Source organism: Nonomuraea maritima, assembly GCF_900100395.1.
GTDB classification, from domain to species: Bacteria; Actinomycetota; Actinomycetes; order Streptosporangiales; family Streptosporangiaceae; genus Nonomuraea; species Nonomuraea maritima.
On sequence record NZ_FNFB01000005.1, the window covers coordinates 167,906 to 225,576 of the forward strand.

Consider the following 57,671-nt stretch of genomic DNA (forward strand, 5'->3'; position numbering starts at 1 on the left):
GGATGTTCACGCAGGCGTGCCGCACCGAGCCGCCCGCCTGGCTGGACATGGCGCGGGAGGCGTGGCGCGAGCCGTGCACGGGGCCCAGGAGAACGGCGGTCGTGCCGATCTGGCGCCGCCCCTGGATGGTGGTGGGCCGCGACACGTTCACCGGCGACGTGCTGCGCCACCTCGGCGTGGACAACCTGTACGCCGGCCACCCTGAGCGCTACCCGAAGGTCCCGCTCGACGAGCTGAACGGGCGGCGTCCCGACGTGGTGGTGCTGCCCGACGAGCCGTACGCGTTCAGCTCCGCCGACGGCCCCGAGGCGTTCCCCGGCCTGACCTGCGCCCTGGTCAGCGGCAGGCTGCTCACCTGGTACGGCCCCTCCCTGGTCGAGGCGCCCGCCCTGCTGCGCCGCGCACTCGCATGAGCGGGTCGGCTATCCCTTCTCCGCCCCCGCGGTGAGGCCCTCGGTCAGCAGCCGTTCGCCGGCGAAGAACACGATCACGATGGGCAGCGTGAGCACCACCGAGCCCGCCATGAGGACCGTCGTCGGGATCTCGATGCTCCCGGCGAGCTGCGACAGGCCCAGGGAGACCGTCCAGTTCTCCCGCCGGTCGACGAGGAACAGCAGGGCGAACAGGAACTCGTTCCAGGCGATCATGAACGCGTAGAGGCCGGTCGCCATCAGCGCGGGCTTCGACAGCGGCAGCACCACCCGCCAGATGGTCGACAGCGTCGTGCACCCGTCGATCGCGGCCGCCTCCTCGACGCTGCGCGGCACGGTCTCGAAGTAGTTGCGCAGCATGTAGACCGTGACGGGCACCGTCTGTGCGATGTAAACGAGCACGAGACCGGCGAGCGAGCCGCGCAGCCTGATCATCGTGAAGAACACGAACAGCGGGATGGCCAGCACGATCGCCGGGAACAGGTAGACGGCCAGGAACAGGAAGTGCACCTGTCGCCGGCCGAAGAACCGCAGGCGGGCGACCGCGTACGCGCCCGGGATCGAGATCAGCAGCGTGACCGCCACCGACGCGACCGACACGATGGCGCTGTTCCTGAGGAACGTCAGGAAACCCTGCCGGGTCAGCACGTCCGCGTAGGTGTCCAGGGTGAAGGCGCGCGGCCACAGTGAGCCGGGGTCGAGGATGAGCTCCTGGATGTCGCGTACGGACAGCGTCACCATGTAGAAGAACGGGAAAGCGGTGATCACGAAGAGGAACGCGATCACCACCGGTCTGAGCACCCGGAACAGGCCGCGCTCGAACCTGTCGCGGCTCATGGGCCGCTCACCCCTGCTCATGCTCGCCTCCCGCGAAGAACCGGAGATAGACGGCCAGGAAGACGACCAGGACGACCGCCAGCACGATCGCCTGCGCCGCCGAGGCCCCGATGTCGGCGCGCGCGGTGAGGAAGTTGTAGACCCGCACGCTGACCACCTCGGTGCCGGCGCCGCCGCCGGTCAGCAGGTAGATGTCGTCGAACTTGGTGAAGGTGAACACGAACCGCAGCACCGACAGCAGCGCGATGATCCGCCACAGCTGGGGGAGCACGACGTAACGGAACCGCTGCGTGGGCGTCGCGCCGTCGACCACCGCGGCCTCGTCCAGCTCGCGGGGCAGCGCCTGCAGCCGGGCCAGCAGGAACAGGAACGCGAACGGGAAGTACCGCCACGCCTCGAACGCGATCACCGTCAGCAGCGCGACCGGCACCCGCAGGCCGAGGAACTCGCCGTGGGTTTGGCTGAGGAACGCGATCGGCTCGGCGAGCCAGGTGTTGACGATGCCGTACTGGGGGTTGAGCATCGTCTCCCACAGGAACGCCGCGGCGACGACCGGGGCCACGTACGGGATGAGGATCGAGGCCCGCACCACGAGCCGGCCCCTGAACCTGTCGCGCAGCGCGAGCGCCGCGACCAGCCCGAGGGCGATCGACAGGGCCGTTCCCGCGACGGTGTAGATGAGCGTGTTGACCAGCGACGACCAGAAGCCAGGCTCGGAGACGACGTACGCGAAGTTCGCGAACGAGTAGTTGGCGAACAACCCCACCCGCCGAATGTTGATCAGCCGCACGTCCTGGAACGCCAGCATGACGGCCCACAGCAGCGGCAGCACCACCACGACGAGCGTGATGACCAGCGTGGGCGAGATGAGCAGCAGTCCCGCGCGGTTCTCCCGCTGCCGCAACGTGCGCGGGCTCATCAGCGGATCCCCCGCTTGATGGTCTCGACCTCCGAGGTGGCCCGGGCGGCGGCGGCCTGCGGGGTCATGGAGCCGTCGACGATCGCGCTCAGCGCCTTGGGCACGGGCAGCTCGCCCATCGTCGCGCCGACCAGCTTGCCCTGGCCCTGCGGGATGCCCCACCGGGCGAACGTGTCGGGGCTCGTGCGCAGCGCGTCGAGCACGTCGGCGGGGTAGACGTCGACGAGCGGCCGCTTGACGTCGACCCCGGCGGGCATCCGCTCCCACGCCTCGGCGAAGGTCGTGCGGGTCGGCACCTTGCCCTCCGGCGCCATGCCGATCCAGCGCTCGTAACCCTCGTTCATCATGTACGAGACGAACGCGGTGGACGCGGCCGTGTTGCCGCCTCTGACGAGTGCCCAGGAGACGATCTCGCCGTACTGTGCGGGGGCCTTGCCGTCGGGGCCCTTGAGCGCGGTCACGACCCCGGTGTTCTCGGCCAGCCACTGCGGGTTCGACCGGCACTCGGGGCAGCTCGGCAGCGCGTCCTTCCGCAGGCCCGCCAGCTCGTCGAGGATGAACGACGACCAGATCGTCATGGCGGCCCTGCCGGCGAAGTAGGTGGCCCGCGTGGAGTCGACGTCCTGCCGGCCCTTGACGGAGTAGTCGGAGGCGAGCTTGGCGTAGAAGCCGAACGCCCGCACGCACTGCGGCGAGTCGAGGGTGATGGTGCCGGCCCTGTCCACGAGCTCGCAGCCGTTGGCGAGGGCGACGTGCTCGAAGCTCTGGGCGGTGAACGAGTCGCGCGGCGCGATGGCGAGTGTGATGCCGGCGACCCCGCCGGTGTTCAGCTTCGCCGCGGCCGTCTCCAGCGCCTCGTACGTGTCGGGCGGCCGCAGCCCCGCCTTCTCGAACAGGTCCTTGCGGTAGAGGATGAGCTGCGCCCACCCGTCGCTCGGCACCGCGAGCAGCGTGCCGCCCGACGAGTCGAGCTCGAGCGCGCGGCGGGAGAACGTGTCGCGCCCGAGCCGGTCGACGATCCGGCCGGGCGATTCGGTGTCGAGCAGGTCGTTGGCCTCCAGCTCGCGTACGGAGGCGAGCGGCAGCGCGCCGATGACGTCGGGCAGGTCGTCGGCCGCCGCGGCCGCGGTGATGGTCTGGCTGAACTGGTCCTCGGCCACGCCGACGAGCTTCACCTTGATCCCGGTCCTGCGGGTGAACTCGTCGACGACGGCGTTCTGGACGGCCATCCGGTCCTCGAGGTTCTCCGCGGTCCAGACGGTGATCTCGTTGGCGGACTCCCGTCCGCCGGCGCATGACAGACAGGCGGCGGCCAGCAGGACGGCGGAGAGGACGGCGGTCACCCTGGTCGGCATCACACGCTCCTCCGGTTCCCGGGACACCCGCCCTCACCCGGGGTGGGCGAGGTTCCCGTGATGGCCATCGGGACGCCAGCTGTTCATCACGCGGTTCTCGATCACGATCTCCACGCCGCGGGTTCCGGCGTGGTCGACCAAAGGGTCTTCGGCCGGTTTCACGTTCTCGCGCATTGGCCGGCCGGGTGAAATGCGCCGGACCCTATCGCGTTCGGCCTCGGCAGAAGAATCTACCTTGATGTGATTTCTGTCATCCTGCGACGGCCGGCCGGCGACTTCGAGCACTTCGGCATCCCCTTTCCTGGCCCGCATCGCCAGGTCGGCAAGGTCGTTTTCCGGAAGACACGTAGTCAGGAACCCCAATTTCATCAGTCACACCCCCGAGGGAAAGTCGTAGACTTACGCCTGTTACGTGCGCAACTAAGGTTTGTAAAGAATCGTCAAGCGTTCGACTCCTGTCTGATCAGAATGCGTAAGTGTGGAAAATGCGCGTCATCGCCACTGAAGCGCCAGGTCAGGTCCTCGTGGGGCCTGCCCCACTCGTGCCCGGATCGGTCCGAGTTCGCACTCTTTACTCGGGAATGTCCGCAGGCACGGAAATGACCACGTATCGTGGGACAAACCCCTGCTTCAGTCATAAGTGGGGCAACGTGCGCCGACTCTTCGTTGAAGGACAGACGCACGCCCACCCGCTGACAGGCGTCTTCGCCCACGCAGGGGCCATCGCGCTCGACGTCGCCGCCATATCCAGCCGGTTCGAGCCGGCCAGGCAGTTCGGCGCAGCCGAGACGTGCGACGTGCGCCAGGGCTCGATCGCAGCGTTCATGCGCGACCGGGCCGGGAGCGCCGACACCGTCGTCGAACTCAGCGAGAGCAACGCCGCTCGCCACGAGGAGTTTCACTCGTGGCCGTCGCAGCGGTGGGACGTCGAACGTCCGCAGCGCACCTTCATGGAGCTCGTCCACCACGGCGAGGCCGACGCGCGCAAGCTCGTCAGCCACGTCATGCCCGTCGACCGGGCCGCCGAGGCGTTCGATCTGCTCGACCATCACCCATCCGAAATTCTCCAGCTCGTCTTCGAATTTGAGGAGTGACACAGTGAAGCTCGCCGTACAGGAGCAACTTCTGCCTGGCCGCACACTGCAGGAGAAGTTCGCGTTCGCGGTGGACGCCGGTTTCGACGCCATCGAGTTGCGCGGCAAAGGCGACTTCCATTTCGCGGGCCGCCTGACCGAGCTGAAGCGAGCGCTCGCCGACGGGGTGGTCATGCCCACCGTCTGCGTCGACATGCCGCACTCCATCGGCGACTTCGACCCGGCCAGGCGCACCGACGCGATCCAGCAGCTGCGCTCGCAGCTCACGGTGATCGCCGAGCTGGGCGGCATCGGGGTCACGACCCCGGCCTCGTACGGTCAGTTCTCCCGCACGCTGCCGCCGTTCGAGCCGCCGCGCACACCCCAGCAGGACCGCGAGGTGCTCGCGGAGGCGCTCGGCATCCTGGGTGAGCACGCGCACCGCAACGGCGTCCTCATCATGCTGGAGCCGCTCAACCGCTACGAGAACCACATGGTCAACACGCTGGCCGAGGCCGTGTCCTACTGCACGACGGACTCGATCAGGGTCGTCGGCGACACGTACCACATGAACATCGAGGAGGACGACCCCTGCCGCTCGCTGGTGGAGGCCGCCCCCTACCTCGCCCACATGCAGATCAGCGAGTCCAACAGGAACCAGCCCGGCACCGGTCACCTCGACTGGGGCGCCCAGCTGGCCACGCTCGACGCCATCGGCTACGACGGCTACCTCGCCCTCGACTGCCGCCTGCGAGGGGAGCCCGAGATCGTGCTTCCCCAGACCGCCACCTTTGTCAGGAAATACCTATGATCCTCCGTGAAGCCGTGCGTGTTCTGGTGAACAACTGGGACGGCGGCCATACGGTCCCGTCCCGTCGGCTCTACCCCCACCAGTGGAGCTGGGACTCCGCCTTCATCGCCATCGGCAACGCCCGCCTGTCGCCCCGCCGGGCCCGTACGGAGCTGCTGTCGCTGTTCGGCGCGCAGTGGCACGACGGCCGGGTGCCGCACATCGTGTTCAACCCGCAGGTGCCCGAGGCCGCGTACTTCCCCGGGCCCGCGTTCTGGGGCGTGCGCGCGCCGTCCGGGTCGGCGACCTCGGGGATCGTGCAGCCGCCCGTGCACGCCCTGGCCGCGTGGAAGACGTACGAGGCCGATCCCGACCTCGGGTTCCTGCACCGGCTCTACCCGCGGCTGGTGGCGCAGCAGGAGTTCCTGCGCGCGCACCGGCGTGGCCGCGACGGGCTGATCTCGATCGTGCACCCCTGGGAGTCGGGCATGGACAACAGCCCGGCCTGGGACGAGCCGCTGCGGCACGTCGAGACGGCGAACGTCGGCTTCGTCCGTAAGGACCTCGACGCCATCTGCGCCGACGAGCGGCCCACCGACGACGACTACGAGCGCTACATCGCCCTCGCCCTCGCCTACCGCGAGTCCGGCTACCTCGACGCCGGGGACTTCCAGATCGAGGACCCGCTGTTCAACGTCGCGTACGCCGTCGCCGAGCACGCCCTCGCGCGGATCGCTCACGAGCTCGGGCTCGACCCCGAGCCGCACGAGCGCGAGGCCGCCGCGATGACCGCGGCCCTGACCCACCAGCTCTTCGACGGCGCCCTGTTCCAGCCGCGCGACGCGCGCACCGGGCGGCTCATCCGCTCCGCCAGCGTCGCCGGGCTGACGCCGCTGCTGCTGCCCGGCCTGCCCGGCAAGGTGGCCGACACGCTGATCGACACCGCGCTCGACCTGTTCTCCCTGAAGGACGGCCTGCTGCCCAGCTACTCGCCTGCCGCCGCCGGGTTCGACGCGGCCCGCTACTGGCGCGGCCCGAGCTGGATCAACCTCGACTGGCTCGTCTGGCAGGGACTCAAGGACCGCCGTCCCGAACTGGCCACGGGCCTGGCCGACGGCATGCTGTGCGCCGCGGCGCACGCGGGGCTGCGCGAGTACTTCGACCCCGCCACCGGACGCGGCCACGGCAGCCGCGACTTCAGCTGGTCGGCCGCGCTCGTCCTCGATCTCGTCGCTGAGCACGGCATGAAGAGCGTGCCGGCGGCCGGCCGCGACATCGGTCAGGAACTGAGGTGCTTCGGCGAAGCCGACCACGTTGCCGACCGCGTTGCCGATCAGGTGCCGGCGTAGCAGCCCGCCGCGCCCGATCGCCTGGTACGGGAGCCACTCGCGCGTCGCACAAACATGTTCGTTACCCCTGTTCACGGGCAGAAAGCCGTGATGCTCACGGATGGGGGGCGAACTGCATGGATTCCAACCGGAGAGCCATCGCGAACGTCCGCCCGAGGAGCGGGCCGCACTCCAGCAACGCCGCAGACTGGCCGCTGGACGCCTTAAGCGGTGCCAAGGGCGACACCACGGTCAGCGTGGTCCTGCCCGCCCGCGACGAGCAGGACACCGTCGGCGACATCGTCACCGTGATCCGCCGTGACCTCGTCGAGCGATGGCCGCTCGTCGACGAGATCGTGGTCGTCGACTCCCGTTCCACCGACGCGACCGCCGAACGCGCCGTCCGGGCGGGCGCGCGCGTGGTGGCGCAGGACCAGGTGCTCTCCCACCTGCCGCCGATGAGCGGCAAGGGCGAGGCGCTGTGGAAGGGCCTGGCCGCCTCTCGCGGGGACATCGTCGTCTTCGTGGACGCCGACCTGCGCAGCTTCGGCACGCACTACGTGTCGGGTCTGCTCGGACCGCTGCTCGTCGACACCGGCATCCAATTCGTCAAGGCGACCTACGAGCGTCCGTACGTCGGCGCGGACGGCACGGTCCAGCCGGGCGGCGGCGGACGCGTGACCGAGCTGGTCGCACGCCCGCTGCTCAACCTGTTCTGGCCCGAGCTCGCCGGCTTCGCCCAGCCGCTCGGCGGCGAGTACGCCGCCCGCCGCGACGTGCTCGAAAGGGTGCCCTTCGTCACCGAGTACGGCGTGGAGTTCGGCCTCCTCGTCGACCTGCTCGGCCTCGTCGGCCTCGACGCGATGGCCCAGGTGGACCTGGGCCGCCGTACGCACCGGCACCAGTCGACGGCCGCGCTCGGCCGGATGGCCGGGCAGATCATGCTCACCGCCTGGTCACGGCTGGAACGCCAGGGCCGCGTGGTGGCCTCGGGACGGCCCGCGCACACGCTGCTGCAGTTCGCGCCGGACGGCCAGGCCGACCTCGTGGACGTGGCCGTGGCGGAGCGACCCCCGCTCGCCACCCTGGTGACGGAGGTTCCGGTGAACGCGGGGCCCTGACCGTCCGTCCCGCCCCGCGGGGCTACGGCGGGAATCGACCCGGGGTGACGAGCCCGGTCTCGTAGGCGACGACGACGGCCTGGGCGCGGTCGCGCAGGCCCAGCTTGGTGAAGATGCGGGCGACGTGGGTCTTCACCGTGGTCTCGCTCAGCGTCAGCGCCTCGGCCAGCTCGGCGTTGGACAGCCCGCGCCCCACCAGTGTCAGCACCTCCACCTCGCGCGCGGTCAGGCCGGCCAGGTCGGCGTGCACGCTCCTGGACGGCGGCCCCTGCACGGCGAAGCGCTCGACCAGCCGCCGGGTGATCGACGGCGCCAGCAGGGCGTCTCCGGTGGTGACCAGCCGCACGGCGTTGGCCAGGTGGGCGGGCGTGACGTCCTTCAGCAGGAAACCGCTCGCGCCGAGGGCCAGTGCGGCGTACACGTACCGGTCGAGGTCGAAGGTGGTCAGCATGAGCACGCGGCAGTCCGGATCCTGGGCCAGCACCCGCCTGGCCGCCTCCAGCCCGTCCATGTTCGGCATGCGGATGTCCATGAGCACGACGTCCGGCCGCAGTTCCCGCGCGGCCGTCACCGCCGCCACGCCGTCGGCGGCCTCCCCGACGACGTCGATGCCGCGGGTGGTGAGGATGAGCCGGAATCCGGACCGGATGAGCGCCTGGTCGTCGACGATCAGCACGCGGGGCGAGGGGGTCATGAACCGTCCTGTCGGGGTGGCTTGAGGGGGATGCGGGCGCGGATGCGGTAGCCGCCGCCGAGGCGGCGCCTGGCGTCCAGGTCGCCACCGTAGACGGCGACCCGTTCGCTGAGCCCCAGCAGGCCGCGCCCGGCTCCGGCGTCGCGTCCGCGCCGCTGCGCCGTCGGCGCGGCACGGCCGGGGTCGGCGGTGAGCGCGCTGGGGCCGGTGTTGAGCACCTCCACGCGCACCTGGTTGTCCGCGTAGCGGATCGTCACCTCGGCCTTCGTGTCCGGCTCGGCGTGCTTGAGCGCGTTGGTCAGGGCCTCCTGGATGATCCGGTAGACCGTCGCGTCGATGCCCGGCGGCAGCGGGCGGGGCTCGCCCAGGACGCGCGTCTCCACGTGCAGCCCGGTGAAGGCGAAACGGTCGATCAGCGTGTTCAGGCCGTCCAGACCCGGCGACGGCGCGAGAACGGAGTCGTCGGCGCCGTCCGGGGCGGGCGCGAGCAGCCCCAGCAGGTGGCGCAGCTCCGACATCGCCGAGCGGCCGGCGTTCTCCACCGCTTCGAGCGCCTGCGCGCACGCGTCGGGGTCGATCGGCATCACCTCGCGCGCCGCGCCGGCCTGGACGACCATGAGGCTGACGTTGTGGCTGACGATGTCGTGCAGTTCCCTGGCGATCCTGGCGCGTTCGGCGTCGACCGCCGCCCTGGCGGCCCTGTCGCTCTCCCGCTCCAGCATTCTGCCCCGCTCCTCGACGGCCGCGCGGTGGCGGCGGCGGGACCGCACGAGTGCGACCCCCATCGACAGCGTGACTCCTGCCAGCGCCACCACGACGACGACCAAGGCGTACGTCCAGACCACCGTTCCAGCCTGGCAAAGGGCGGGAAGATCCGCACTACATCGACAGGATGACAAGCGGACCGGAATTACATCCGGGGAAGGACGCCCGGCTTGCGGCGCCGTTTGTAGCCTCCTCGCATGACGACCGGAACCGCAGCCGCCGTACGGCTCGACCATGTACGCAGGCAGTACGGCGAGACGGTGGCACTGGACGGTGTCTCGCTGGAGATCCGTGCCGGTGAGGCGGTCGCGGTGATGGGGCCGTCCGGCAGCGGGAAGTCGACGCTCCTGAACCTGATCGCCGGGCTCGACCGGCCCAGCGCCGGGCGGGTCACCGTCCAGGGCGACGACCTGACCGGCCTGGACGAGACCGGGCTGGCCCTGTTCAGACGCCGCCACATCGGCATGATCTTCCAGTTCTTCAACCTGCTCGACGACCTGTCTGCGCTCGACAACGTGGCGCTCGCCGCCCAGCTCACCGGCACGCCCGCCGCCCAGGCCCGCAGACGCGCGCTCGACCTGCTGGACGAGCTCGGCATCGGCGACCGCGCCCGTACGTACCCCGCGGTGCTGAGCGGTGGCGAGCGCCAGCGGGTCGCCGTCGCCCGCGCCCTCATGAACCGGCCGGCCGTGCTGCTGGCCGACGAGCCGACCGGCGCGCTGGACAGCCACTCCGGCGAGCAGGTGATGGACCTGCTGCTCGACCTGCACCAGATCGGCCAGACCCTGCTGCTCGTCACGCACGACGTACGGCTGGCCGAGCGGTGCGCCGGACGGGTGATCGAGCTGGCCGACGGCCGGGTGACCGCAGAACGCACGCTGGAGGGCCACCCGTGAGCGCGGTGTGGAGCGTCGCGCTGGCCGCGGTGCGGCGGCGGAGGCTGCAGAGCGCGATCCTGGCCCTGGTGGTCCTGTGCTCCACCGTGGCGATCGTCGTGGCGCTCGGCCTGCTCGAGGCGTCGTCCTGGCCCTTCGACCGGACCTTCGCCGAGCAGCGCGGGGCGCACGTCGTGGCCACGTTCGACCGGGCCACGGTCCCCGACGCGCTGCTCACACGGACGGCGGGCAGGCCCGGGGTCGAGGCGGCGGCCGGGCCGTTCGGCCAGAAGGCGCTCACCGTCGCCGACACCCGGCAGAGCCTGCCGCCAGGACCGCTCACGGTCGTCGGGCGGCCCGGCCCCGGCGGACCGGTGGACCGGGTCGACCTCTGGACGGGCCGCTGGGCCGCCCGACCTGGCGAGATCGTGGTGAACCGGCCGGTCGAGCCCCTCTTCAGCGACCTGGTCGGCGCCACGGTACGGACCAGGGAAGGCATGACCTTCACCATCGTGGGTCTGGCCTCCAGCGTCAGCAGGACGGCCGAGGCCTGGGTCACGCCCGCCCAGATGCGGACGATGAACCCCACGGCCACCCAGATGCTCTACCGGTTCACCGAGGCAGGCGACCTGCGCGCGGCCACGGCGAGCGTGACCGCCGGCCTGTCGCCCTCGGGCGTGCAGTCGTACCTCACCGTCAAGCAGGACGTGTCCCGGACGGCCTCGGCGTACCTGCCGTTCCTCGTGGGGTTCGGTCTCCTGGGGCTGCTGGTGGCGGTGCTCATCGTGGCGAACGTCGTCGGCGGCGCCGTCGTCGCCGGGCAGCGGCACATCGGCGTGCTCAAGTCACTGGGCTTCACCCCCGACCAGGTCATGGCCGTGTACCTGGTCATGGTCCTGCTGCCCGGGTCCGCCGGATGCCTGGTCGGCACGGGGCTCGGCGCCCTGATCTCCCAGCCGCTGCTGCACCGCGTGTTCGCGGGCACCGGGGCGGCCATCGGCCTGGGCGTCGGCTGGTGGGCGTACCTGACCGCGCTGGTCGGCGTACCGGCCGTGGTCGTGCTGGCGGCGCTCGTCCCCGCCTCCCGCGCGCACCGGCTGTCGGCCGCCGAGAGCATCAGGGCCGGTGGCGGGCGCCGGTCGGGACGCGGGCAGGCGATCCAGCACCTGCTGTCGGGCACACCGCTGCCCCGATCCGTGAGCCTGGGCCTGGGCCTGCCGTTCGCCCGGCCGGGCCGCTCGGCGCTGACGCTGGCCGCGATCGTCCTCGGTGTGGCCGCGACGACGCTCGCCACCGGCCTGTTCAGGACGATGACCGCCTACGGCGACACGGCACAGCGCGTCGGCCACGTCCATTCCGTCGTCCACGTCGGACGGCCCGACCAGATCAGGCCGAAGCTGGGCGACGCCGCCATCGAGGCGCTGCTGCGCGCGCAGCCCGGCGTCCGTCACGTGACCGCCGACGCCTGGATCGACGTGCGGCTCCTTGGCCACACGAGCCGGATCAAGGCCCAGTTCCTCCGCGGTGACGCCGCGACCCGCGGCGACGTGGTGGTGGCCGGGCGCTACATCTCCGGGCCCGGCGAGGTCGCCGCCCCTTCGGCGTTCCTGAGACGCTTCGGGCTGCGCGTCGGCGACCGGCTCACGCTCGCGCTCGGCGACGCACGTACGCAGGCCACGATCGTGGGCGAGGTCATGGACGCCGCGAACGACCTCGTCATCGCGAGCTGGCCCACACTGACCGCGCTCGACCCCGGCAGGAGCGCCACCCAGTACGAGGTCCGGCTCGCTCCGGACGCCGACGTCGAGACGTTCCACGCCGCCGTCAAGGCGGCCGAACCGGGCCTGTACCCGCGGACGAAGTCGCAGGTCGACCAGAACAGCGTGGCCGTCATCGGCGCGGCGTCCTTCTTCACCCTGATCCTGGGCGTGGTGGCGAGCCTGGGCGTGTTCAACACCGTGGTGCTGAACACCCGCGAGCGGCGTCGTGACCTGGCCATGCTGAAGTCGATCGGGATGACGCCGCGCCAGGTGACGCTCATGACGGTCACGTCCATGGCTGCCCTGGGCGTCCTCGGCGGGCTGGTCGGCGTCCCCGTCGGGATCGCCTCGCACCGGGTCGTCGTGCTGGCCATGATGGAGGCGGCAGGGCTCAGCGCGCCCGCGATCCTGCTCGACGTCTGGCACGTCGCGGCGCTCGCCGCGCTGGTCGTGGCGGGTGTGGCCATCGCCGTGCTGGGCGCGTTCCTGCCCGCGCGCTCGGCCGCCGCACTGACCATCGCCGAGGCGCTGCGTACCGAATGAGTTCCGCTAGGAGAATCCGCGGGGCAGGACGGCGACCGGGCGTTCGGAGGCGCGCAGCACCTTCATGGCCAGCTCGCCGAGGAACACGCGGTGCGGTTCCGCGTCCTCGCTGGCGGCGCAGACGAGCAGCTCGCCGGGCAGCCACTCCAGGGTGCGCATCGCGGCGTCCACGTCGTGGCCCTCGGCCACCTCCGCCTCGGCCTCGATGCCGGTGGTCTCCCACGCCAGGCGCACGGCCAGCGCGAGGTCGTCGCGCAGCCGGCCGGGGTCGTCCACCCGCAGGTCGAGCGTGATGAGCCGGAGCGGCACCCCGAGCCGCAGCGCGGCCTGGGCGACGCGTTCGACGGCCTCGTCGCACTGCGGGCGGTGCACGTACGCCAGCGTGAGGCGGTCGAGCTCGCCGGGCTGCTTGAAACCGGCGGGCGTCAGCATGACGGCCTTGGACGAGCGGTGGAGCAGGTGGTCGGAGGTGGCGCCGATCGCGATGCGGCCGTGCTGCCCGCCGCTCGCCGAGCCGACCACGATGAGGTCGGCGCGAATTCTGCTGGCCAGCACCGACAGCCCGCGCCCGGTGCCGCGGCTCTCGAACGTGAGGAACTCGGCCGGTGCGGGACCCAGTTCCTCGGCCGCGTGGGCCAGGCCGGCCTGCGCCTCGACCGCCAGCCCCGGGCTGCCCGGCGGGTAGATCGAGGCGATGGTCAGCTCACCGCCGGTGAGCCTGGTGATCGCCGAACCGAGGGCGAGCGCGTCTCGCCCACCCAGGTCGTCCGCATATCCGACGATCACGTGCCCACCGATCACGAAGGCCCTCTTACCCGCTCCTACCTGGGAATACGCGACCTTGATCCTAACGTTGTAAACCTTTGGAGGAGTAAAACCCGTGAAGATCACACTAGACACCAAATTTGTTGGTTCGTTCGGACCTGTCACGCTTCGTGACGCGGTGGAACAGCTTCGCGCGCAGGATCTCGCCTGTACCGTGCGTGCCGACGTCGTCGACCAGAAAGTCGGCGTCTTCTCCGACTGTGTGGACCGCGGGTTCACGCCGCTCCGCAGCGAGATCATGGCTGCGTACTACGTGGCCGAGCGCGACGCCGCGGCCGAGGCGTTCGAGAGCGGGCTCATCACCCGCGAGGAGATGGACGGCAAGCAGGCCGCCCTCGCCCGCCGCCTTCTCATCTGAGTTTCTCCGGCCAGTCAGGGCTTTCCGGTGACTTGAGCACTGTCCGAAGTCCGTAAAGTCGTGTCCATTGCTCGTTCACGGATTGGACACGTGTGTATCAGGACATCGTCGGTTTCGCCCTCAGCACCCCCGAGTGGCTGCACACGCTCGCCGAGGTCGGTACGGACGCGGGGCTCTTCCTGTTCGCGGCGCTCTTCGCGGTGGCCGCATGGCGGGCGTGGCGCGCACCCGCCCGGGATCTTGCGCTCGTCGTGGCCGGCCCCGCCGGCGTCGTGCTCGCGTACATCGTCAGCGAGGTCGTCAAGACGCTGGTCCAGGAGGACCGGCCGTGCCGGGGCGGGGTGGCGACCATCGCCGCCTGCCCGCCCCTCGACGACTGGTCGTTCCCCAGCAACCACGCGGTGATCGCCGCCGGCGCCGCGGCCGCCCTCACCCTGGCCTGGCGCCGCCTGGCGTGGACGGTCTTCCCGCTGGCGGCGGTCATGGCGTTCTCACGGGTGTTCGTCGGTGTGCACTACCCGCACGACGTGGCGGCGGGCTTCCTGCTCGGCGCGGTGCTCGCGCCGCTGTTCGCGCTGCTGCTCGTGGGGGCCGTCACCCCTGCGGTACGTCTCGTGCGAACGCGTCTGTCGCCGCGATGAGCCGGTCGAGGATGCCGGGCTCGGTGTAGGCGTGCCCGGCGTCGTCGATCACGTGGAACTCCGCCTCCGGCCAGGCCCGGTGCAGGTCGTACGCGGTGGCCATGGGTGTGCAGGCGTCGTAGCGGCCCTGCACGATCACCGCGGGGATGTGCCTGATCCGGTCGACGTCCCTGATGAGCTGCCCGGGCTCCATCCAGCCGCCGTGGACGAAGTAGTGGTTCTCGATCCTGGCGAACGCGACGGCTTTCTTCTCCTCGCCGAAGTCCGAGACCCGCTTGGGATCGGGCCGCAGCGAGACCGTGCCGCCCTCCCACTGCGCCCACGCCCGCGCGGCGGCCAGCCTGACCTCGTCGTCGGGGCCCTCCAGCCGCTTGTGGTAGGCCGCCATCAGGTCGTCGCGCTCGTCCTGCGGGATCGGGGCGACGTACTGCTCCCACAGGTCGGGGAACAGGTGGCTCGCGCCCTCCTGGTAGAACCAGCGCAGCTCCTGCGGGCGCAGCGTGAAGATGCCGCGCAGCACCAGCTCGGTCGTCCGCTCGGGGTGCGTCTGCGCGTACGCGAGCGCCAGCGTGCTGCCCCACGACCCGCCGAACACCTGCCACTGGTCGATGCCGAGGTGCTCGCGCAGCCGTTCGACGTCGGCCACCAGGTGCCAGGTGGTGTTGGCGCTCAGGTCGGTGGCCGCGTCGGAGGCGTGCGGCAGGCTGCGGCCGCAGTTGCGCTGGTCGAACAGGACGATCCGGTACAGCTCGGGGTTCCACTGGCGCCGGTGGTCGGCGCTGCACCCGCCGCCGGGGCCGCCGTGCAGCATGACGGCGGGCTTGCCCTGCGGGTTGCCGCAGACCTCCCAGTAGATCTGGTTGCCGTCGCCGACGTCGAGCAGGCCGGAGTCGTACGGTTCGATGGGCGGGTACAACGTGTTCATACCGGCTGATCCTGCCACGCGTGCCGGTCGAGGAAGCCACGCTCCCCGGTCGCGTACTCGTGGAAGGCCGTCCGCACCTCCTCGAGGTCAGGGACGATCGCGCGGATGAGCGTGCCCTCCTTGTACTCCAGCTCGTAGCCCGGCGAGACCTGCATGAAGTGGCGGCCGAAGTTCACCAGGGCGACGAACGGGTTGCGCGGCGACAGCGTCCCGAGCACGTCGTGCACCAGCCCGAGGTCAGGGTCGTGGACGATCATGCCGTCGCCCGTGTGGAGCTGCATGCCCTCGTGAACGCCCAGCGGCGCCACGTTGTGCACGAGGTCGCGCTGCGGGTCGTAGCAGACCAGGCCGTGGGCGCGGGCGACCGTGAAGACCTGCGCGGACATCTCGTCCATCGTGTCGAGGTCCATGGACACCATGACGTGGCCGGGGTGGAGCGTGACCTTCCCCGGCAGGTCCTTGACGACGTCGGGCACGTCCGCTGGGGTGGTCTCCGGCTCGGTCCGCTTGACCGCGAGGTACGTGGCGCGCGCCTGGTCGCGGCTGATCGGGACCGGCTCGTCCCAGACCATCAACTCAACACTCATCCGAGTATTTTCGCGGACCCGTCCTCATGCCGGGCCAAACAGGGGCAAGGCATCCGCCAAACCGCCAGGGTGCATCCTGGAAGGGAGAGCCGTTCCCGGCACCGCGCCGTCGGGGACGGCTCGCGACGTCTCTGAACTGGGCGTTTACCCTGCGGCGGAGTAACCGCGCCCGCGGCGGAAAAGAACCAGGGGGGTGATCCACAGGGGCCGGGCTTGCCGGGCAGAGCGGGGGAACGGAACATGGGGAAAGACCGCAAGGGAGCCTCGATGATCGAGATCTGGCCGGGAGACCCCTATCCGCTCGGGGCGACCTACGACGGCGCCGGCACCAATTTCTCGCTCTACACCGAGGTCGCCGACAAGGTCGAGCTGTGCCTGTTCGACGATGACAACGTCGAACGCCGGGTGCCGCTGTCGGAGGTCGACGGGTTCATCTGGCACGGCTACCTGCCGGGAATCGGCCCGGGGCAGCGCTACGGCTACCGTGTGCACGGCCCCTACGACCCGGGGAGCGGCCTGCGCTGCAACCCCAACAAGCTGCTGCTCGACCCGTACGCGATGGCCATCGAGGGCGGCGTCACGTGGAACGAGGCGGCGTACGGCTACCGCTTCGGCCAGCCGGACACCAGGAACGACCTCGACTCGGCCCCGTACGTGCCGCGGTCGATCGTGATCAACCCGTTCTTCGGGTGGGGGCACGACCGGCCGCCCGCGACGCCGTACCACGACACCGTGATCTACGAGGCTCACGTGCGGGGGCTGACGATCAGCCACCCCAAGATCCCGCGCCACCTGCGCGGCACGTACGCGGCGCTCGGCCACCCCGAGATCCTCGACCACCTCACCAAGCTGGGCGTGACGGCGCTGGAGCTCATGCCGGTGCACCAGTTCGTCACCGACCACATCCTGGAAGAGCGCGGCCTGTCCAACTACTGGGGCTACAACTCGATCGGCTTCTTCGCGCCGCACAACCGCTACTCCAGCCAGGGCCAGCGCGGCGGGCAGGTGCTGGAGTTCAAGGCGATGGTGCGCTCGCTGCACGAGGCGGGCATCGAGGTCATCCTCGACGTCGTCTACAACCACACCGCCGAGGGCAACCACCTCGGGCCGACGCTGGGCTTCCGCGGCATCGACAACGTCAACTACTACCGGCTGGTCGACAACGACAGGCGCTACTACGTCGACACCACCGGCACCGGCAACAGCCTGCTCATGCGGTCGCCGCACGTCCTGCAGATGATCATGGACTCACTGCGCTACTGGGTCATCGAGATGCACGTCGACGGGTTCCGTTTCGACCTCGCCTCGACGCTGGCGCGCGAGCTGCACGAGGTCGACCGGCTGAGCGCCTTCTTCGACCTGGTGCAGCAGGACCCCGTGCTGTCGCAGGTCAAGCTCATCGCCGAGCCGTGGGACGTCGGCCCAGGCGGTTACCAGGTGGGCAACTTCCCGTCGCGCTGGACGGAGTGGAACGGCCGCTACCGTGACACGATCCGCGACCTGTGGCGGGGGCAGCCGGCGACGCTGCCGGAGTTCGGCTCGCGGTTCACCGGGTCGAGCGACCTGTACAAGGACGACAGCCGCCGCCCCGCCGCCTCGATCAACTTCGTGACCTGCCACGACGGCTTCACCCTCCAGGACCTCGTCTCGTACGACACCAAGCACAACGAGGCCAACAAGGAGAACAACCGCGACGGCACCGACGACAACCGGTCGTGGAACTGCGGCCAGGAGGGCCCGGCCGACCTCGCCGTCGAGTCGCTGCGCGAGCAGCAGAAGCGCAACTTTCTCACCACGCTGTTCCTGTCGCAGGGCGTGCCGATGCTGTCCCACGGTGACGAACTGGGCCGTACGCAGAAGGGCAACAACAACGGCTACTGCCAGGACAACAAGCTCACCTGGGTCGACTGGTCCGACATACGCGAGAACTGGCTGCTGCTGGAGTTCGCCCAGAGCCTGGCCCAGCTGCGCAAGAAGCATCCGGTCTTCCGGCGCAGGAGGTTCTTCTACGGCAAGCCCGTACGCGGTCTGAGCGACATCGCCTGGCTCACCCCCTCGGGCGAGGAGATGACCGACAGCGACTGGAACGTCGGCTACGCCAAGTCGCTGGCCGTGTTCCTGAACGGTGAGGCGATCACCGAGCCCGACCGGCGCGGCCGGCGGATCCGCGACGACTCGTTCCTGCTGCTGTTCAACGCCCACCACGACACGATCAAGTTCGTCATCCCGAAGGACTACGGCGAGATGTGGCACACCGAGATCGACACGGCCATGCCCATCCGGCTGGACGCCAGGATGGTGCGCGCGGGCGAGGGCATCGACGTTCCTGGTCGCAGCGTGAGGGTGCTCCGCCGTGTCTAGGCCCGTCTCCACCTACCGGGTGCAGCTCACCCCCGACTTCGGTTTCGCGGAGGTGGCGGCGATCGCCGGCTACCTGCGCGACCTCGGCGTGAGCCACGTCTACCTCTCGCCGATCCTGCAGTCCACCCCCGAGTCGCGGCACGGCTACGACGTCACCGACCACTCCCGCATCCGCGAGGAGTTCGGCGGCGCCGACGGCCTCAGGGAGATGGCGCGGCAGCTCGCCGCCCACGACCTGGGCATCGTGGTCGACATCGTGCCCAACCACATGAACACGCTCAACGAGCGGTTCTGGTCGGTGCTGAGGTACGGGCCCGCCTCGCCGTACGCGCACTGGTTCGACATCGACTGGAGCGACGGCACGGTCGCGCTGCCCGTGCTGGGCGACGACGTCGAACCCGTGGTGGACGGCGACGTGCTGCGCTACCACGAGCACTCCTTCCCGCACCCCGGCCGCTACCGGCTGGTCGACTGGCGCGAGGGGCCCGGCTACCGGCGCTTCTTCGACGTGTCGTCGCTGATCGGGCTGCGCGTCGAGGACCCGTCGGTGTTCTTCGCCACGCACGAAGTGATCTTCTGGCTGCTCGACGAGGGCCTGGTCGACGGGCTGCGCGTCGACCATCCCGACGGGCTGGCCGATCCGCGCGGCTACCTGTCGCGGTTGCGCGAGAGGGCGGGCGAGCGGTGGACGGTCGTCGAGAAGATCCTCATCGGGCCGGAGCGGCTGCCCGGCGACTGGGCCTGCGACGGCACGACCGGCTACGACGTACTCAACCGGGTGAACGGGCTGTTCGTCGACCCTTCCGGCAAAGAGCCCCTGGTCAAGATATTTACGGACATGACGGGGCAGCCTCCCGACTACCGTCCGGTCATGGCCCAGGCCAAGCTCGACGTGCTCGACCAGTTCTTCGGCGCCGAGGTCGACCGGCTGGCGCGGGCCGCCTCGTGCGACCCGGCCGCCGTCCGCGAACTGCTCGCCGCGATGCCCGTCTACCGCGCGTACGTGGTGCCGGGGGAGGAGGTGCCCCCCGAGTCGGCGGAGATCGTCGAGCTGGCCGCCGAGTCCTGCTCACCCGCCGTCCAGCCCCTCGTCCGAGAGGTCCTGTACGGCTCCCCTGAGTCGATCGTGCGGTTCCAGCAGACATGCGGGCCCGTCATGGCCAAGGGCGTCGAGGACACCGCCCTCTACCGCTGGTTCCCGCTCGCCTGCCTCAACGAGGTCGGCGGCGAACCCGACCACTTCGGGGTGTCGGTCGACGACTTCCACGACTTCTGCGCCGAGCTGTCCCCGTACACGATGACCACCCTCTCCACGCACGACACCAAGCGGTCGGAGGACGTGCGGGCGCGGCTGTCGGTGCTCTCCGAGATGCCGGGGGAGTGGGCGGCGGCGGTCGCCGAGTGGTCGGCGCAGGTCAGCTTCGACCCCCGTCTCGACTACCTGGCCTGGCAGAACCTCATGGCCGCCTGGCCCGTCTCGGTCGAACGGTTCACCGACTACCTGTTCAAGGCCGCCCGCGAGGCCAAGACCGCCATCTCGTGGGCCAACCCCGACCCCGCCTACGAGCGGCGGCTGCGCGCCTTCGCCGAGGCGGCCGTGCGGCTGCCGGTCGGCGGGTTCGCCGAGCGGATCGAGCCGTACGCGATGTCGAACTCGCTCGGGGCCAAGCTCGTCCAGCTCATGATGCCCGGGGTGCCCGACGTGTACCAGGGCAACGAGACCACCGACTTCTCGCTGGTCGACCCCGACAACCGGCGGCCGGTGAGCTACCCGCGCAAGCCGGAGACCTCATGGGACTCCGCCAAACTGCTGGTCACCACGCAGGCGTTGCGGCTGCGCCGGCGGCTCGGGGGCGCGGCGCCGTACCTGCCGCTCAGGGCGGAAGGGGAACGCGCCGAGCACGTGATCGCCTTCGCCCGCGGCGCCGAGGGAGGGGACGGCCGGCCGCAGGCCGTGGCCGTCGCCACCCGCCTTCCCGTGCGCCTGGCCGCCACGGGTTGGGGACGCACCACGCTGCCACTGCCCCCCGGCACCTGGCGTGACCTCCTCACCGGCGCGCTCGTCTCCGGACGCACGCCGCTCGCGCACCTGCTCGGTCAGTACCCGGTCTCACTGCTGGAGCGACATGATCTTTGAGGTCTGGGCCCCCAGGGCCACAGCGGTCGAGCTGCTCGTCCTCGAAGAACGGCGGTCGATGTCCGCCGGAGCGGGCGGCTGGTGGAGGGCCGAGGTCGAGGGCGCCGGCCACGGCACCCGGTACACCTTCGAGGTGGACGGCGACGGCCCCTACCCCGACCCCCGCTCACGCCGGCAGCCCGAGGGCGTCTTCGGGCCGAGCGCGGTCTACGACCACGACCGTTTCACCTGGTCCGACCACGACTGGAAAGGCCGCGACCTGCGCGGCGCGATCATCTACGAGCTGCACATCGGCACCTTCACCACGGACGGCACGTTCGAGGCGGCCATCGAGAAGCTGCCGCACCTGGTGGAGCTGTGCGTCGACTTCGTGGAGATCATGCCGGTCGCGCCGGTGCCGGGCGGGCGCAACTGGGGCTACGACGGCGTCGACCTGTACGCCGTCAACGAGACCTACGGCGGTCCCGACGGGCTCAAGTCGTTCGTGGACGCCTGCCACCAGGCAGGCATCGGCGTCATCCTCGACGTCGTCTACAACCACCTCGGGCCGTCGGGCAACTTCCTGCGGCCGTTCGGGCCGTACTTCGCCGGCTTCGAGGGCAGCTTCTGGGGCGAGGCGGTCAACCTCGACGGACCGGAATCCGACGAGGTGCGGCGCTACTTCGTCGGCAACGCGCTGCAGTGGCTGCGCGACTACCACATCGACGGGCTGCGCCTCGACGCCGTGCACGCACTGCACGACCGGCGGGCCACCCACCTGCTCGCCGAACTGGCCGCGGAGGTGGACGCGCTGTCCTGCTCGACCGGACGGCCGCTGTCGCTGATCGCGGAGTCAGACCTCAACGACCCGCGCATGGTCCGCTCTCTCGACGCGGGCGGGCTGGGCATGACCGCGCAGTGGAACGACGACGTCCACCATGCCCTGCACTGCGCCGTCAGCGGCGAGAACCACGGCTACTACCAGGACTTCGCCTCGCTGGAGGCCCTGGCCAAGGTGCTCACGCACGGGGTGCTGCACGACGGCTCGTACTCCAGCTTCCGCGCGCGCGGCCACGGCGCCTCCTTCGCCGGGGTGCCCGGACACCGGCTGGTGGCCTGCCTGCAGAACCACGACCAGATCGGCAACCGCCCGGCGGGCGACCGACTGCCGATCACCCCGCTCAAGCTGGGCTCCGGGCTGCTGCTGACCTCGCCGTTCACGCCGATGCTGTTCATGGGGGAGGAGTGGGGGGCGCGCACGCCGTTCCTGTTCTTCTCCGACCACGTGGAGGCGCACCTGCGCGACACCGAGGGGGCGCGGCGGCAGCGCGAGTTCGACGGCTTCGGGTACGCGTGGGAGGCGCCCAACCCGTCCGACGAGGAGTCGTTCCTGCGCTCGAAGCTCGACTGGAGCGAGGTGAAGGAGGAGGAGCACTGGTCGCTGCTGTGCTGGTACCGCGACCTGATCGCGCTGCGCAAGGCACTGCCCGAACTCTCGGACCCACGCCTCGACCGGGTCCGTGTCGAGCTGGACCCCATGGGGAAGTGGCTGCTGATGTGGCGGGGTTCGGTGGCGGTGGCGGTCAACTTCTCATTGGACCCGGTGACCCTCCCCTTGCCGCCCGGCACAATCCTCCTGGCCTCCGACGACCCCATAACCTGCACCGAAACCGGCCTCCACCTCCCCGCACAGTCACTGACGGTCTACCGCCCCACCCCCCACAACCAACCCCAACCGTGACGCCGAGCGCCCCACCTCCGGCCTCGGCAACCTGACCCACCCCGACACCGTCGTGCACTTCCCCGCCGTGCCCTGTGCGGTCGGGTCGTTCGAGCGGCATCCAACGCCTCGTGACTCCTCCGCTCCCTGAAGAGAGCGGCTTCTCGCCCCGCTTGCGCGGGAGACGACGGCCAAGCCCTGACCGATGCCCGAAAGCACGAAAGCAATCGTATCCGGAGGTGGCGACAATTTCCGAGGTTCTGTCACTGCACGCTCGGGCCTTGACGGCCCTCCCGCTCCCGATTCCCCCGTCGCCTCAAGGCGACGGTCCCCTCGGGAGGATCTGATGGAGAGGCCCGACGTGGGTCGTTCGAGTCTCGTGGTTATCCACAAGGGCCGTATTGATCGGGAGCTTATCCACAGAACGCCGTTCGGGCGTCCGGTTGCAGACGCCCGGCGCACATGCTGAGGACCTGCCGTTCCCGTCCGTACGGAGGCCCTCCATGAAGATCGTCCTTCCGCTGCCCGACGCCCTGACCACGACGTTCGTCGTGGCCGTGGAGCAGATGGCATTCGACGCCCGCTCAATCGTCCCCTGGCGCGTCGGTGACCCGTACAGACGGGCGGCCATCGACGCGGTCGCCGGCGGCGCGGTGACCGTCACCCCTCAACCCGTCCCGTGGAAACCCGCGGCCACCACGCTCACCGACGACGAGAGACGCCGCCTGCGCCGCACCCGACAACATGTCGTGGTCGCGGCGACCGCACCGCCGCACCGCTTCCCGTTCGTCGCGCAGGTGGCGAGGGCGGTGGCCAGAGCTCTGGCCCGGGAGTGCGACGGTCTCCTGATCGACCCGCTGACCGGCGCCACCGTCCTCACGTGCGGCAGATGCGCGGCCGAGCCGCCTACGTTCAGCCTCGACGACGACTGGGTGTCATGGGGCGTCGAAACCCACGACGACGCCACCTGCCCACGCGGCCGCTCGGCCCGAGCGAGCCTGCGCGACTGCCCTGGTGGCCGCGCGGCCGGAGCGAGCCTGCCCGACAGCCCTAGCGCCCGCTCGGCCGGAGCGGGCCTTCGCGACAGCCTTAGCGCCCGCTCGGCCGGAGCGGGCCTTCGCGACAGCCTTAGCGGCCGCGCGGCTGGAGCCGGCCTGTGTGACTGCCCGCGTGTGACGTCACGCGGCCTGCGCCGCTTCGCGCTCCCCGAGATCACCATCGACGGCGCCACCTGCGGCCACAGCCTGTGCGCCACCAACCTCCTGCGTACGGTGGGCAGCCGCCTCGTGGCCGACCACCTGTCCTACCTCGCCGCCCATCCCGAGGCGACCACCCGCACGATCGACGACTTCCTCCACATCCCGCCGTCCGACCAGCCCAACGGCCTACCCTTCGCCGTACGCCTTACCCCGTACGACACCGACACGGCCACCGGCACCGACACGAACACCGCCCCCGACACGGTCACCGGCACCCACCCCGACCCCTGCGCCGGCACCGGCACCCACTCCGACCCCTGCGCCGGCACCGGCACCCACTCCGACCCCTGCGCCGGCACCGGCAACGGCACTTGCTCTGGCACTTGTTCGGGCACGGGCCCTCGCGCCGATGGCGCAGGCATGGGCCCTCGCACCGGCACCCAGCCCCACCCCCATCTGCACTCTGGCTCCCACCCTCACCTTCACCCTGGCCCTCACCTTCACGCCGGCGCCGGCGCGGGTACCGACGTCGGCGAGCCTGGCCGGGCCCGAGAGATTCGCCGACTCATGGTGGACCCCGTCCCAGGCACGGGCCAGGTCGCGTGTCTCAAGGTCGGCCCGCCTCCAAGCTCCTCCGACGGTCCGTCGCACGGCCGGCGCTGCGTCACCCACATCGCCCCTCCGACCCCGTACCCCTTGACGGACCCCCATTCCCCCGCCCTGGCCGCCTGAGCAAGTGAGGAGTTCTGACCACATATGTGAAATAAGTGAAGATTGTTCTGAACCGTTTCGAGGGTTACGTCCGTCCAAAGGGCATGATCCCGTTTGAGATGATCGACGAAGATCTGCGCGTCGCGCGCACGCGGGCGCACCGCCGCGACGAGCTCGCCAGACGCCGTACGACCATCGCCGCATCAGTACGGGAGTCCCAACACAAGCTCGACGCGATCGCCGTATGGGATCAAGAGGACGTGGCCGCCGAGGAAGCTCGCCTGCGCGCGTACACCGGGGCCCTCGCCGCGGTGGAACAAGAACTCGCCGACCTCGGCCCGGCCCAGGAGCTGTACGACGAACTGCTCATCCGCGAAGAACGCCGACTGATCGAGTCCGCTGATTCCCGAGGCGCCGAACTGCTGGAACTCGGTCGCCTGCTGGCCGAACTGGACGTCGAACTCCCAGCCGGCATACGCGCCCGCAACACCGGCCGCACCCTCCTCCACCACCAACACCAGCCCCTAACCCACAAGCCCACACGCGGGACGCCGCCCGGCGCGACCCGGGACCACACCCCTGAGACACCGCCCGGCGCGACCCGGGATCGCACTCCTGAGACGCCAACCGTTGCCACTTGGGGGCGTGCCGATGGGTTGCCGGATGATGTCGTCCAGGAGCGTGCTGTTGGGACCTCGACCCGTGCCGGACAGGAGCACGCCCCTGGGACGTCGACCGGCGCCGTGGGGGAGTGTGCCGTTGAGACGTCGGGCGGGTCGGCGCGCGGGGGTGGCAGGGGTGCGGGGGTTGGGTCCGTCTGTGGGGGCGAGTTCGGTGCTGCCGGTGAGTGTGAGGCAAGGGCGGCGTTCGTCCGTGAAGTTGCGGTGCTCGGGATGACGGTGCCCGACCTCGCTGACCGGAGCGCCCTCAGTGCCCTGGTGGAGGAACTGGAGGAACGCTGCCGCGAACTCCGACGCCTCCGCGACAAGCTCCGCGCCCGCCGCGAAGAGCTCCTCCTCGGCTCCACCCACCGCTGACAGACGCCCACCACCACGCCGCCTGGTCCGCGCCGCAGAGCCTGCTGAGGCTGCGTCCACGGACGCGAGGCACGGATCCGACCTGGCCGGAGCTGGGTGGATGGCGCGCTGGTGATTCTGTGCCGACCAGAGCGGGTGCCGGCCCCGGCAACGCTGTCTTGGGTGGCGCTGGTTCGGGCGGGTGCTGGCACAGGCAACGCTGCCTTGAGCTTGCTCCGCTTCGACGGACACCATCGTTGTGGTGGTCAGGCCGCTGCGGTCGGGGGGTGGGGGTGGTGGCGGCTGAGGATGTGGCGTAGGGCGGTTTCCAGGGTGGCGGTGGGGTCGGGGGCGAGGTCGAGGGAGCGCCAGGCCACGTAACCGTCAGGGCGCACCAGTACGGCGCCGCCCCCGCGGACCCCGTACGCCTCGGTGAACCGGCCCTCCACGTCCATCAGTTCGTCGTCCACGAGGAGCCGTGTCAGGCGCACCTGAAGCCGGTCCTTGACCAGCCGCCCCGCGTCCATCCACGGCTGCCCGGCGCTCTTGGCGGCCAGCAGCACGAACCCGGAGCCGAACAGGTCGATGGTGGACATCCGCTGCCCGTCCCAGTCGAGCACCACGTGCGGGGCACGGCTGCCGGGACGTCCGTTCGGCACACGCGGATCCTCCAGGATCGACCCGTCGTCGCCTGGCTCGTCGATGATCGCCGTCGAGTGGTACCGGAATCCGAGGAGAGCGCCCGCCGGGTCGTCGAGCGGTTCCGGGTAGCCGACCCGGAGTGCCGGAGGCATGCGTACGCCCAGGTTGGCGAGCTGCGCGTCGGCGGTGAGGGCACCGATCGGGCGGCGTTCGGCGTCGTAGGTGTCGAGGAAGTCAGGGCCGGCCTGGCCGGTGATCACGAGCCACAGCCGCCAGGCGAGGTCGCACCCGTCCTGCAGCGCGGTGCTGCCGCCCTGTCCGCCGGTCGGCGGCATGGTGTGGGCGGCGTCCCCGGCGAAGAACACCCGTCCGGCCCGGTACGTGTCGGCGAGCGTGTGCGCCAGGTCGAAGGACGTGGTGTCCAGGATGCGCACGTCCAGGTCGGGCCGGCCGATCGCCGTCCGTATCAGCTCGACGCAGCGCTGCTCGGTGAAGTCGGACTCGCTCTGGCCGTCGGCGTAATTGACGCCGAGCACGTGCGCGCCGACGCCGGTGCCGGAGACGAGGACCCCGGTGAAGACGTCGTTCTGCAGGTACCAGAGCGTGACCTCGCGATCCCGGACGATCCCGGACAGATCGGCGTCGAACATGATCGAGCACATGCGCCCCAGCTCGCCCTTGCCCGAGGTGGGGACGTTCAGCATCCGCCGCAGCGGGCTGCGGTGCCCGTCGGCGGCCACCACGTAGTCGGCGCGTACGACGTGATCGCCGTCCGCGTCGCGGATGACGGCCGTGACACCGTCGCCGTCCTGGTCGAGCGAGCGGAGCTCGGTGGAGAAGCGCAGGTCGGCGCCCAGTTCCTCGGCCTTGCGGCGCAGGACGCGCTCGATCTCGGCCTGCGGTGCCCCAATCGTCATCACCGGCGTGACTCGCGACAGGAACGCCAGTTCCTCGTGCTCGTCATGCATGATCATGTGCGGCTCGGGGTCGGTCAGGCTCTTGGCGATCGCGATGCGCATGGTGTCGCCGATGCCCGTCCAGATGTTCGCGAGCTGTTCCTCCAGGCCGGGGACCGGACGCAGCATCTCGACCGCGCGCGGGCCCACGCCGAACGCCTTGGGTTGGACGGACGTGCCGGGATGCCGTTCGACCAGCATGACGGGAATCTCCCGCCAGGCCAGCAGGGCCGCGGCGCTGAGGCCCGCATATCCACCACCGACCACCAGAACGGGCACGCGCTCATGCTCCATGACTTACTCACCTCCGAAGACGCGTACTATCGCGTGCAGACACGATATGTCGCATCTCCGCCGCCAGTCAAGACATATCTCGACATGGGTGCGGGGCCTCCTCAGGTGTGGAGAGCTTGCTGCGCTGGGCGCTCCCCGCCGGTTCGTCGGTGGACGGGGTGTCTGAAGGCACGCGAAGAGCTGAGGAACGTGGGACGACCGTCCGAGACGGCTGGTGTCCTCCAGGCGCACCGGGCCCAGGTGCGGAGCGGACGCGCTACAAGGGTGCGCTGGTGGTGAAGGCGCGGCGCGATGACATGTGCACCGTGTGCGGCCGCGCCCTCGCGTTGAAGGGCGGTGGCGGGGTTGCATGCGCGCCCAGTGCTGTGTCCCGCCTAGTCACCGCGCTGGACGTGGCCGGGCCGGCCTTTCTGACGCCAGCAGACAGTGACTGTCCTGCCTGCCTCTCTGACAGCAGCAGACAGTGACTGTCCTGCCTTCCCTTCTGACGGCTGGAGACAGTGACCGGCCCGGATCGAGCGGCCGTGACACGAGCGGCCACGACGCGGGCCGGTCGTCAGGACAGGTGGCTCTCCAGGGACTCGATCTTGGACGTCATGCCGTCCGTGACCCCCTCGCGCAGGTCGGCCTTCAGAACGAGGCTCACCCGCGGTGCGACCTCAGCCACCGCGTCGACGGCACGCTTGACGACGTCCATGACCTCGTCCCATTCGCCTTCGATCGTGGTGAACATCGAGTCCGTACGGTTCGGCAGGCCGCTGTCGCGGACCACCTTGACGGCGCGGGCCACGGGCTCGGCGACTCCTTCGCCGACGCCCAGCGGAGTGATGGAGAATGCGACGATCATGTGCTGCCCTCTCGCGCGGTCCGGAGGCTTCCGATCTTAGCCGGCCCGCCCACGCCGGCCGCAGCCCCCAAGCAGCGCAGGTCAAGCCCCCGAACAGCCCCCGGACAGCGAAAAGCCACGACGTGGGAACGTCGTGGCCGCCGCCCTACCTCACCACCTGACGATCAGTGGTCGTGCTCCTCGTCTTCTTCCTCGCTAGGTCCTTCGGACGGCTCGACGCCCAGCACGGCCTCGCGGGGCTCGATCTCGCTGATGTGGTCGACGAGCTGGAGCACGTGGTCGGGCTCGATCAGCCACTGCAGCGCCGAGGCGCCGGAGTCGTCGGAGGCGACCAGTTCGGCCTGCTCCGTGCGCTCCTCGTCGGCGAGGTCGGCGTCGGGGTGTCTGATCTCAGCCAGCGCCGCGGCCTGCAGCGCCTCCATGTCGAGCACCTCGACGGTCAGCTCGACCGTGAGGCGCAGGAACTTCGGTTCATCACTCATGGCGACGATGCTAGGGCAGCTTCCACTCCACAGGCGCCGCGCCCTGCTGGATGAGCAGCTCATTGGCCCTGCTGAACGGCCGGGAGCCGAAGAATCCGCTACGGGCGGACAGCGGGGACGGGTGCGCCGACTCGATGCGCGGCACGTCGCCGAGCATCGGCGCGAGGTTGCGGGCGTCGCGGCCCCACAGGATGGCGACCAGCGGCTTGTCGCGCGACACCAGGGCCTTGATGGCCTGCTCGGTGATCTGCTCCCAGCCCTTGCCCCGGTGGGAGGCGGGCTTGCCCGGCATGACGGTGAGCACCCTGTTGAGCAGCAGCACGCCCTGCTCTGCCCACGGCGTCAGGTCGCCGTTGGACGCCCGTGGCAGCCCGAGGTCGGTCTCCATCTCCTTGTAGATGTTGACCAGGCTGCCGGGCAGCGGGCGCACGTCGGGCGCGACCGAGAACGACAGGCCGACGGGGTGGCCGGGCGTCGGGTACGGGTCCTGGCCCATGATCAGCACCTTGACCTCGTCGAAGGGCTGGTTGAACGCGCGCAGGACATTGGCGCCCGACGGCAGGTACTGCCGTCCTTCGGCGATCTCCTTGCGCAGGAACTCACCCATCAGGGAGATCTGCTCGGCGACGGGCTCGAGCGCGCGTGCCCATCCGGCTTCGACGACTTCGTTCAGTGGACGACCGGCCATGGTCGTTGAGCTTAGCCAGGTCTCGTACGGCTTGGAGCCGAAACGTCTGTTCGGATCGTACCGAAACGATCACATGGTGGGGGGCCCGCCTGCCCCCCTTGGGAGGCGGGCGCCCCACCGGGTCACTTCACGGAGCCGGCCATCATGCCCTGGACGAAGTACCGCTGGAACGCGAAGAACAGGACCAGCGGGATGATCAGCGACATGAACGCGCCGGACGAGAGGATGTCGACGTTCGACCCGAACTGCCGCATCTGCGACTGCAGGTACTTGGTCATCGGCTGGTTGCCGGTGTCGGCGAAGACCAGCGCGATGAGCATGTCGTTCCACACCCACAGGAACTGGAAGATGCCGAGCGACGCGATGGCCGGCTTGCCCAGCGGGAAGACGACCGACGCGAAGATCTTCCATTCCGAGGCGCCGTCCATCCTGGCGGCCTCCAGCAACGACGCCGGGATGCCGACGAAGAAGTTGCGGAGCAGGAAGATGGCGAACGGCAGGCCGAACGCCACGTGGAACAGGATCACCCCGGGCAGCGACCCGAAGATGCCGGCGGCGCCGTACAGGCTCGCGACGGGGATCAGCGCGATCTGGATCGGCACGATGAGCAGCCCGACGACGACGAGGAACGCGGTGTCGCGGCCGCGGAAGTCCATCCACGCGAACGCGTACGCCGCCATCGCCGCGATGCCGATCACGAGGACCGTGGTCGGGACGGTGATGAGCACGGTGTTCCAGAACGACGCGGTGAAGCCGCTGCCGAGCAGGTTGGCGTAGTTCTGGATGGTCAGCTCGGCCGGCTTGGTGAAGATCGTCCACCAGCCCTCGGCGTTGTTGACCTGTGTCGTACGCATGGAGACGACCAGCAGGCCGAGCGTCGGCACGAGCCAGAACAGGCCGAGCACCACCATGACGACCTGGACGGCGCCGCTGCCCAGCCGGTCGACCAGCTTGCTCGCCAGGCTCCTGCGCGGCGCTCCTGCCTCCAGCCCCGTCGGGGCCGTGGCGGTCGCTGTGCTCATGAGTCTCCCCTCCTGAACCTGCGGATGTTCATGATCATGAAGGGGAGGACCAGCAGGAGCAGGAAGATGGCCAGCGCGCTGCCCAGCCCCTGGTTGTTGCCACCGCCGAACGCCACGCGCCACATCTCCAGCGCCACCACGTTCGCCTGCGGCTGGACGGAGGCCGGCGCGATGATGAAGACGAGGTCGAAGACCTTCAGCGTATTGATGATCATCGTCACGAAGACGACGAGCAGCACCGGCGACAGCAGCGGGACGGTGATCCTGCGGAACACCTGCCACTCCGTGGCGCCGTCGATGCGGGCGGCCTCCAGCGCGTCACGCGGGATGGCGGCGAGCCCGGCCGCGATCAGCACCATGGCGAAACCGGCCCACACCCAGACGAACGCGCCGATGATGGCGGGCGTGATGAGCGTCGGCCCGAGCCAGGACAGCCCGCCGTACGAGGTCTCGAAGTTCGACTGCGGCAGCCGTACGGTGTAGGAGCCCTGGGGCAACCCCTCGAACTGGAACGAGCCGTCCTCGGCCGTGGTCGCGGTCGCCGCGACCTGGCCGTCGGCCTGCAGCGCCTCGACGGTCATGCCGGGCAGGCCGCGCTCGGCGGCGTCCACGACGTTGTTCTGGCCGCCGCCTCCTGGCGTGAAGTCGAACCAGACGGTGCCCGCCAGGCCGTCGCCCGCGGCGTCGGCCCGCGCCGGCTGCGCGTTGTCCGGCATGAACTCGGGCCGGACGCCGACGATGGGGATCAGCACCGGCCGGCCCGCCTGCGCGGGCTGCTTGGTGACGACCGCGCCGTTCTGGTCGGCCACCGGAGACTCGTCGCCCCCGCGCGGCCGCGCCTCCGGGTAGCCCTGCGAGGTCGAGAACGTGTCGTGGACGGTGGTGAGGATGGCGTTGGCCACACCCCGGTCGGGGTTCTCCTCGTACACCAGGCGGAAGATCACGCCGGCCGCCATGAGGGAGACGGCCATCGGCATGAAGACGATGAGCTTGAACGCCGTCGACCACCGGATGCGCTCGGTCAGGACTGCGAAGATCAGACCCAGCGTGGTGACCATGATCGGCGCGACCACGACCCAGATGAGGTTGTTGCGGATCGTGGTGAGCATGCCCGAGTCGCTGAAGATCGTGGCGTAGTTGCCCAGCCCCACGAACCCGGTGCCCGCCGCGTCGAACAGGCTCCGGAAGATCGAGTAGACGATCGGGTAGACGACCCAGACGCCCAGCAGCAGCGCCGCCGGGAGGAGGAAGGCGATGGCGACCGCCGGCGAGGGGCCGAGGCGTCGTCGTTCACTGGGGGATGCAGCCGGTCCGGGTGAGGGCCCGCCCGCGGCCTGCGCGGGCGGATCCTGCCGGCCGTCCAACCGTTCGGTCACGGCCTTACCTCTTTACTTCCAGGCCTTGGCGGCCTCGGATTCCAGGGCCTCCTGCGCGCCCTTGATGTCACTGGGGTTGCGGACGAAGTCCTGCAGCACCTTCCACGAGCCCTTGCCGTCGGTGCCGCCGAAGGCACTCGGGGCCAGGTCGGACATGTCGTAGCGGACGGCGTCGCCGGCCGAGACGATCGTCTGGCCGAGCTGCTTGGTCAGCTCGTCGGGGTAGTTGTCGGGAGAGACGTTCTTGTTGGGCGACAGGTAGCCGGGGAGCTTGGCCCAGACCTCGCCGCCCTCCTTGGAGGCCAGGAACTGCAGCAGGGCCATGGCGCCGGGGGAGTCCTTCATGGCCACCGCCACGTCACCGCCGAGCACGACGGGGGAGGTGTCGCCCACATTCGGGAACGGGAAGTACTTCGCCTCCTCGCCCAGCTTGGCGCCCGAGACGCCGGCCTCGACGGCCACGAAGTCGGCCTCGATGACCATGGCGGCGTCGTCGGTGCCGTAGACCTTGCTCACGCAGGTCGGGAAGTCGGTCTGCATGGTGCCCGAGGTGCCGCCGACCAGGTAGTCGTCCTTGACGATCTGCTGGATCTTCTCCAGCGCGGTGGTCACGGTGGGGTCGGTCCAGGGGATCTCGTGCTTGGAGAGCTTGTCGTAGTTCTCCGGACCGGCGGTCGACAGGTAGACGTTCTCGAAGAGGTCGGTCAGCGTCCAGCCGGAGGCGCCGCACAGCGAGAACGGCGGGGTGCCGGAGTCGGCGACGGTCTGCGCGGCCTTGACCAGCTCGTCCCAGGTGGCGGGCGGCTGCACGCCGGCGTCCTCGAACGCCTGGCTGCGGTACCAGACCAGCGACTTGTGCGCCGCCTTGATCAGCACGCCGTACACCTGGCCGTCGGCGGAGCCGAGCTCCTTCCAGTACGGCGTGTAGTTGGTGTCGATCTCCTTGACGACGTCGGCGCTCAGCGGCTTGAGCGCCTGCTGGTCGGCGTACTGTTGCACGAGACCGGGCTGCGGCAGGATCGCCACGTCGGGCGGGCTGCCGCCCTGGATGCGCGGGCCGAGGTAGGCGGCGGTGTCCTCGCCGGTGGAGGCGTACGTGACCTTCGCGCCGGTCTTCTCGGTGAAGGCCGCCAGCACCTGCTCGAAGTTCTTCTGCTCGGCGCCGGTCCACTTGGCCGCCACCTCCAGGGTCACGCCCTGGAGCGGCTTGTCGCCGCCGCCGGCCGCCGGGGCCGAGGCCTCGCCGCTAGGTGCCGTGGTCGTGGGCGCGTTGCCGCAGGCGGCTACGGCTACCGCGAGCCCGGCCAGGATCACTGCTGCTCTGCCTTTTCGCATGGCTGCCCTCACTGGGTTCTGATGATCTCTTCGAGTTCTGACTTCATCGAGACCGCCACGTCGGCGGCGGACTCGGGGGTGGGGTTGCCGAGCGCCTTGGCGACCGAACTGGCGATCACCAGGCTCAGCTGGTTGTAGTTGGCGTTCACCGGCCGTGCGCGGGCCGCGAGGATGCTCTCCTTGAGCACGGGCAGGTAGGGGAACCGCTCGACGAGCTCGGGGTCGTCGTAGAGCTCCGTCCACACGGGTGGGAAGGAGCCCTCGGTGAGCACCCGGCGCTCGTTCTCCAGGCTCGTGAAGTAGCGGATGAACTCCTGCGCGGTCTGCTGGTGCTTGGAGAAGGCGCTGACGGCGAGGTTCGCGCCGCCGAGCGTGCTGGAGCCCGGCCCGTTCAGGCCGGGCAGCCGCGTCACGGCCACCTTGTCGCCCAGTTCGGCCTTCGCGGGTCCGTACGCGTGCGGCCAGTTGCGGGCGAAGGCGAGCCGGCCCTCCTGGAAGGCCAGGCGCGACTCCTCCTCCTTGTACGTCAGCGACTCCTGCGGGATCCAGCCTTCGCGCAGGCCCTGGAGCAGGAAGCCGAGGGCGGTCGCGCCGACGGACGGGGAGAGGGTCACCTCGGTGCCGTCGCGGCTGACGAGCTCGCCTCCGGCGGACTGCACGGCTTCGGAGAAGTTCACCGTGAGCCCTTCGTACGCCAGGAATTGCCCGGCATACCCTCCGATTTTGCGCTTTTTCGTGATCTCGCGTGCTTGGTCGCGTAGTTCCGCCCACGTCCTGGGCGGCTTGTCGACCAGGTCGGTCCGGTAGTAGAGCAGCCCCGCGTTGCTGGTGTACGGGACCGCCCACAGCTTGTTCTTGTAGATCGCCGTCTCCACGACGGGCGGCAGGAACCTGTCGAGCGGGAACAACCCGCGCTCCAGGGGGATGATCCAGCCGTTCTCCGCGAACTCGGCGGTCAGGATCACGTCCAGACCGAGCACGTCGTACTGGCTGCTGCGCGCCTGGAGGTTGGCCACCATCTGGGCGCGTTGCTCGTCGGCGGCCTCGGGCAGCTCCAGCAGTGTCACCTTCTCTGCCGGATGCGCCTGGTTCCAGCGGTCGAGCAGCGGTTGCAGGTACGCCGTCGTGTCACGTCCGGTGGCGAAGGTGATGGGGCCTGTTCCGCCCGTGCCCTGCGCGCCACCGTCGTCGTCGCCCGACGCCGCGCAGCCGGCCGCGAGCAGCACGGCCATCAGCAACGGAAGCGGGCGAAGCACGCTGTTTCCTCCGTGTTTCTCTGTTAATTACATACCTGTTAGGTAGATGCATTCATGTTATGCACACCTGTAATCTGTAGGTCAACGGATAGCTCCGTAACGCATGCGTAACACAACGCGGGGAGGTGGGCGGTTGCGGCTTCACCTGCTGGCGCTCCTGGCCAAAGAGCCGGCGCACGGTTACGAGCTCAAACAGGAGCTGGAGCAGACCTTCGGCAGCGCCTACCCCTCCCCGAACATCGGTCAGATCTACGTGACCCTCGGCAGGCTCGAGAAGGACGGCCTTGTCAGAGCGGTCGACGTCGAGCAGTCCAACCGGCCGAACAAGAAGGTCTACTACCTGACCGCCAAGGGCCGCGAGCTGCTCGAGATCTGGGTCGACGAGCCCACCGAGGGCCCCAGGGTGCGCGACGAGTTCTTCATGAAGCTCGTGCTCGCGCCGCTCACCGGCATCGCCGACCGGATGGCGCTGATCACCCGGCAGCGCCGCCACTACCTGTCGCTCATGAGCGACCTCAACGACCTGCTGTCCCGCACGCCGCCCGCCGACCGGGTGGCGACACTGCTCATCGAGGGCGCCATGCTGCACTTGCAAGCCGATCTCGACTGGCTCGAACGGTGTCAGGAGGAACTGGCGTGACCGCCGTCGTCCGCACGGTCAACCTCGTCAAGATCTACCAGGACGGCGCCGTGCCCGTCCCTGCCGTACGCGGGGTCGATTTACAGGTCGAGCCGGGGGAATTCGTGGCGATCATGGGGCCGTCCGGCTCGGGGAAGTCCACGCTCGTCCACATGCTCGGCGGGCTCGACGCCCGCACCAGCGGCGAGATCTGGCTCGACGGCAAGCGCGCCGACACCCTGTCGGAGAGCGCGTGGGCGTTGCTGCGGCGCAAGAAGATCGGCTTCGTCTTCCAGTTCTTCAACCTGGTCGCCAACATGACCGTCGGCGACAACGTCGAGCTTCCCGCGCTGCTCGCCGGCGCCTCGCCCAAGGTGGCCCGCAACCGCAGAGAGAGCCTGCTGGCCGCGCTCAACCTCACCGACCGCGCCGACGCCGCGCCCGCCCAGTTGTCCGGCGGCGAGCAGCAGCGGGTGGCGCTCGCGAGGGCCCTCGCCAACGAGCCGGCGCTGCTGCTCGCCGACGAGCCCACCGGCAACCTCGACAGCCGCAACACCCGCGACGTGCTGCGCCTGCTCGGCGACGTGCACAAGAAGGGCCAGACGATCGTCATGGTCACCCACGACGCCCGGGTCGCGGCCCTAGCCGACCGCGTGGTGTCGCTGTTCGACGGCGAGATCGTCGACGACGGCCGCATCACCCGCCGCCGCACCCGTACCGCCGGAGAGGTCATCGACCTGCGATGAGCACCGCGATGGCGGGAAGCCGGTGGATCAAGGCCGACCTGCGCGCCAGGAAGGGGCCGGCGGCGCTGACCGTGCTGGCCGTCGCCGGCATCGTGGCCGCCCTGATCACGGCCGTGACCCTGCTGGAGGACGGCACCAACCCGTGGCGCACCCTGTTCGCCCAGACCGACGGCGCCCACGTCTGGCTCTACACCAAGGACGGCCCTCCGGCGTCCCTCGGCGGCATCGACGGCGTCGCCGAGATCGCGGGCCCGTACCGCTCGGCCCCCGTCACGGTGGCGCACGACGGCAGGAGAGACCCCGCGGCCCTGCGCGCCATGCCGGCCACGCCGGCCAAGGTGGCCCACCCGGTGGTGAGTGAGGGCGGCTGGCTCGACCCCGCCCAGCCCGACGGCGTGGTCGTCGAACGCTCCTTCGCCGCCGCGCTCGACCTGCGGGTCGGCGCCCCGTTCACGATCATCGCGCTCAGCGGCGAGCGCCACACCCTCTACGTACGCGGCATCGCCGACTCGGCCGACCAGGGCTTCTACCCCGAGTGGACGCCCGGTCTGGCGTACGTGCTGCCCGTCATGCTCGACCGGATCGAGCCCATCAGGGGCCGCAGCGAATGGGTGACCGGGCTGCGGCTCGACGACCCGGAGGCCTCCCAGGTGGTCTCGCAGCGCGCGTTCGTGCTGCTGGAGGACGACCTGCAGCGGGCCTACACCTGGCGCGAGGTCAGAGAGGCCATGGAGCTGGACAACCGGCTGCTCGGCACGCTGCTCGCGCTGTTCGGGGTGGTGGGCCTGGTCGCCGCCGCGCTCGCGCTGGCCAACGCCGCCGGCGGGCGGGTGCTCGGCCAGTTGCGCGACCTCGCCACCCTCAAGTCGATGGGCTTCACGAAAGGTCAGGTGGCGTTGCTGCTCCTGGTCGAGCACGGCGCGCTCGGCCTGCTGGGCGTCGCGCTCGGCGCCGCCGCGGGCTGGGGCGTCATGGCGGCGCTGCTCGGCCCGACCTCCGTCGCGCCCACTCCGGTGCTGGCGCTCGTCGGGGGGACGGCGCTCGTGGTGCTGGCGGCCGTGGGCCTGCCCGCCTGGCGCGGCGGCCGCACCCCGCCGATCCCCGCGGCCCCCGCCGCGCCGCCGCGCGGCCACCTGTCGCGGCTGGCCAGGCTCGCCCTCCTCGTACGTCTCCCGCCCGCGCTCGTCCTCGGCACCCGCGACGCCTTCACCCGCCGTGTCCCCGCGTTCCTGACGGCGTTCGGGCTGGCGGTGCCGATGATGATGATCACGATCGGGCTCGGCGTGTGGGCCACACTCGACAACTTCAAGAGCCATCCCGAGCAGGTCGGTCAGGCCGCTGCCCTGTACGTCCGTCCTGGCAAGCTGCAGCCGGCCGCGGCGCGGCGTCTCGCGGAGGGCGACCAGGACGTCGCCGCCGTCTACCCGGGCACCGACGTCAACGCCCTGGCCCCGGGCGAGGCCCGGTCGGTGCGGGTGCGGGCGATCGGCGGCTCGGCGCTTCCTTACCCGTTCCCGGTCGTGGCGGGCCGCCTGTACGCCCGGCAGGGCGAGGCCGTCGCGGGGCAGGGGCTGCTCGACCTGCTCGGAGCGCGGATCGGCGACCGGGTGCGGCTGACGGTGGGCGGCACCCCGCTGATCGTCCGGATCGTGGGCCGTACGGTCGAGCCCGACCAGGACGGCGAGGTGCTCTCGGTGGGCCTCGACACCCTGGCGGCGAAGGACTCCGTGCCGCCCGAGTACTACGCGCTGTCGCTCAAGCCGGGTGCCGACCCGTCCGAGGTGCGGGGGCGGCTGCTGGCAGGGTCGGCCGAGAGTCTCGACGTGCAGGTCGCGGTCAACCCGGCCGACCGGCTGTCGGTCATCCGGGTGGTGATCGTGGCGCTGATCGCGGTGCTGGCCCTCATCGGGCTGGCCAACCTGCTCACCGCGAGCGCGCTCGGGCTGCGCGACCACGCACTCGACCTCGCCGTGCTGAAGGCCATGGGGCTCACGCCGCGCCAGGTCATGGCCACGCTGGTGACCGGCACGGGCCTGCTGGTGGTGCTCGGCGTCGGGGCGGGCACGGCGGCGGGCATGTCGGTGGTGACCGGCCTGATCGACCTGCAGGGCCACACCAGCGGCGTCGGCGCGGGCATCGGTCGTCCGCCGGCGCCGCTGACGCTGACGGTGGCCGTGGTCGTCGCGGTGGGCACGGCCCTCGCGGTCGCGCTGATTCCTGCGCGCCGCGCGGCCCGTGCCCAGGTGCCGGTCACCTCACGCTGACGGGGTCAGGCGACGGTGGCCGCGGCCTCTTCCTCGGCGGGCTTGAGCGCGAACCAGTAGAACCCGTGCCCCGGCAGCGTCAGCAGGTAGGGCAGCTCGCCGATCTTGGGGAAGGGCACGCCGCCGCGCGCCTCGACCGGGATCATGCCCTCGAAGCGCCGCAGGTCGAGCTCGACCGGCTGCGGGAACTTCGACAGGTTGTTGACGCACAGCATCACGTCGTCGCGCTCCTCGCGCACGTACGTGAGCACGGCCGGATTGGACGACCACATCTCGGTGTAGGCCCCCGTGCCGAACACCGGGTGCCGGTGGCGGATCTCCAGCATCTTGCGGGTGAAGTGGAGCAGCGAGCCCTCGTGGCGGAGCTGGGCCTCCACGTTGACCGCCTGGTAGCCGTAGATGGGGTCCATGACCGCGGGCAGGTACAGCCGGCCGGGGTCGGCGGTGGAGAAGCCGGCGTTGCGGTCGGGGCTCCACTGCATCGGGGTGCGGACCGCGTCGCGGTCCTCCAGCCAGATGTTGTCGCCCATGCCGATCTCGTCGCCGTAATAGATGACCGGCGAGCCGGGCAGCGACAGCAGCAGCGCGGTGAACAGCTCGATACGGTCGCGGTCGTTGTCGAGCAGCGGGGCAAGACGGCGGCGGATGCCCAGGTAGGCCCGCATGCGCGGGTCCTTGGCGTACTCCTTGTGCATGTAGTCGCGCTCTTCCTCGGTCACCGTCTCGAGCGTCAGCTCGTCGTGGTTGCGGAGGAAGATGCCCCACTGGGCGTGCTCAGGAAGCTTGGGAGTACGCGACATGATCTCGGAGATCGGCTCGCGGGTCTCCTTCTTGACCGCCATGTAGATGCGCGGCATGAGCGGGAAGTGGAAGGCCATGTGGCACTCGTCACCGCCCGTGGTGGGGTCGCCGAAGTACTCGACGACGTCCTCGGGCCAGCCGTTGGCCTCGGCCAGCAGCACGCGGTCGGGGTAGAGCCGGTCGACCTCCGCGCGGATCTTCTTCAGGTACGCGTGCGTCTCGGGCAGCCCCGCGCACGCCGTGCCCTCACGCTCGAACAGGTACGGCACCGCGTCCAGCCGGAACCCGTCGATGCCGAGGTCGAGCCAGAACCGCAGGACCTCCAGCATGGCCTGCTGAACCGCCGGGTTGTCATAGTTCAGGTCAGGCTGGTGGTGGAAGAAGCGGTGCCAGTAGTACTGCTTGCGCACCGGGTCGTACGTCCAGTTGGAGTCCTCGGCGCCGACGAAGATGATCGGCGCGTCGGAGTAGCCGCCGGGGTGGTCGGACCACACGTAGAAGTCGCCGTACGGCCCCTCGGGGTCGTGCCGGGACGCCTGGAACCACGGATGCCGGTCGCTGGTGTGGTTCATCACCAGGTCGGTGATGATCCGCATGCCCCGCTCGTGGGCCTTCTCGATCAGGTGGACGAAATCTCCGAGATCTCCGAAGTCCGGAAGGATCTTCATGTAGTCGGAGATGTCATAACCGCCGTCGCGCAGTGGCGACTCGTACAGCGGCAGCAGCCACAGGCAGTCCACGCCGAGCCACTCGAGATAGCCGAGCTTCTCGGTGAGCCCGCGCAGGTCGCCGGTGCCGTCCCCGTTGGAGTCCTTGAACCCCCGAACGAGAATCTCGTAGAACACCGCCCGCTTGTACCAGGCTGGATCTTCCGAGACGAACGCCTCGGAGATCGGCTCCGGCATTGGGGATGCGTTGGTCATATGTCGCTCACAGGAAGAGATGTGGGCAGGACGAAGTCACCGGTTCCCCGGCGTTGTTATGTGGTGACCGCGCCGCGTGGAGTCGTCATCCCTGCGACATCCATGCCCTGACGGGACCGGATTTGTGATCTGGTGCCCGTTTGTGCGGCGCTTACGGGCCGAACACTACCAGCCCGTTGGCTCTCCGGAACCCGCTTCTGCTGTGCGAGGGTTAATACCCGCGAGATCGGTACGTAATCGCCCTGTTACCCAGAGTTCACTAAAAAGGTGGCGTCACGTCTGAGAGGTCGTTCTCGACATCAGTCAACCACAGTCCGAACAAGACGAGACCTCTCACCCAGAAGCGGTCATTCCACCCGGTGAAACGGGTCAAAGCGTCCGGTCCGGACGCGATCACCTCGTGCATCTCGTCGGACAGCAGCCCCGGCACCCGCCTCACCACCGTCTCCAGCATCCCGTGCGCATAATTTCGGGCAGGAGCGGCCGTGGACCGCAGCGGCACCCGCTGCAGCGGCTGCTTGATCACGTTCGTGGACGGCAGCGCCGCCACGCGCGGGTTGGCCGCGTGCAGCACCTCGCGGTAGAAGCGGCCCTTGTCCTTCCTGGCCACGCCGACCGACAGCGCGGCGTCGAAGAAGTCGGGGTGGATGAACGGCGCCGCGAACGACGCCTCGGGGCCCACCAGGTTGACCGCCGAACGCGCGATGCCCCTGACCGTACGGGTGTGCAGCACCGACAGCGGCAGCTCGGCCCGGTGCCCGTGCAGCATCGAGGTGGCCGCCGTGAACTGCTCGCGTACGGTCTCGTCCATCCACTGGGCGGCCGACTTCGACAGGAACGGCTGCGACGGCTGCCCGAGCGACAGCGAGGCGAGGACCGCCTCCGAGCGCTCAGCCTGCGTCCGCGCCTCCAGCGCGGCCCCGCTGACCATGAAGTTCTTCAGCAGCGGACCGCCCGCCAGGCCGTCGACGAGGATCCGGCCCGCGCCGTGCACCTCCTTGGCGAAGGGGGCGTACCAGGCGTGGTGCGGGGTGAGGTACTCGAGCCTGCGGGCCACCTCGGCGGCGTCGGCCGGGTAGTCGGCGGCGTGCTGCTCGACCACCCGGTGGGGGATGCCGAGCTCCTTGGTGATCGCGCGGGCGAAGGCGATGTCGGTGTCGGTGCCGTCGTCGGGGCTCGTCGTCCACGACTCGACGTCGGCGCCCCTGGCCTTGGCCACGCTGGCCAGCAGGCGCGAGTCGTAGCCGCCGCTCACCGGGACGAGCAGCTTGCGCCCGTCGTACTCGGCGTAGACCTGGTGCAGCAGCTCGACGATGTCGTGCGGGCTGACCCACGCCTCGTACGGCTCCGTGCGCAGCCAGCGCGGCAGCCGGCGCTCGGTGGCGAGCACGCCGTCGCGGTACACCAGCGCGCTCGACCCCGGCAGCCGCTTGACCCGCGTGTACGGCGTCGCCTCGCCCAGCGGGAACGTCACCTGGAGTATCGAGGCCCACGCCGACCAGTCGATGTCGGTCGCCACGAGGCTGAGCAGCGGCTGGATCAGCGACGAGAAGTAGACGGCGTCGCCCTCGCGCACGTAGTAGAGGTCGACCAGGCCGAGCGCGCCCGTGTGCAGGATCACGCGACGGCCGTCGCCGATCAGCCCCGGCGTCTCGTACGTCTCCGCGACCGCGATCCAGTCGTCCGCGGCCCTCGGACGGCGCTCGCCCCAGGCGAACGCGTACGAGACCTCGTCGCGCTGGTAGGGCGGCAGGGGCGCCGAGCTGAACAGCGCCGCCTCGGCGGTCTGCAGCGCAGGACGCACCCGCGGGCCCGCGCCGGTGAGCTTGCCGAGCACGGCAGGGTCGATCCGGCCTAGAGCGCCGCAAATGTAGGGCCGCACGTTGAACTGCACCGAATCTCATCCCTTCGAGCGCTTGCTGCAAAAGAGTATCCTTTGCCGGGCTGAACGAGCGGAGGTCCCGTGAGCGAGCACCACCAGGGGCTCGCCGCCCGGGCCGACGGAGGAGGTCCGGTGAGCACTGAGCTGGAGAGCACGCGGCGGGCGCTGCGGGATGCCGTCGCACAGGCCGAGCGAGCGGCCGAGCTGGCCAGGCTGCTGGACGCCGCCCAGGCCAGGCTGGCCGAGGCCGAGCGGGCCGTCGAGGAGGCTCGGACGCTGGCCGAGCGGCTCGACGAGTCCGAGGCGCGCCTCGCCGCCGAACAGGCCGCCGCCGACCGGCTCCGCAAGGAACTGGCCGAGCAGCGGTTCCAGGCCGAGGTGGCCAACTGGAAGCTCTCCTCGATCAAGGTCGCCCGCTGGAACCGCCTCGGCGACGCCATCAAGAGCGGCAAGAGCAACCCGGTACGCCTTGCCAAGGGGCTCAAGGGCGCCGCCAAGCCGGTCAAGCGGCCCACCGCGCCCAAGCGCGTGCCCGTGGCCGTCGCCGCCAGGCCCAAGGACGAACGGCCGGGGGCCGCCTACCAGGCCAAGGCCACGACCAGGACCCTCAACGGGGCCTCGTTCAAGCTCAAGCCGTTCCGGGTGCCGACCGGCCCCAACACCCGCCCCCACCTGACGGCGGCGGTGATCGCCGACCCCCACGTCGAGGCGCTGCTGCGCTACGAGTGGCGGCAGACCACCGGTTTCACGCCGCGTGACTTCCCCCGCATCCTCCCGCTGGAGGTGCCCCACCTGCTGGTGGTCGAGTCGGTCACGCAGGGTCCGTGGGCCGAGGAGATCACCGGTGAGCCGGGCGAGGGCCTCAAGGCGTTGCTGGCCTGGTGCGCCGAGCGCGGCATCCGTACGGTCTTCTGGCACACCAAGGGCGACGTCGCCGCCTACGCCGCGGCCGCCGAGCTGTTCGAGTACCGCTTCACCAGCGACCTGTCGGTGGCCTGGCCCCGGCTGTCGTTCGGCATCCAGCCGCGGGTGCACAATCCGCTGCCGCTGGCCGGTGGGCGCATCGACCGGGTGCTCACGCTCGACCAGCTGCTGCCGTCCCACCTCGAGTACCCCGACCTGCTGACCTCCTACCGCTGGCCGGCCGCGGCCGACTGCCCGCCCGGCACGCCGCAGTGGCGGCTCGCCGAGCTCGCCGCCTGCGGCACGCCGATCGGCACCGAGGCCGACTCGCGGCGGGCGCACGTGGCGATGCGGCGGGCGTACCAGATGGGGACGATGTCGGAGCGGATCGACGAGCTGCTCGACGTGATCGGGCTGCCGAGCGCCCGCGCCACCCTCACCACGTCGGTGCTGCTGCCCGTGCTCGACCCGTACCAGCTGGAGCACGCGCTCGCCCAGGTCGCCAGGCAGCAGAGCGGTGTCGAGCAGCTCGTCGTGATCGGGCCGCCGGAGGCCGAGCTGCGGGCCCGCGACGTGCTGCCCGACGTGGAGGTCCTGCACCGCCGTCCCAGCCCGGACATGACGGCGGGCGCGATGCTCAACGCCGGCATCGACCTGTGCGAGGCCGACCTGGTGGCGGTCATGGACCCGCGCGACGTCTACGGCGCCCACTACCTGACCGACCTCAAGCGCGCCTTCCTGTTCACCACGGCCGACATCGTCGGCAAGGCCGCCTACTACGCCCACCTGCGCAAGCCGCAGGCCACGCTGCTCAAGCAGCCGGGTGCCGAGTACTCCTACCTGCCGGAGGTGGCCGGCGCCACGCTGCTCGCCCGCCGCAACACGCTGCGCGAGCTGCGCTTCGCCGACCTCACCGAGGGCTGGGACGAGGTGCTCATGCGGCAGTGCCGCACCGACGGCATCAAGGTGTTCTCGGCCGACCGGTTCGGCTACGTCCGGATGCGCGACGAGGATCGCTGGTTGCTCGGCTCCGCCCAGCTGGTCGAGTACGGATCCGCCGAGCCGCACGCCCTGATCTAGGGCATAGTGGCGACCGTGCCGATCATCGGGCTGACGACGGTGCTGGGGGAGCCCCCGGCACCGGACGGCACGTGGGAGCACGAGGTCGCGTACGTCTCGGCGGCGGCCCTGCGCCGGCGCGTACCGCCGGACGAGCTCGCCGCGCGGGTGCGCGAGCTGGCCGGGGTGACCTCCGTCGAGGTGCGGCCCGGCGGGTTCCTGCGCATCGTCGTCCCCGTCCCGGGGGAGCTGGTGGAGCAGGCCGAGCCCGTGCCGGAACCGGACTGGCCGGACTTCCCCCGTACGTGGGACAACCCGGGTTTCGTGGTCCGCTACGCGCACGCGCGCGCCCGCGCCGTTCAACGGTGGGCGCGGGACCTGGAGGTCCCGCAGGGCACGTTCCGCCCAGAGCTGCTGGACGACCGCGCGCACCGCGCGGTGCTGCGGGTGCTCGCCGAGCTGCCGGGACGCCGCCGCAGCCAGGACCCCGGCTGGGAGCGCTACCTGGTACGGCTCGCGCTCGCCTACCACGACGCCCACGAGCAGGCCCCCGCCGTCCCGCGCGGCGACGAGGAGCCGAGCCCGGTGCACACGGCCCGGGTACGGCTGGCGCAGGCGGTGGCCACGGTGCTCCCGGGGCCCGAGAGACTGTGATCCGCAAAAAGTTATTCGGCCAAACCGGGCTATAAACGTAAAAATATCCTCTACAAGCCTTGATCCCGTCTCGATACGTGGGCACGAGGTCATGGCGGACGTGTGCTTCCGATAGCCTCGATCGGGTGAGTCGATTCGTCCACCCCGCCGGTGACAGGCACGCCGAGATGCTGCCCCAGGAGCGCCCCCCGCAGGCGCCCGCCGATCTCAACCGGATCAACCCCGAGATCTGGCCCCGAACGTCGACGCGGGTCGACGGCGCGCTCACGGTCGGCGGCGTGGACGTCCGCGACCTCGCCCGCGACCACGGCACGCCGCTCTACGTCATCGACGAGGACGACGTCCGCTCGCGCATGCGCGACTACGCGACCGCGTTCGCCGGCTCCGAGGTCCACTACGCCGGCAAGGCGTTCCTGTGCAAGGAGATCGTGCGCTGGCTCCAGGACGAGGGCCTCGGCCTCGACGTGGCCAGCGGCGGCGAGCTGGCGGTCGCGCTGAGCGTCGGGTTCCCGCCCGAGCACATCACCATGCACGGCAACAACAAGTCCACCGCCGAGCTGTCCAGGGCGATCGAGGTGGGCGTCGGCCACATCGTGCTCGACTCCTACGACGAGATCGCCCGGCTCGGCCACCTCGCGGCCGAGGCGGGCAAGCGGCCCAAGGTCATGATCCGGGTCACCACCGGCGTCGAGGCGCACACCCACGAGTTCATCGCCACGGCCCACGACGACCAGAAGTTCGGCCTGTCGCTCAACACGGGGGCCGCCGCCGAGGCCGTCCGCCGCGTCCTCGCCCTGCCGCAGCTGGAGCTCGTCGGGCTCCACTCCCACATCGGCTCGCAGATCGTCGACACCGCCGGGTTCGAGGTGGCCGCGCGCCGGCTGGCCGGCCTGCTCGTGCAGATCAAGGACGAGCACGGCGCCGTGCTCCCCGAGCTCGACCTCGGCGGCGGCTACGGCATCGCCTACGTCGAGGGCGACACGGCCCCCGACATCAAGGTACTGGCCGACGGCCTGCGCGAGATCGTCACCAACGTCTGCCGCGAGGCGGGCCTGCCGGTGCCCCGCCTGACCGTCGAGCCGGGCCGCACCATCGTCGGCCCCGGCGGCATCACGCTCTACGAGGTCGGCACGGTCAAGGACGTCGAGGGCCTGCGCAGCTACGTGAGCGTCGACGGCGGCATGAGCGACAACGTCCGCACCGCCCTCTACGGCGCCGAGTACACCACCGTGCTGGCCAGCCGCGAGAGCCGGGCCGAGCCGATGCTCAGCCGTCTCGTCGGCAAGCACTGCGAGAGCGGCGACATCCTCGTGCGCGACGTCCACCTGCCCGCCGACCTCGCGCCCGGCGACCTGGTCGCGGTGGCCGCCACCGGCGCCTACTGCCGCGCGCTGGCCAGCAACTACAACTACCTGCCCAAGCCCGCCGTGGTCGCCGTCTCAGGTGGCGCCTCCCGGGTGATCGTACGTGGCGAGACCGAGGACGACCTCCTGAGGGGGCAGTTGTGAAACCGCTGAGAGTGGCACTCCTGGGGTGCGGCGTCGTCGGCTCGCAGGTCATCCGGCTGATGCACGAGCAGTCGGCCGACCTGGCCGCCCGCGTCGGTGCCCCGCTGGAGCTCGCCGGGGTGGCCGTACGCAGGCTGAGCCGCAAACGCGACATCGAGGTCGATCCGGCGCTGCTCACCACCGACGCCGAGTCGCTCGTGACCCGCGACGACGTCGACATCGTGATCGAGGTCATCGGTGGCATCGAGCCGGCCCGTTCGCTGATCGTCGCGGCCCTGTCGCGGGGCAAGTCCGTGATCACCGCCAACAAGGCGCTGCTCGCCGAGGACGGCGGCACGCTGCACGAGGCCGCCCGCGCCGGCAACGGCGACCTCTACTTCGAGGCCAGCGTGGCGGGGGCCATCCCGCTGCTGCGGCCGCTGCGCGAGTCGCTGGCCGGCGACCGCGTCCGGCGCGTCCTCGGCATCGTCAACGGCACCACCAACTACATCCTCGACAAGATGGACTCCACCGGGGCGTCCTTCCTCGACGCCCTGGAGGAGGCCCAGACGCTGGGCTACGCCGAGGCCGACCCGACGGCCGACGTCGAGGGCTTCGACGCCGCCGCCAAGGCCGCCATCCTCGCCGGGCTCGCCTTCCACAGCCGGGTGCCCGCCGAGCAGGTGCACCGCGAGGGCATCACCGACATCACCGCCACCGACGTCGCCTCCGCCAAGGCGATGGGCTACGTGATCAAGCTGCTGGCCATCTGCGCCCGCTCCGACGACGGCCGTACGTTCGGGGTGCGGGTGCACCCGGCGATGATCCCGCGCACCCATCCGCTGGCGGGCGTGCGCGAGGCGTACAACGCGGTGTTCGTCGAGGCCGAGTCGGCCGGGCAGCTGATGTTCTACGGCAAGGGCGCGGGCGGCGCACCGACGGCCTCCGCGGTGCTCGGCGACCTGGTGGCCGTCGGCCGCAACCGCCTGGCCGGCACCCGCGGCCCCGAGGAGTCGACCTACGCCCACCTGACCGTCCACCCGATGGGCGACACCGTCACGCGCCTGCACGTGGCCCTCGACGTCGCCGACAAGCCGGGCGTGCTCGCGCGGGTGGCCGAGTTGTTCGCCAAGCACGACGTGTCGATCCAGACCGTCCGGCAAGAGGGTCAGGGCGACGACGCCCAGCTCGTCATCGTCACTCACCGCGCCTCGGACGCCGCGCTCACCGCCACCATGGACGAGCTGCGCGCGCTCGACATCGTGCGCTCAGTGGCCGGGCTCATGCGCGTCGAGGGCGACGACTAGCCCACAGCAACTCGCCAGGAAGGCGGCGTAAGGTAGGCGCCGGTTGATTTCCCGCGGTCGAGGAGCGTTCCGCCTGATGTCCGTCACCCCTCTCGGCTTCGTCCGCACGCCGGAGAAAGGGCTCGCACCCCTGCGCTGGGCCGGCACCGGCTGGACGGTCGACGACCGGCCGCCTCACGTGGCCGCGCTGCGCGAGCTGCGCGGCCTGGAGGTCGAGTGGCCCGGCCACGAGGTGCCGCTCGACGGTGTGCTGGAGCTGGCCGCCGCCGGTGTCCCGCTGACCGCGACGCACGCTGAGCCGTGGGTGCCGGCCGGGCTCGCGGCGCTGCTCACCGACCGCGACTGGCTCGGCCACGCCGGCGACGGCGGCCTGCGCGGCCTGGCCGACCTGCGCCGTGAGGAGCACAGCGTACGCCTGCGCCGCCTCGCCCACCCGGTCGCGCCGCCGCCGAAGGTGAGCATCCTCATGTCCACCCGCCGGCCCGCCCTGGTCGGCTTCGCCCTGGCCCAGATGGAACGCCAGCTCGACGTCGAGGCCGAGGTGCTGCTGGGCCTGCACGGGTTCGCGTTCGAGCAGGTCCGAGAGGTCGTCGAGAGCTGTTCGCTGCCCGTACGGTGGGTCGAGGCCGAAGCGTCGATGCCGTTCGGCGAGGTGCTCAACCAGGCCGCCGCGCCGGCCGAGGGCGACTTCCTCGCCAAATGGGACGACGACGACTGGTACGGCCCCCGCCACCTGGCCGACCTGGTCATGGCCCTGCGGTACGCGCAGGCCGACGTGGCCGGCACGACCGCCGAGTTCTTCTACCTCGAGCCGTTGCGGACGACGATCCGGCGCACGACGTTCTCCAGCGGCGCGCGCTACCCGAGCGAGGTGTACGCCGACCACGTGGCGGGCGGCACGATCATGGTGCCCAGGAAGACCTTCCACGACGTCGGCGGATTCCCTGCGCTGCCGAGCGCCGTCGACCGCGAGTTCCTCAAGGCCGCCCACCAGTCGGGCGCGCGCATCTACCGCACCCACGGCCTCACCTACGTCCTGCGGCGCGGTCTCGGCAGCGAGCACACGTGGCAGCTGCCGCTCTCCCACTTCCTCAAGGTGGCCGCCAACCAGTGGCACGGGTTCCGGCCCAGCCTCCTCATGGAGGCCTGAGGCGTCAGTTCTGGCGCAGGGCCGACTTCAGGCGGCGCAGCAGCGTCTTGTCAGGGGTCTTCTCGGGGGTCTCCGTCGGCGTGGTCCTCGGCTCCGGCGCCTTGGCGGCCGGCGCGGGCGCGGGCTTGGGCTCGGCGGGGGTGGGCCAGTAGCGGGCGGGAGGCTCGTGCCGCACCCCGTGCGTGGTCTCGACGACCTTGTCCAAGCCGTCGTCCAGGCCGTCGTCCAGGCCGTCGTCCAGGCCGTCGTCCGGCCCCGTGAGCAGCAGGGCGCGACCGAGCGCGGACGTCCGTTCCAGCCGGGCCGTACGCCCGTCCTCCAGATCGACGACCAGCACGCCCGCGAGGTCCTTCTGCACCGATTCGATCATCCGCTCCAGCGTCGCCCGGTGCAGCGGCACGTCCACCGGCCCCCGGTACCGGAACGGGATCGGCGCCGGCGACGGCGCGGCCTCGTCGATGAGCCGTACGCGTTCGTCGTGGGAGAACGCCTCGCGCAGCAGCCGCAGCTCGAAGGTCGGGTCGGACAGGGAGTGCCGCGAGTCGTCCAGTCGCGACCACGGCGCTACCAGCGTCACCACGACGTCCTGCAGCTTTCCGTCGAGCGCCGCCGCCACCGCCTCGCGCACCACCTGCTCGGGCGCGTCGGCGACGTCGTACACGATCTCCACGTACGGCACCAGCCACCGCCGCCCGCGGTCCTTACGCAGGTCACGCCGCAGCGGGATCCGATGCGCCAGGTACGGCTGCACCGCCCGCACCGCGCGCTCCCGGTCGCGGTGCTGCGCCGGCAGCCCCAGGTGCACGGCCTGCGCGGCCATCTCGGGCACGAACACCACGCCGTGCATCGCGAGGCGGTAGGCGAACTCGGTGTCCTCGCCCCGCGCCACCGTCGGGTCGAGCCCGCCCACGGCGTGGAAGACGTCCCGGGGGAGGGCCACCGTCGGCCCCGTGCACACGTGGTACGGATTGCGGCTCTTGCGTAGCCCGTCCGTCTTCTCGATCGTCGCCTCGGTGGAGCTCGGCCTGGCCGCGTCGAGGTCGAAGAGCTCGTTCAGGTGGCCCGCCCGGTGGACCTGCTCGGGCGTGAGCGGCTGTTCCGGGACGAACCTCTTCATCCCGATCGTGACGAGACAGTCCGTCACGTGGTGCCAGCGGGCCATCGCCTCGATGTGCTCCCGGCAGGTCACCATGTCGGAGTCGAGCCGCTGGATGATCTCGCCGTCGGCCGCCTTGGCCCCGGTGTTGACCGCGTTGGAGATGCCCCAGCCGTCCTCGACGCGTACGAGCCGGGTGTTGACCGGCCTGATCTCGGGCAGGCGCAGGGGAGGCAGGCTGCCGTCGTCGACGACCAGGACCTCCATGAGACGGTCGGGGTACGTCTGAGCCGCGAGGGCGGCGAGCGTCAGGTCGAGCTTGTCCTGTCCTCCGCGCGCGGGCACCACCACGCTGACCGTAAGGGCAGGTGACCAGGCGCCGAGCTGCGGCGCGGACACCGGTGAATAGTCGTTCTGCCACAGAGCAGGACGCGCGTTCATGGTCGTGACCCCCTGGCCGCGACATTAGCGGGAGATGCTGAACATTTCCTGAAAAATGACGGTGTCGAACGGCACGTTCCGACCCGTGGACACGACTTCGGACGGCACCCGCGCACCCCGTAGACTCGGGCATCAGCACCGCAGGTAGGGAGCCATCATGACCAGGTCCTGGCGTGGCCTCATCGAGGAATACCGCGAGCGTCTTCCGGTGACCACGAAGACGCCTGTCGTCACGCTGCTCGAAGGCGGCACGCCGCTGGTGCCCGCCCACCGCGTCTCGGCGCTCACGGGTTGTGACGTCTACCTGAAGGTAGAGGGCGCCAACCCGACGGGCAGCTTCAAGGACCGCGGCATGACCATGGCCATCAGCAAGGCGGTCGAAGAGGGGGCCAAGGCGGTCATCTGCGCCTCCACCGGCAACACCTCGGCCTCCGCCGCCGCGTACGCCGTCCGCGCGGGGCTCACCTGCGCCGTGCTGGTCCCGCGCGGCAAGATCGCTATGGGCAAGCTGGCCCAGGCGCTCGTCCACGGGGCCACCCTGCTGCAGGTCGAGGGGTCGTTCGACGACTGCCTGGAGATGACCCGCAAGCTGTCGTCCAGCTACCCGATCGCGCTGGTCAACTCGGTCAACCCGTTCCGGCTGCAGGGGCAGAAGACCGCGGCGTTCGAGATCGTCGACGCGCTCGGCGACGCCCCCGACATCCACTGCATCCCGGTGGGCAACGCCGGAAACATCTCCGCCTACTGGATGGGCTACCAGGAGTACGCCACCGACGGCCTGGCCACGAAGCGGCCGCGCATGTTCGGTTTCCAGGCGAGCGGCGCGGCGCCCATCGTGCAGGGCGCGCCCGTGACCCACCCGCACACCATCGCCACCGCCATCCGCATCGGCAACCCGGCCTCGTGGTCGCTGGCCACCGCGGCCCGCGACGAGTCCGGCGGGGTCATCCAGGCGGTGACCGACCGGCAGATCGCGGCGGCGTACAAGCTGCTGGCCCAGGAGGAGGGCGTGTTCGTGGAACTCGCCTCCGCCGCGAGCGTCGCCGGCCTGCTGCAGGCACACGCACAGGGCATGGTCGCGCCGGGGCAGCGCATCGTCTGCACGGTCACCGGCAACGGGCTCAAAGACCCCGACTGGGCCATCTCGGGCGCGCCGGCGCCGGTCGTCATCCCCATCGACGTCCACGCCGCCGCCGCAGCGCTCAACCTCGCCTGACCGACAACGTCCCCCGGCAGACCGGGGGCCCGACACCCGCCCTCCGGGGCGCGGGGAGTGATGACGCGAACGTGAAGACGGTGGTTATCCGCGTGCCCGCCACGTCGGCGAACCTGGGGCCGGGCTTCGACGCGCTCGGCCTGGCGCTGAACCTGCACGACGAGGTCGAGGCCACGCTCTCCGACGAGCCGGGCGTCCACGTCACCGTCGAGGGTGAGGGCGCGGGCGAGGTCGACACCGGTGAAGGACACCTCGTCGTCAGGGCCATGCGGCGGGCGTTCCTTCATATGGGGGTGCCCCAGCCCGAGGGGATTCGGCTCCGCTGCCGCAACAGAATCCCGCACGCGCGCGGCCTTGGATCGTCCTCCGCGGCCGTTTGCGCGGGCATTCTCGCCGCCCACGTTTTGGCTGACAGCGAAATGAGCGACGACGAGATCTTCGCGCTGGCCACCGAAATGGAGGGCCATCCCGACAACGTCGCCCCCTGTCTTGCCGGAGGGCTGACCATCGCCTGGTCCGACCAGGACGGCCGGCCGCGTAAGCTGAAACTAACTCCTGACCAGCGGATCCGCCCGGTGGTCGCCATCCCGGCGACCCGCCTGTCGACGGAAGCCGCACGGGGGTTGCTGCCGAAGGACGTGCCCCACAAGGACGCCTCCTTCAACGCAGGACGGGCCGCGTTGCTGATTGCCGCGCTGACCCTGAATCCCGAGCGAGAGCTGCTGCTCGCCGCCACAGAAGACCGTCTCCACCAGCATTACCGCGCGCCTGCGATGCGAGATAGTGTGAATCTGGTAGAACGTCTCCGTGCAGTGGGCGTGCCCGCGGTCGTTTCGGGAGCGGGTCCCACGGTTCTTGCGTTTTCGTCCTCGGATACGCAGGATTTGATCGCGCCAGAAGTGGGTAATGACTGGCACATCCAGCAAATGGACGTCGACCCGGTAGGTGCGAACGTTCAGTTCCCCGAGACACGCTGATACCTCTTTAGACCTTCAGGGAATAGCCGTGTGCGCTGGTGATGTTAGGCTGATAGCCGCACCAGATGCCCCCTTGGTGGGTGCGTGCTTGTCAGCCATACATCGCTGCATCATGCTTCACGTCGCGAGGCGTGAGCAGCGCGGCTGTCTCCCCGGAATCCGTCGCCTCCGGTTGGGCCACACCCGGTTGGCTCGACGCGAGGTGGCGACGACGGGGATCTGCGCGTTCGAAACGTGTCGACGTCTGGTTGGCGACAGCAATCTGGGGGGTGTCAGTCACGCGCCAAGCACCATCGGCGGCGTGGCCCAATCCCTCCCCAAGAGTGGCGGCCGTTCACAGCGACGGCCGAAGATCGCAAAGTGCACCCCGACCCGGTCTGTCCCGCCGGATCGCAAGCACCTCCGGGACGCCCGGCAGAACAAAACCGGCGCCCGACCCCTGGGAAGGACCTTTTAGTTGAGCGACACCACCGAACTCCTCTCCGACGCATCAGGCGCTGAGCCGGCGTCCGGCGACACCCCCACCCGCGCCGCGGCCAAGCCGCGTGCGCGTCGCTCCGGCACCGGCCTGTCCGCCAAGGTGCTGCCCGAGCTGCAGAAGATCGCAGCTGAGCTGGGCATCAGCGGGACCGGGCGGATGCGGAAGAGCCAGCTCATCGCGGCCATCCAGGAGAAGCAGGGTGGCGGATCCGGCGACGCCGCGCCCGCCCCGGCTGCCGAGGCGTCCGCGCCGGCCGCTGCCGAGACGGCGCCCGCGGCCGAGCGGCCCACCCGTACCCGTAGAGAACGTTCCCGTGCCAAGGCCGCCGAGGAGCCCTCGCCGCAGGCCGCCGCCGTACGCGCCGCCGAGCCCGTGGCCGCCGCGCCCGAGCCGGTCGTCGCCGCGGCGGAGCCCGTCGTCGAGCAGCAGGCCCAGCAGCACAGCGAGCAGAACGAGTCGCGCGCCGAGCGTGGCGAGAGCCGCCGCGAGCGTCGCAGCCGCGGTGAGCGCCGCGAGCGGGGCGAGCGTTCCGGTGAGCGCGGCGAGCGCGGTGAGCGCGGCGAGCGTTCCGGTGAGCGGAGCGAGCGCGCCGACGGCGGCCGTGGCGAGCAGCGCGACCGCGCCGCCGCCGACTCCGGCAACCGCGGTGACCAGCGGGGCGAGCAGCGCAGTGACCAGCGCGGCGACCAGCGCGGCGACCAGCGCGGCGACCAGCGCGGTGACCAGCGGGGCGGCGACGACGACGAGCGCGGCGGACGCGGGCGCAGGGGCCGCTTCAGGGAGCGCAACCGTGGCCGTGGCCGCGACCGCTACGACAGCAGCGAGCCCGTGATCGGCGACGACGACGTGCTCATCCCGATCGCCGGCATCCTCGACATCCTCGACAACTACGCGTTCGTGCGCACCAGCGGCTACCTGCCGGGCAGCAACGACGTCTACGTCTCGCTGGCCCAGATCCGCCGCAACGGTCTGCGCAAGGGCGACGTCATCACCGGCGCCGTCCGCCAGCCGCGCGACGGTGAGCGGCGCGAGAAGTTCAACGCTCTGGTCCGCCTCGACACCGTCAACGGCATGGACCCTGAGCAGGCCCGCAACCGGCCCGACTTCAACAAGCTGACGCCGCTCTACCCGCAGGAGCGCCTGCGCCTCGAGACCGAGCCGAACATCCTCACCACGCGGATCATCGACCTCGTCTCGCCGATCGGCAAGGGCCAGCGCGGCCTCATCGTCTCGCCGCCCAAGGCCGGTAAGACGATGGTGCTGCAGGCGATCGCCAACGCGATCACCCGCAACAACCCCGAGTGCCACCTCATGGTCGTGCTCGTGGACGAGCGTCCGGAAGAGGTCACCGACATGCAGCGGTCGGTGAAGGGCGAGGTCATCCACTCGACCTTCGACCGTCCCGCGGAAGACCACACCACGGTCGCCGAGCTCGCCATCGAGCGGGCCAAGCGCCTGGTCGAGCTGGGCCACGACGTGGTCGTGCTGCTCGACTCGATCACCCGCCTCGGCCGCGCCTACAACCTGGCGGCCCCGGCGTCCGGACGCATCCTGTCCGGTGGTGTCGACTCCACGGCGCTCTACCCGCCGAAGCGCTTCTTCGGCGCCGCCCGCAACATCGAGAACGGCGGCTCGCTGACGATCCTCGCCACGGCCCTGGTCGAGACCGGGTCCAAGATGGACGAGGTCATCTTCGAGGAGTTCAAGGGCACCGGCAACATGGAGCTCAAGCTCAACCGCTCCCTTGCCGACAAGCGCATCTTCCCCGCGGTCGACGTCGACGCGTCCGGCACGCGCAAGGAAGAGATCCTCATGGCCAAGGAAGAGCTCCAGATCGTCTGGAAGCTGCGCCGGGTGCTGCACGCGCTCGACATGCAGCAGGCGCTCGAGCTGCTCCTCGACCGGATGAAGGACACCAAGTCCAACGCGGAGTTCCTCATGCAGGTCCAGAAGACCACGGTGAACAACGACCGCGACTGACGGCCGTCCGCTCGCGAAGGGGCGTCGGGGGTTCTCCCCTGGCGCCCCTTCGGCGTCTCCGCAGGCGCGGGGCCGCTGACGGAAGTGCTGGTGGGCGGGAGTTTCAGCCGGTTGTGGCGGTGGGTGGGGAAACGGTGGGGAATGTCGGATGGCCTGGGGTGGTTGCACGATCTGGCACACTGGTAGCTGACCGTTTTCGCGGTTCCGGTTCACGCATGCCATAGGCGACCCGGCGGCCGCGCCCCGAAAGGACAGCAATGAAGCGCGACATCCACCCTGACTACAACGTGACGCAGGTGAGCTGCTCCTGCGGCAACACGTTCGTCACCCGCAGCACCGCCAAGAACGGCGTCATCCACGCCGACGTGTGCTCGGCCTGCCACCCGTTCTACACGGGCAAGCAGAAGATCCTCGACACCGGCGGCCGGGTGGCTCGCTTCGAGAAGCGCTTCGGCAAGAAGGCCGCGGGCAAGTAGCTTCACCCACGCCGGCCCGGACGCACCCCGGTGCGCCGGGTCGGCGTTGTTGGTGAAAAGGCCCTACCCAGCGAAAAGGACACACGGTGAACCTCGACGAGTTGCTCAAGGAGTATTCCGAGCTGGAGACGCAGCTCGCCGATCCCGCCGTGCATGCCGACCAGAGCAAGGCCCGCACCCTCGGCCGGCGTTACTCGCAGCTCACGCCGATCGTCACGACGTACCGCGAGTTCGAGTCGGTGCGCGACGACCTGGTGGCGGCCAAGGAACTGGCGGGCGAGGACGAAGCCTTCGCCGCCGAGGCGGCCGAGCTCGAACAGCGCATCCCGCAGCTGGAGGACAAGCTCCGGCATCTGCTCATCCCGCGCGATCCCAACGATGACAAGGACATCATCATGGAGATCAAGGCGGGCGAGGGCGGCGAGGAGTCCGCGCTCTTCGCGGGCGACCTGCTGCGGATGTACCTCCGCTACGCCGAGCGCCTCGGCTGGAAGACCGAGATCATCGACAGCCAGCCGTCCGACCTCGGCGGGTACAAGGACGTCACGGTCGGCATCCGGGCCAAGGGCGACGAGGGCGTGTGGTCCAGGCTCAAGTACGAAGGCGGCGTCCACCGCGTGCAGCGGGTGCCCGTCACCGAGTCGCAGGGCCGCATCCACACCAGCGCCGCGGGTGTGCTCGTCTACCCGGAGGCCGAGGAGGTCGACGTCCAGATCGACCCCAACGACCTGCGCGTCGACGTCTACCGCTCCAGCGGCCCCGGCGGTCAGAGCGTCAACACGACCGACTCCGCGGTCCGCATCACCCACCTGCCCACGGGTGTCGTCGTCTCGTGCCAGAACGAGAAGAGTCAGCTGCAGAACAAGGAGTCGGCGCTGCGCATCCTGCGCGCCCGGCTGCTGGCCATCGCCCAGGAGGAGGCCGACGCGGCGGCCCAGGCCGAACGCAAGTCGCAGGTCCGCACCGTCGACCGCTCCGAGCGGGTGCGCACGTACAACTTCCCGGAAAACCGTATCTCCGACCACCGCGTCGGCTTCAAGGCGTATAACCTCGACCAGGTGCTCGACGGCGAACTCCAGGCCGTCACCCAGGCCCTCATCGACGCCGAAATGGCGGAGAAGCTCGCACAACACTCATGACATTTCTGCTGGACGAGATCGCTCTCGCCACCGCTCGGCTGGCCGAGGCAGGTGTTCCTTCGCCGCGCACCGATGCGGAGGAGATAGCGGCATTCGTCCACGGCGTGCGGAGAAGTGAGCTCCACACGGTCAAGGACGCCGACTTCGACGCATTGTTCTGGGAGGGCATCTCCCGGCGGGCGGCCCGTGAGCCACTGCAGCACATCACCGGCCACGCGTACTTCCGCTATCTGGAGCTCGCGGTCGGGCCAGGTGTGTTCGTGCCGCGGCCCGAGACCGAGGTGATGGCGGGCTGGGCGATCGAGACGCTGCGCGCGATGGACGTCACCGCCCCGATCGTCGTCGACCTCGGCACCGGCTCAGGCGCCATCGCGCTGTCGATCGCCCAGGAGGTGGCGCTGGCCGAGGTGCACGCCATCGAGGTCGACCCGGCGGCGTACACGTGGGCCAAGCGCAACATCACCGAGCTGGGTCAGGGCCGTACCCACCTGCACCCGGAAGACCTCGCCGAGGCGCTGCCCGAGCTCAACGGCAAGGTCGACCTGGTCATCTCCAACCCGCCCTACATCCCGCCGGGCGCGATCCCGCGCGATCCCGAGGTGCGCGACTACGACCCGACCAGAGCGCTGTACGGCTCCGGCGACGACGGGCTCGGCGAGGTGCGCGCGGTCGAACGCACCGCCCGCCGGCTGCTGCGTCCCGGCGGCTGGGTCGCCGTCGAGCACGCCGACGAGCAGGGTAGAGCGGTCTACCTGACCTTCCCCGAGGACAACGGCTGGCGCGACGTGCGCCTGCGCCAGGACCTCACGCGAAGGGACCGCTTCGTCACCGCCCGTCTGGGCCAGGACTAGGATGCACGCGTGGGAAGACGATTTGACTGCTCCGATGCCGCGCAACGCACCGCGGGCGTCCTGGAGGCCGCGGCCGCCGTACGCCGGGGCGAGCTCGTGGTGCTTCCGACCGACACCGTCTACGGCATCGGCGCCGACGCGTTCACGCCGGCGGCCGTGACCGGGTTGCTCGAGGCCAAGGGCCGGGGCCGTGACATGCCGCCGCCCGTGCTCGTGGGCACCGTCCGCGCCGCGACGGCGCTGGTCGACGACCTCGGGCCGTACGGGCAGGACCTCGTCGACGCGTTCTGGCCCGGGCCGCTCACGCTGGTCTGCAAGGCCAACCGGGCGCTGTCGTGGGACCTGGGCGACACCAAGGGCACCGTGGCCATCCGCATGCCGCTCCACCCGGTGGCGCTCGACCTGCTCAAGGAGACCGGTCCGATGGCCGTCTCCAGCGCCAACCGTTCCGGCAGGCCGGCCGCCACGACCGTCGACGAGGCCGAGGAGCAGCTCGGCGACTCCGTCGAGGTCTACCTCGACGGTGGCAAGACCGATGACAACACGCCGTCCACCATTCTCGACCTCACCACGGCCGTGCCGCGCCTGCTGCGCCGGGGGGCCATCCCGGTGGAGAAGCTGCGCGGCATCATCGGCTACGTCGCCACCGACGACTGACGTATACCGGCTGCTTATTCCGGCCGCCATCGCCCGCGGGCCCTGACTACGGTGAGGCCCGGAGCGGCGAGACGTCCGGGAGTGGCCCATGGGCAAGTTCGACGGCATGGATCCGCAGTTGGTCCGCGACTTGCTGGCTGAGGTGAAGCACGCGGCGGCGCAGATGCGCGGGGCCGAGGAGCGTGTGCGGGCCGCCATGAACCGTGCCGGGGTGTCCGTACCGGCGGCTCATCGTCCGGCCCAGATCGCCGACGACGCCGACCGGATGGTCAAGGACGTCAACGCGCGTCTCGCCGTACTGGAGAAGCGCGAGGAGCGTCAGAAGAACGGCGCAGGCGGCCCCGACCGCCTGAAGCCCGACGACAGCTCCGCGAAGGGATCGGACGACAAGCCCCGCGACGACGCCCGGAGAGAGCCGGGCGCCAAGCCCGACCCCGACACGGGGAAGGGCTCCAGCAGCAGTCCCGAAACCGACGCAAAGCCTGGGAAACCCGACGGCGGCGCGGGCGCCGAGGGGAAACGAGACACCGGTACGGGGGCTGACAAGTCCAACGGTGGTACGGGTGGGAAGCCCGACGGCGGTGCGGGCACCGGTGGGAAGCCTGACGCCGGCACTGGGGCCGGGAAGCCCGAGGGTGGTACGGGTGCCGAGGGTAAGCCTGACGCCGGCACTGGGGCTGGAAAGCCCGAGGGCGGTGCGGGTGCCGAGGGTAA

50 protein-coding genes (2 of these 50 running past the window's edge) are annotated in these 57,671 nt (G+C 70.4%); 30 read left to right on the forward strand and 20 right to left on the reverse strand.

Going from position 1 to position 57,671, the window contains the following annotated elements; translation table 11 throughout:
- Positions 1-413 carry the 3' portion of a helical backbone metal receptor gene (locus BLR04_RS11515; protein WP_090762587.1) on the forward strand. Its footprint begins 334 nt before the window's first position, so the window shows 413 of its 747 coding nt (coding positions 335-747); its start codon lies off the left edge, out of view; its stop codon occupies positions 411-413.
- A gap of 9 nt (positions 414-422) precedes the next feature.
- Here the strand turns inward: BLR04_RS11515 and BLR04_RS11520 are convergent, their stop codons facing one another.
- Genes BLR04_RS11520 through BLR04_RS39605 form a run of 4 tightly spaced genes read right to left on the reverse strand, consistent with a single transcriptional unit; the run spans position 423 to position 3,911 of the window.
- Positions 423-1,289: a carbohydrate ABC transporter permease gene (locus BLR04_RS11520; RefSeq protein WP_090762589.1), complete on the reverse strand. Its 867-nt coding sequence runs from the start codon at positions 1,287-1,289 to the stop codon at positions 423-425.
- Positions 1,276-2,187: a carbohydrate ABC transporter permease gene (locus BLR04_RS11525; protein WP_090762591.1), complete on the reverse strand. Its 912-nt coding sequence runs from the start codon at positions 2,185-2,187 to the stop codon at positions 1,276-1,278. Before BLR04_RS11525 ends, BLR04_RS11520 begins: the two co-directional genes overlap by 14 nt.
- Positions 2,187-3,542, reverse strand: a complete 1,356-nt coding sequence (locus tag BLR04_RS11530; RefSeq protein ID WP_090762593.1) for an ABC transporter substrate-binding protein — start codon at positions 3,540-3,542, stop codon at positions 2,187-2,189. Before BLR04_RS11530 ends, BLR04_RS11525 begins: the two co-directional genes overlap by 1 nt.
- Positions 3,543-3,575: 33 nt before the next feature.
- Positions 3,576-3,911, reverse strand: coding sequence for a hypothetical protein (locus BLR04_RS39605; RefSeq protein ID WP_143022015.1), 336 nt, complete (start codon positions 3,909-3,911; stop codon positions 3,576-3,578).
- Between the two features lie 281 nt (positions 3,912-4,192).
- Here BLR04_RS39605 and BLR04_RS11535 point away from each other — a divergent pair, with 281 nt between their 5' ends.
- From BLR04_RS11535 to BLR04_RS11550, 4 genes are all read left to right on the forward strand, one after another.
- Complete coding sequence (locus BLR04_RS11535; RefSeq protein ID WP_245740183.1) at positions 4,193-4,636, forward strand: MDR/zinc-dependent alcohol dehydrogenase-like family protein; 444 nt, start codon at positions 4,193-4,195, stop codon at positions 4,634-4,636.
- A gap of 4 nt (positions 4,637-4,640) precedes the next feature.
- Positions 4,641-5,426, forward strand: a complete 786-nt coding sequence (locus BLR04_RS11540) for a sugar phosphate isomerase/epimerase family protein (protein WP_090762597.1) — start codon at positions 4,641-4,643, stop codon at positions 5,424-5,426.
- 14 nt (positions 5,427-5,440) lie between these two features.
- Positions 5,441-6,754 carry an MGH1-like glycoside hydrolase domain-containing protein gene (locus BLR04_RS11545; protein ID WP_176903035.1) on the forward strand — a complete coding sequence of 438 codons (1,314 nt, stop codon included), beginning with the start codon at positions 5,441-5,443 and terminating at the stop codon, positions 6,752-6,754.
- A gap of 116 nt (positions 6,755-6,870) precedes the next feature.
- Complete coding sequence (locus tag BLR04_RS11550) at positions 6,871-7,854, forward strand: glucosyl-3-phosphoglycerate synthase (RefSeq protein WP_090762599.1); 984 nt, start codon at positions 6,871-6,873, stop codon at positions 7,852-7,854.
- Positions 7,855-7,876: 22 nt separating this feature from the next.
- Here BLR04_RS11550 and BLR04_RS11555 read toward each other — a convergent pair whose 3' ends face one another.
- On the reverse strand, positions 7,877-8,548 hold the full coding sequence (locus BLR04_RS11555) for a response regulator (protein WP_090762601.1): 672 nt from the start codon (positions 8,546-8,548) through the stop codon (positions 7,877-7,879).
- Positions 8,545-9,393: a sensor histidine kinase gene (locus BLR04_RS11560; protein WP_218128831.1), complete on the reverse strand. Its 849-nt coding sequence runs from the start codon at positions 9,391-9,393 to the stop codon at positions 8,545-8,547. Before BLR04_RS11560 ends, BLR04_RS11555 begins: the two co-directional genes overlap by 4 nt.
- 117 nt (positions 9,394-9,510) lie before the next feature.
- On the opposite strand from BLR04_RS11560, the gene BLR04_RS11565 reads away from it, so the two are divergent.
- Positions 9,511-10,209 carry an ABC transporter ATP-binding protein gene (locus BLR04_RS11565; protein ID WP_090762603.1) on the forward strand — a complete coding sequence of 233 codons (699 nt, stop codon included), beginning with the start codon at positions 9,511-9,513 and terminating at the stop codon, positions 10,207-10,209.
- Positions 10,206-12,491, forward strand: coding sequence for an ABC transporter permease (locus tag BLR04_RS11570; RefSeq protein WP_090762605.1), 2,286 nt, complete (start codon positions 10,206-10,208; stop codon positions 12,489-12,491). Before BLR04_RS11565 ends, BLR04_RS11570 begins: the two co-directional genes overlap by 4 nt.
- A 6-nt stretch (positions 12,492-12,497) precedes the next feature.
- On the opposite strand, the gene BLR04_RS11575 is transcribed toward BLR04_RS11570, so the two are convergent.
- A complete protein-coding gene (locus BLR04_RS11575) occupies positions 12,498-13,292 on the reverse strand; it encodes a universal stress protein (RefSeq protein WP_245740184.1) in 795 nt (264 codons plus the stop codon).
- A gap of 79 nt (positions 13,293-13,371) precedes the next feature.
- Between BLR04_RS11575 and BLR04_RS11580 the strand changes: the two genes are divergently transcribed.
- Both BLR04_RS11580 and BLR04_RS11585 read left to right on the forward strand, forming a co-directional pair.
- Positions 13,372-13,674: a hypothetical protein gene (locus BLR04_RS11580; protein ID WP_143022016.1), complete on the forward strand. Its 303-nt coding sequence runs from the start codon at positions 13,372-13,374 to the stop codon at positions 13,672-13,674.
- A gap of 92 nt (positions 13,675-13,766) precedes the next feature.
- Positions 13,767-14,315, forward strand: coding sequence for a phosphatase PAP2 family protein (locus BLR04_RS11585; protein ID WP_090762609.1), 549 nt, complete (start codon positions 13,767-13,769; stop codon positions 14,313-14,315).
- On the opposite strand, the gene pip is transcribed toward BLR04_RS11585, so the two are convergent.
- On the reverse strand, positions 14,269-15,240 hold the full coding sequence (gene pip / locus BLR04_RS11590) for a prolyl aminopeptidase (protein WP_090762611.1): 972 nt from the start codon (positions 15,238-15,240) through the stop codon (positions 14,269-14,271). The genes BLR04_RS11585 and pip overlap by 47 nt on opposite strands.
- Positions 15,237-15,827, reverse strand: coding sequence for a hypothetical protein (locus tag BLR04_RS11595; RefSeq protein WP_245740185.1), 591 nt, complete (start codon positions 15,825-15,827; stop codon positions 15,237-15,239). The genes pip and BLR04_RS11595 overlap by 4 nt, the downstream gene beginning before the upstream one ends.
- 267 nt (positions 15,828-16,094) lie before the next feature.
- Here BLR04_RS11595 and glgX point away from each other — a divergent pair, with 267 nt between their 5' ends.
- The 5 genes from glgX (at position 16,095) to BLR04_RS39615 (ending at position 24,971) form a co-directional block, all read left to right on the forward strand.
- Positions 16,095-18,188: a glycogen debranching protein GlgX gene (gene glgX / locus BLR04_RS11600; RefSeq protein WP_090762615.1), complete on the forward strand. Its 2,094-nt coding sequence runs from the start codon at positions 16,095-16,097 to the stop codon at positions 18,186-18,188.
- Positions 18,181-20,325, forward strand: a complete 2,145-nt coding sequence (treY, locus tag BLR04_RS11605; protein WP_090762617.1) for a malto-oligosyltrehalose synthase — start codon at positions 18,181-18,183, stop codon at positions 20,323-20,325. The genes glgX and treY overlap by 8 nt, the downstream gene beginning before the upstream one ends.
- Positions 20,315-22,045 carry a malto-oligosyltrehalose trehalohydrolase gene (gene treZ, locus BLR04_RS11610; protein ID WP_090762619.1) on the forward strand — a complete coding sequence of 577 codons (1,731 nt, stop codon included), beginning with the start codon at positions 20,315-20,317 and terminating at the stop codon, positions 22,043-22,045. Before treY ends, treZ begins: the two co-directional genes overlap by 11 nt.
- A 482-nt stretch (positions 22,046-22,527) precedes the next feature.
- A complete protein-coding gene (locus BLR04_RS40550) occupies positions 22,528-23,955 on the forward strand; it encodes a hypothetical protein (RefSeq protein ID WP_090762620.1) in 1,428 nt (475 codons plus the stop codon).
- 35 nt (positions 23,956-23,990) lie between these two features.
- Entirely contained in the window at positions 23,991-24,971 is a 981-nt protein-coding gene (locus tag BLR04_RS39615) for a hypothetical protein (RefSeq protein WP_143022017.1), read from the forward strand.
- A 245-nt stretch (positions 24,972-25,216) separates the two neighbouring features.
- Here the strand turns inward: BLR04_RS39615 and BLR04_RS11625 are convergent, their stop codons facing one another.
- The 8 genes from BLR04_RS11625 to BLR04_RS11660 form a co-directional block, all read right to left on the reverse strand.
- Complete coding sequence (locus BLR04_RS11625) at positions 25,217-26,842, reverse strand: FAD-dependent monooxygenase (RefSeq protein ID WP_090762623.1); 1,626 nt, start codon at positions 26,840-26,842, stop codon at positions 25,217-25,219.
- Positions 26,843-27,398: 556 nt separating this feature from the next.
- Positions 27,399-27,689, reverse strand: a complete 291-nt coding sequence (locus tag BLR04_RS11630; protein ID WP_090762625.1) for an MTH1187 family thiamine-binding protein — start codon at positions 27,687-27,689, stop codon at positions 27,399-27,401.
- A gap of 164 nt (positions 27,690-27,853) precedes the next feature.
- Complete coding sequence (locus BLR04_RS11635) at positions 27,854-28,171, reverse strand: hypothetical protein (RefSeq protein WP_090762627.1); 318 nt, start codon at positions 28,169-28,171, stop codon at positions 27,854-27,856.
- A 10-nt stretch (positions 28,172-28,181) separates the two neighbouring features.
- The gene (locus tag BLR04_RS11640) at positions 28,182-28,859 is read right to left on the reverse strand and encodes a uracil-DNA glycosylase (RefSeq protein WP_090762629.1); all 678 of its coding nucleotides are present in this window, start codon (positions 28,857-28,859) and stop codon (positions 28,182-28,184) included.
- A gap of 122 nt (positions 28,860-28,981) precedes the next feature.
- The gene (locus BLR04_RS11645; protein WP_090762631.1) at positions 28,982-29,881 is read right to left on the reverse strand and encodes a carbohydrate ABC transporter permease; all 900 of its coding nucleotides are present in this window, start codon (positions 29,879-29,881) and stop codon (positions 28,982-28,984) included.
- Positions 29,878-31,257: an ABC transporter permease subunit gene (locus BLR04_RS11650; RefSeq protein ID WP_090762633.1), complete on the reverse strand. Its 1,380-nt coding sequence runs from the start codon at positions 31,255-31,257 to the stop codon at positions 29,878-29,880. The genes BLR04_RS11645 and BLR04_RS11650 overlap by 4 nt, the downstream gene beginning before the upstream one ends.
- A gap of 12 nt (positions 31,258-31,269) precedes the next feature.
- Positions 31,270-32,592, reverse strand: a complete 1,323-nt coding sequence (locus BLR04_RS11655; protein ID WP_090762635.1) for an ABC transporter substrate-binding protein — start codon at positions 32,590-32,592, stop codon at positions 31,270-31,272.
- A gap of 8 nt (positions 32,593-32,600) precedes the next feature.
- The gene (locus BLR04_RS11660) at positions 32,601-33,848 is read right to left on the reverse strand and encodes an ABC transporter substrate-binding protein (RefSeq protein WP_245740186.1); all 1,248 of its coding nucleotides are present in this window, start codon (positions 33,846-33,848) and stop codon (positions 32,601-32,603) included.
- Between the two features lie 133 nt (positions 33,849-33,981).
- Between BLR04_RS11660 and BLR04_RS11665 the strand changes: the two genes are divergently transcribed.
- Genes BLR04_RS11665 through BLR04_RS11675 form a run of 3 tightly spaced genes read left to right on the forward strand, consistent with a single transcriptional unit; the run spans position 33,982 to position 37,477 of the window.
- Positions 33,982-34,488 (forward strand): PadR family transcriptional regulator, encoded by a 507-nt coding sequence (locus tag BLR04_RS11665; protein ID WP_090762639.1) that lies wholly within the window; start codon positions 33,982-33,984, stop codon positions 34,486-34,488.
- A complete protein-coding gene (locus tag BLR04_RS11670; RefSeq protein WP_090762641.1) occupies positions 34,485-35,213 on the forward strand; it encodes an ABC transporter ATP-binding protein in 729 nt (242 codons plus the stop codon). The genes BLR04_RS11665 and BLR04_RS11670 overlap by 4 nt, the downstream gene beginning before the upstream one ends.
- Positions 35,210-37,477: an ABC transporter permease gene (locus tag BLR04_RS11675; protein WP_090762643.1), complete on the forward strand. Its 2,268-nt coding sequence runs from the start codon at positions 35,210-35,212 to the stop codon at positions 37,475-37,477. Before BLR04_RS11670 ends, BLR04_RS11675 begins: the two co-directional genes overlap by 4 nt.
- A 5-nt stretch (positions 37,478-37,482) precedes the next feature.
- On the opposite strand, the gene treS is transcribed toward BLR04_RS11675, so the two are convergent.
- Positions 37,483-39,183: a maltose alpha-D-glucosyltransferase gene (gene treS, locus BLR04_RS11680; protein WP_245740187.1), complete on the reverse strand. Its 1,701-nt coding sequence runs from the start codon at positions 39,181-39,183 to the stop codon at positions 37,483-37,485.
- Positions 39,184-39,460: 277 nt separating this feature from the next.
- A complete protein-coding gene (locus BLR04_RS11685) occupies positions 39,461-41,095 on the reverse strand; it encodes an asparagine synthetase B family protein (RefSeq protein WP_090762646.1) in 1,635 nt (544 codons plus the stop codon).
- 120 nt (positions 41,096-41,215) lie between these two features.
- Here BLR04_RS11685 and BLR04_RS11690 point away from each other — a divergent pair, with 120 nt between their 5' ends.
- From BLR04_RS11690 to BLR04_RS11710, 5 genes are all read left to right on the forward strand, one after another.
- Complete coding sequence (locus BLR04_RS11690) at positions 41,216-43,066, forward strand: glycosyltransferase family protein (RefSeq protein WP_176903037.1); 1,851 nt, start codon at positions 41,216-41,218, stop codon at positions 43,064-43,066.
- Positions 43,067-43,081: 15 nt separating this feature from the next.
- Positions 43,082-43,699, forward strand: coding sequence for an anticodon-binding protein (locus tag BLR04_RS11695; RefSeq protein WP_090763017.1), 618 nt, complete (start codon positions 43,082-43,084; stop codon positions 43,697-43,699).
- A gap of 125 nt (positions 43,700-43,824) precedes the next feature.
- Complete coding sequence (gene lysA, locus BLR04_RS11700) at positions 43,825-45,207, forward strand: diaminopimelate decarboxylase (protein WP_090762648.1); 1,383 nt, start codon at positions 43,825-43,827, stop codon at positions 45,205-45,207.
- The gene (locus BLR04_RS11705) at positions 45,204-46,493 is read left to right on the forward strand and encodes a homoserine dehydrogenase (protein WP_281191398.1); all 1,290 of its coding nucleotides are present in this window, start codon (positions 45,204-45,206) and stop codon (positions 46,491-46,493) included. Before lysA ends, BLR04_RS11705 begins: the two co-directional genes overlap by 4 nt.
- Positions 46,494-46,569: 76 nt before the next feature.
- Positions 46,570-47,643, forward strand: a complete 1,074-nt coding sequence (locus tag BLR04_RS11710) for a glycosyltransferase family 2 protein (protein WP_090762650.1) — start codon at positions 46,570-46,572, stop codon at positions 47,641-47,643.
- A gap of 4 nt (positions 47,644-47,647) precedes the next feature.
- Here the strand turns inward: BLR04_RS11710 and BLR04_RS11715 are convergent, their stop codons facing one another.
- A complete protein-coding gene (locus tag BLR04_RS11715; RefSeq protein ID WP_090762652.1) occupies positions 47,648-49,180 on the reverse strand; it encodes a glycosyltransferase family 2 protein in 1,533 nt (510 codons plus the stop codon).
- Between the two features lie 157 nt (positions 49,181-49,337).
- Between BLR04_RS11715 and thrC the strand changes: the two genes are divergently transcribed.
- The 8 genes from thrC to BLR04_RS40555 all read left to right on the forward strand — a co-directional run.
- Positions 49,338-50,396, forward strand: a complete 1,059-nt coding sequence (gene thrC, locus BLR04_RS11720; RefSeq protein ID WP_090762654.1) for a threonine synthase — start codon at positions 49,338-49,340, stop codon at positions 50,394-50,396.
- 71 nt (positions 50,397-50,467) lie between these two features.
- The gene (gene thrB, locus BLR04_RS11725; protein WP_090762656.1) at positions 50,468-51,373 is read left to right on the forward strand and encodes a homoserine kinase; all 906 of its coding nucleotides are present in this window, start codon (positions 50,468-50,470) and stop codon (positions 51,371-51,373) included.
- A gap of 457 nt (positions 51,374-51,830) precedes the next feature.
- Positions 51,831-53,834: a transcription termination factor Rho gene (rho, locus tag BLR04_RS11730; protein ID WP_090762658.1), complete on the forward strand. Its 2,004-nt coding sequence runs from the start codon at positions 51,831-51,833 to the stop codon at positions 53,832-53,834.
- A gap of 257 nt (positions 53,835-54,091) precedes the next feature.
- On the forward strand, positions 54,092-54,310 hold the full coding sequence (gene rpmE, locus BLR04_RS11735; RefSeq protein ID WP_090762660.1) for a 50S ribosomal protein L31: 219 nt from the start codon (positions 54,092-54,094) through the stop codon (positions 54,308-54,310).
- An 86-nt stretch (positions 54,311-54,396) separates the two neighbouring features.
- On the forward strand, positions 54,397-55,449 hold the full coding sequence (prfA, locus tag BLR04_RS11740; RefSeq protein WP_090762662.1) for a peptide chain release factor 1: 1,053 nt from the start codon (positions 54,397-54,399) through the stop codon (positions 55,447-55,449).
- Entirely contained in the window at positions 55,446-56,300 is an 855-nt protein-coding gene (gene prmC / locus BLR04_RS11745; RefSeq protein WP_090762664.1) for a peptide chain release factor N(5)-glutamine methyltransferase, read from the forward strand. The genes prfA and prmC overlap by 4 nt, the downstream gene beginning before the upstream one ends.
- Before the next feature lie 9 nt (positions 56,301-56,309).
- Complete coding sequence (locus tag BLR04_RS11750) at positions 56,310-56,957, forward strand: L-threonylcarbamoyladenylate synthase (RefSeq protein ID WP_090762666.1); 648 nt, start codon at positions 56,310-56,312, stop codon at positions 56,955-56,957.
- Positions 56,958-57,045: 88 nt separating this feature from the next.
- Positions 57,046-57,671: the 5' portion of a hypothetical protein gene (locus BLR04_RS40555; protein ID WP_176903038.1), read on the forward strand. The gene runs 1,924 nt beyond the window's last position; the window shows 626 of its 2,550 coding nt (coding positions 1-626); it begins with the start codon at positions 57,046-57,048; its stop codon lies off the right edge, out of view.

Coding starts and splice junctions, on each gene's coding strand:
- treS (WP_245740187.1), bottom strand. CDS start 39,183: ATGCCGGAGCCGATCTCCGAGGCGTTCGTCTCGGAAGATCCAGCCTGG.
- BLR04_RS11640 (WP_090762629.1), bottom strand. CDS start 28,859: ATGGCCGGTCGTCCACTGAACGAAGTCGTCGAAGCCGGATGGGCACGC.
- BLR04_RS11635 (WP_090762627.1), bottom strand. CDS start 28,171: ATGAGTGATGAACCGAAGTTCCTGCGCCTCACGGTCGAGCTGACCGTC.
- glgX (WP_090762615.1), top strand. CDS start 16,095: ATGATCGAGATCTGGCCGGGAGACCCCTATCCGCTCGGGGCGACCTAC.
- BLR04_RS11595 (WP_245740185.1), bottom strand. CDS start 15,827: ATGAGTGTTGAGTTGATGGTCTGGGACGAGCCGGTCCCGATCAGCCGC.
- treZ (WP_090762619.1), top strand. CDS start 20,315: ATGATCTTTGAGGTCTGGGCCCCCAGGGCCACAGCGGTCGAGCTGCTC.
- BLR04_RS40550 (WP_090762620.1), top strand. CDS start 22,528: ATGAAGATCGTCCTTCCGCTGCCCGACGCCCTGACCACGACGTTCGTC.
- BLR04_RS11710 (WP_090762650.1), top strand. CDS start 46,570: ATGTCCGTCACCCCTCTCGGCTTCGTCCGCACGCCGGAGAAAGGGCTC.
- BLR04_RS11565 (WP_090762603.1), top strand. CDS start 9,511: ATGACGACCGGAACCGCAGCCGCCGTACGGCTCGACCATGTACGCAGG.
- BLR04_RS11630 (WP_090762625.1), bottom strand. CDS start 27,689: ATGATCGTCGCATTCTCCATCACTCCGCTGGGCGTCGGCGAAGGAGTC.
- BLR04_RS11715 (WP_090762652.1), bottom strand. CDS start 49,180: ATGAACGCGCGTCCTGCTCTGTGGCAGAACGACTATTCACCGGTGTCC.
- BLR04_RS39605 (WP_143022015.1), bottom strand. CDS start 3,911: ATGAAATTGGGGTTCCTGACTACGTGTCTTCCGGAAAACGACCTTGCC.
- BLR04_RS11645 (WP_090762631.1), bottom strand. CDS start 29,881: ATGAGCACAGCGACCGCCACGGCCCCGACGGGGCTGGAGGCAGGAGCG.
- rpmE (WP_090762660.1), top strand. CDS start 54,092: ATGAAGCGCGACATCCACCCTGACTACAACGTGACGCAGGTGAGCTGC.
- thrC (WP_090762654.1), top strand. CDS start 49,338: ATGACCAGGTCCTGGCGTGGCCTCATCGAGGAATACCGCGAGCGTCTT.
- BLR04_RS11550 (WP_090762599.1), top strand. CDS start 6,871: ATGGATTCCAACCGGAGAGCCATCGCGAACGTCCGCCCGAGGAGCGGG.
- BLR04_RS11520 (WP_090762589.1), bottom strand. CDS start 1,289: ATGAGCAGGGGTGAGCGGCCCATGAGCCGCGACAGGTTCGAGCGCGGC.
- BLR04_RS11555 (WP_090762601.1), bottom strand. CDS start 8,548: ATGACCCCCTCGCCCCGCGTGCTGATCGTCGACGACCAGGCGCTCATC.
- BLR04_RS11675 (WP_090762643.1), top strand. CDS start 35,210: ATGAGCACCGCGATGGCGGGAAGCCGGTGGATCAAGGCCGACCTGCGC.
- BLR04_RS11525 (WP_090762591.1), bottom strand. CDS start 2,187: ATGAGCCCGCGCACGTTGCGGCAGCGGGAGAACCGCGCGGGACTGCTG.
- prmC (WP_090762664.1), top strand. CDS start 55,446: ATGACATTTCTGCTGGACGAGATCGCTCTCGCCACCGCTCGGCTGGCC.
- BLR04_RS11625 (WP_090762623.1), bottom strand. CDS start 26,842: ATGGAGCATGAGCGCGTGCCCGTTCTGGTGGTCGGTGGTGGATATGCG.
- BLR04_RS11530 (WP_090762593.1), bottom strand. CDS start 3,542: ATGCCGACCAGGGTGACCGCCGTCCTCTCCGCCGTCCTGCTGGCCGCC.
- pip (WP_090762611.1), bottom strand. CDS start 15,240: ATGAACACGTTGTACCCGCCCATCGAACCGTACGACTCCGGCCTGCTC.
- BLR04_RS11655 (WP_090762635.1), bottom strand. CDS start 32,592: ATGCGAAAAGGCAGAGCAGCAGTGATCCTGGCCGGGCTCGCGGTAGCC.